Below are 57,022 nucleotides of genomic sequence, written 5' to 3' on the forward strand. Positions count from 1 at the left end.
GTTCAACCACAGGCTGAAGGCATCTTTTACGGTAGCAGAGATAAAAGGCACTATTTGGCGCGACGATAAACGCTCTTTGGTTTGCCCCGAAAACTGCGGTTCTTGCAGCTTGGCAGACAACACATAACTACATCGATCCCAAACGTCTTCAGCGGTTAATTTGACCCCACGAGGCAGTAAGCTATGGAAATCACAAAACTCTCGAATCGCTTCTAACAACCCCGTGCGCAAGCCATTCACATGGGTACCACCTTGGGCAGTAGGTATTAAGTTTACATAGCTTTCTGTTATCAGTTCGCCACCTTCTGGCAACCATTGCACTGCCCAATCAACCCCTTGAGTGGTTTCTGTGAGGCCACCGATAAAGGGACTTTCAGGCAGTAATACAAAGCCCTGATTCGCCTGAGCTAGGTAATCTTTTAAACCATCTTCATAGAACCATTCGTCCTTAACTTCTTCGCTGCCACTTTGATCGATAAAAACCACGTGCAAACCAGAGCACATAACCGCCTTGGCTTTTAATAAGTGTTTTAAACGCGATACCGAGAATTTGGCACTATCGAAGTATTTTGGGTCTGCGGTGAATTTAACCATGGTCCCGGTATTCTTTTTGCCAACCGTGCCTATTTGGGTTAAATCAGAGGTTTTAAAGCCATCAGCAAACGCTATATGGAACTGCTCGCCACCGCGTTTTACCCAAACTTCTAGGGAAGTAGAAAGTGCGTTTACTACTGATACTCCAACGCCATGTAGGCCACCGGAAAACTGGTAGTTATCCCCAGAAAATTTACCACCCGCGTGCAGCTTGGTAAGAATCAATTCAACACCTGACACGCCTTCTTCAGGATGTATGTCAACGGGCATACCACGGCCATTATCTTCCACACTTAACGAGCCATCTTTATAAAGAATGACTTCTATTCGATCTGCATGGCCAGCTAAGGCTTCGTCTACCGAGTTATCAATAACTTCTTGACCAAGGTGGTTTGGGCGTACGGTATCTGTGTACATTCCTGGGCGCTTTTGCACAGGCTCTAAACCGCTCAGAACCTCAATGGAACCAGCATTATATTCTTTTGCAGACATGGGTATTTTTCTTCCATTTATACGTTGTCGATGGCTCTTACGAGCAGACAAGATGTAAGCGTTTCATTTATTGCAGCAAAGTCTACCATTGGAATGTGAAGCTGTGAAATATTCCTACTAAGCAAACTGAGTTGCGAAGTATTCAGCGGTTTTAAATCAAGTTTTACAAGTCACAGAAAGCCAAAACTTGCGCCGCGTATTGCTCAAAGTTTTCAAACCTATGATTGCCAGCTGGCTCGTGAGTTAGCTTTGCAACGTGAGGCAAGGCATCAAGAGCTGCTTGGTAGTCTAATACTTCGTCACCTTCTTGTACCATGAGCCAAAAAAGGTGACCGTTAGGTAAAGTAACATCTATGCGCTTTAATTCCTCTAAATGCTCCAAAGTAAGAACATAATTCTCACCCGTGTAAGGATTTAGCTGTTCACCTAGATGGTTCAGAAGGAGTTTAGGAGCCTCTACGGCAGGGTTAATCAATACAGCATTAATGTCATATAAATCAGCAAGGTAGCGAGCATAAAAGCCACCTAATGAACTACCAACAAGGCTCACACCAGCCTCTATATGCTCCTCGATAAGCACTTTAAGTTGCTCTATTGCTTTGCTAGGTTGCCAAGCTAAGCGAGGGGAGAGAATGTACTCGGCTTTACCTTTAGCTGCCGCCTCAGCTTGTAGAATGGCTACTTTCTCTGATTTCTCTGAGCTGTTAAAACCGTGAATATAGATAAGGTAAGACAAGTGAATCCCTTAACATTTAATAAACAAATTGGAAGTCATCATTATGATTTAAGCGGTGGCCATGCTTTAGGCAAAGTTCTAATAAGTCGGCTAGCTGCTGGTTCAGCCGAAATTTCTCATCTGGGTGTAGCATGTCATCATTTGGGTAAGGGTATTTACCCTGATACTGCCTATGACCATCTGTAATTTCGGCAATACCTACATCATGATAGAGGCGTATCGTCATTTTCAGCCGACTCGAAAAAAGCAACTCCTTGGTTTGTGGCGCAAACTCCAGCTGCAGCTCAGTAGTAAAACGACTTTCGTTGCCAAGAGTTAAATACAAACGGCTTTCTTGCTCACCGGCGCTGGGGATGGAAAAGTACCAAACCTTTGAGCTTTCTTCACCACGCATCAAGCGGCCAAGGCGACGGTAATTTAACTCACCGAGCACCTGCAAACTAGTTAAGTCTGGCACATATCGTCGCGTTGGCTTTTTCATCGTTTCATTCATGCTTGACGCATTACTCCTGGCTTATTGCCATTTGTTCATCAGTTTTTGCTTGTTGAGTGCAAACCATTGTACACCGAGAAGGGTGCTGGCATTTTCTATGTCTTGATCGAGTAATTTAATGGCCTCAGAGCTACTCATCAAATGCAGTTTGATATCCTCGTTCTCTTCATCTAGTCCATGTGTTTGAGAGAGATCCACTTGGCTTGCATCAAACTCACCGGCATACATTCGCAAATATTCCACTAAACCTCCAGGTGAAGGCACAAATTTAAACATATACTCTAAGCGGCCAATCGTTACACCCGCTTCTTCTTGGGCTTCTCTGCGGGCCACCTCTTCATCAGACTCACCTGGCTCAACCATACCAGCTACCAATTCTAATAACCACGGCGAGTCTGCTTGCAAAACGGCAGGCCTGAATTGCTCAATTAATAATAGCTGATCTGTCTTAGGGTCGAATAATAAAACGCACACAGCGTCATTACGCACCATCATTTCCCGAGTCATAGATTGACTCCATGAGCCATCAAAGCGCTTATGTTTTAAGGTTAGTTTGCGCATTTGAAAAAAACCTTGATAAACGCATTCGTCTTGCTCAACGATCACGTCTGCTTTGCTGTAGGTTGGCTTAAATGGCATTCGCTACTCCTTAAAAAATATGCTGGCCTATTGTGTATCTGAGTAATGACGCTTCATGTTCAACAGGCTATGCTGTTAGACCTGTCATTTTAAATATGAGACCGTCTTATGGAAACAATTCGCTGCGACTGGTGTTTAGGTTCACCAGAATACATTGACTACCATGACAATGAATGGGGTAAAGTCGTGAAAGACGACCAAACCTTATTTGAATGTATTGTACTAGAAAGTGCCCAAGCAGGCCTTAGCTGGATTACGATTTTACGAAAAAGGGAGGGGTATCGGCAGGCGTTTCATCAATTCGACCCACACAAAGTTGCAGCTATGACCGATTCCGATGTAGACCGCTTAGTGACAGACCCAAGTATCGTGCGCCATCGTGGTAAAATTTCCGCTACGATTCAAAATGCTAAGGCATTTTTAGCGATTGCCACAGAGTTTGGTAGCTTTAGCCATTATTATTGGTCTTTCAGCGAGCACCAAGTGATTGAAAACGACGTACGTTCTATGGCTGATGTACCAGCTAAAACGCCTTTATCTGAACAAATCGCTAAGGATATGAAAAAACGTGGTTTTAAATTTTTTGGCGCCACCACTTGTTATGCTTTTATGCAGGCTACGGGCATGGTGAATGATCATTTAAATGAATGCCATGCTCGATAAACTAGCGCCGCTTCTCTCAATGAGTCTAAGCAGCTTGATTTTATTAATGTTTTTTCAGTACTAGCCGATAACATTAGAACAATCTTTTTTACTCCGGTACAGATTTCATGTTTAACAACAAAAGTATTCTCATCACAGGCGGCACCGGCTCTTTTGGCCGCCAATATGTTAAGACACTATTAACTCAGTATCAGCCTAAACGGCTAATCATTTACTCTCGTGATGAGTTGAAACAATATGAAATGCAGCAAGACTTTGATGCCTCTTGTATGCGTTATTTTATTGGTGATGTGCGCGATAAAGATCGCTTAACCCAAGCCATGCGTGACGTCGACTTTGTTATTCATGCTGCAGCGCTAAAGCAAGTACCTGCTGCTGAGTACAACCCGATGGAATGTATAAAAACCAACATCCATGGTGCCGAAAATGTGATCGCTGCAGCGATTGCTAATAATGTTGATAAGGTAATTGCTTTGTCCACAGACAAAGCCGCGGCGCCCATTAATTTGTACGGTGCAACTAAACTGGCCTCAGACAAGCTATTTGTTGCGGCAAACAATATGGTTGGCCAAGGGCGCACTCGTTTTTCTGTTGTACGCTACGGAAATGTTGTCGGCTCTCGTGGATCTGTTGTGCCTTTTTTCCAAAAGTTAGTCGAGCAAGGCGCTAATGCGATCCCTATTACTCATAAAGACATGACTCGCTTTTGGATCACGCTTCCCATGGGTGTGGATTTTGTTCTAAAAAACTTCCAACGAATGCAAGGTGGGGAAATATTTATCCCGAAAATACCTTCGGTGCGCATTATGGATTTAGCTGCAGCTTACGCACCCAGTATACCAACCAAAGAGGTGGGCATTCGCCCAGGCGAAAAACTCCATGAAGTAATGTGTCCCAGTGATGACTCGTTCCACACTTACGAATATCATGATCATTATGTGATCGCCCCTAGCATTAAATTCTATCAAGACGATATGGATTTCACTCAAAATAAGCTCAACGAATCAGGCGAGCTAGTCGCTGCCGGATACGAGTACCAGTCGGGCTCTAATCCACATTTTTTAAGCGTAGAAGAGATTTTGACCTTCGATGACACACTCTGATTTTATTCCTTATGGGCGTCAATCCATTAATGAAGACGATATTTCCAGCTTGGTTGAGGCTCTGTCTTCAGACTTTCTGACCCAGGGACCTAAAGTTACAGAATTTGAAAACACTCTAGCGAAAAAGGTACAGGCGAGCCATGCGGTAGCCTGTAATAGTGCGACGTCGGCTTTGCATCTAGCCTGCTTAGCCCTAGGTGTAGGCCAAGGAGATTGGGTATGGACGACTCCAAATACTTTTATTGCTTCGGCCAATTGCGCTAGGTACTGCCAGGCCAATGTCGATTTCGTTGATATTGACCCGATGACTTACAACCTATGCGCGGAGCAATTAGCCAAAAAACTTGCCCAAGCAAAGCAAGCCCAGCGCCTCCCCAAAGTGGTAATCCCTGTTCACTTCGCTGGACAGCCCTGTGATATGCAGGCCATTTATACCCTCTCGAAAGAATACGGCTTTGCCATTATTGAAGATGCCTCTCATGCCATTGGCGCCTCTTACCAAGAAACACCTATAGGCAAGGGGCAGTATTCTGATATATGTGTATTCAGTTTTCACCCAGTAAAGCTGATTACCACTGCTGAAGGGGGCATTGCGCTAACCAATAACACAGTACTCGCAAATAAGATGCGCACTTTGTGTCATCAGGGTACTACAAAAGATGAAAGCCTGCTCAGCCATAATCCGGGCGACTGGTACTATGAACAACATGAACTCGGTTTTAATTACCGCATGAGTGATTTGCATGCGGCTTTGGGACTCTCACAGCTCTCACGACTAGAAGGATTCATTAACCGACGCCATCAGCTTTTTTCTCGTTACCAGGAATTATTGGCTGATACTCAGCTACAACTACCTGTCGCATTGAAAGACCGCCGCTCGGCCCTGCATTTATTCCCAGTGTTGTTACCCACTCACCTCAAGCCAATCCGTAAATCCGTTTTTAACGCGTTACGCGCCGCTGGAATTGGCACGCAAGTGCATTATATTCCTGTACACAGCCAACCTTATTATCAAAACCTTGGCTTTCGTTTGGGTGATTTTCCTGTTGCTGAAGATTATTACCAAAGAACAATGAGCCTACCGCTTTATCCTGACTTAACAGATCAGCAGCAAGATAAGGTCGTGGCGGTGTTAAAAGCCGCTTTAGAAAAGTATGGGGAGCACTCTTATGGCGTCTGAATCATATAGGGTCGCCGTGATACCAGCCCGTGGTGGCTCCCAGCGCATTCCGCGCAAAAATATTCGCTTATTAAATGGTAAGCCTTTAATTGCTTATTCCATTGAAACGGCTTTAAGCTCTGGGCTATTTGATCAAGTAGTGGTATCAACTGACGATGCAGAGATCGCTACGATCGCCAAAGAGTATGGCGCCTACATACCCTTTATGCGCCCTGCTGACCTTGCGGATCATATGACTGGCACCACGCCTGTAATGCGCCATGCTTTACAAGAGCTGATCGCACAGGGGCACCAACCAAACGAAGCCTGTTTAATTTATGCCACCTGCCCATTACTCACTCCTGACGATTTAAAACAAGGTTGGCAAGAACTACCGCAACAAGGGTTTAGTTTTTCAGCAACAACCTTTGGTTTTCCTATTCAGAGAGCGTTGTGCTGTAACGAAGAAGGAGACTTGATTCCTATGTTTCCAGAACACATAAAAAAACGCTCGCAAGATTTACAAGAAGCAATCCATGATGCAGGCCAGTTTTACTGGGCTAAAACGTCTGTGTGGCTTGATGAAAAAGAGATTTTTGGCCCACAATCCAAACCTATTATGCTACCAAGACACCGTATTCAAGATTTAGATACTGAAGAAGATTGGTTACGCTTAACGCAAATCATGTTGCTTAAACAAGCGTCTGATCTGAACCTTTGATCTGGTTGTGAATCTGCAGCGCCGCTCGCTTCGCCCCAAGACCATCTACTAGTTCTTGGGTGATTCTTCTAGACGATTGTAGCCATGCATCATCTTGCCAGTAGTTAATGACTTTATTGGCTAGCAACATTAGCTGGGCTTGCTTATCAGACTCACCGGTGACTTGATCGAAGCGCACCATGTCGCACCAAGCCAAAGGCAGATGCTGTTCTAAAGAGCGGGTTTGATTTTCAGCTACTTGAGCGAATACCGCTGGCACACCAAGGCAAGCTAGTTCAAAAAGCGTTCCCCCTGCTGCAGAGATCGCCATCTTTGCATGGTGCATAAGCTCTGCGACATCTTCAACTCCTTGCTCATAGGCAATATGGTGCTGCTTACAGAAAGTGATCACCTGCTCACCATTTGAAGCATTAGCACCTAACAAAACCTGTATGGCGTCTTCATCGAAGCCTACCTGTAGTAAGGCCTTCAAAATGGGTAACGTTAGTTCCAGTGGGTCTGTCCCGCCCAAAGTGACTAGCAGTTTATTCTTACTACTAATAAAAGGCGCAGGAGTAGAAAAAATAGGCCGTAATAAAGCATATTTTGGCCCTAATAAAGGGGTCTCAACCTGATCGCTGTAGTTTTCTTGCAGCGGATTCAGCAGCCATTTACAGGGAAAGGGACCTCTCTCGTTCATGTCGTCAATCACTAAGAGGTTATTTTGGCAGTGATACAGGTTAGCGATGTCACAAGCTTGATAGTGGTAATGGTCAAGAATTACGAGATCAGCTTCTTTAGCAAGCAGGTGAAATTCATCCTCTTCGTCAATGAGTCGCGACTCCGGCTCAGCAAAAGCTTGGTATTCGCGCTTTACCACAAACTGACAATGCCACCCTAAATCAGTGAATGCAGCTTTTAACGCCTGACAACGAACCTTATGCCCCATACCTATTTGTACGGAGGCATCGGCCCGAATCAACGCTTTCATACCATTAACTCCCATGCTAAAGGTTGGCCTTTGCTCACATCTTGTTTGAGTGTTTTACCTAATACGTCCTTCCAATGTTTTGGTGCTAAACCAAAGGAAGGACGAATGATTTGTAAGTTATCTTCTGTGAGTACTGTCCCTGCCGGCATGTCGGATTTAATATAAATGGAACGCCTGAACTTTTTAGATGCTTGCTCAGCGGAAGAACCACCATAGGTAACCTTGCCTAACGATGCTTTAGCTTCTCGACAAGCCTGAACCATAGCTGTGAATTCTTCTGGTTCCATAGAAAACGCCGCATCTACACCACCAGCATTTCGATCAAGCACAAAGTGTTTTTCAATTACACTGGCCCCTAGCGCTGTAGCTGCTACGGCTGCGGCTAGCCCTAAAGTATGATCAGAAAGCCCGACATGACACCTGGTCTGTTCAGCAAGATCCTGCATTGTGGATAAATTGGAGTCTTCTATTTTAGCAGGATAAGTACTGGTGCATTTAAGTAAGGTAATTGGGTTATCACCTATCTGGCGAATGGCTTGTACTGCTTCATGTATTTCTTCCAGACTGGCCATGCCCGTAGACATTATGATGGGCTTACCCGTTTTTGCTACTGCCTGAATCAAGGGTATATCTGTCATTTCAAATGACGCTATTTTGTATAAAGGCACATCTAAGGTTTCTAAAAAATCTACAGCGGATAGATCAAAAGGAGAACTGAAAGCGACCATGCCCAGTGAATTTGCTAGTTCAAAAAGTGGTTTATGCCACTCCCACGGTGTATGAGCTTTTTCATATAAATCATAAAGACTGTCGCCCTGCCATAGACGCCCTTCTTCACCCACCATAAACTCTTCATTACGAACGTTGAGTGTCATGGTATTTGCGGTATATGTTTGTAGCTTTATCGCATCCGCCCCAGCTTGCGCCGCTTGTTTTATCATTTCTTGGGCGAGTGTAATGTCCTGACCATGATTGCCAGATAATTCCGCGATTATAAAAGGTTTAGTATCAAACATAATTAACCATTATAGAATGTAATTAGGTGGTCATTGCCTTGATCCACAAAATCCGATGCTTGTTGCATCATGGTTGGCATTTCTTGCAAGAACTCGCACCAAATTTTAAATTGGCGACGGGCATCTTCAACCGTTTTCTCTTCGTCTTCATAGGAAAAGATATACTGCACCATCAAGAAAGCAGAGTAGGTAAAAGAACCTATCATAAGATCAAGCAGATGACGGTGAATCGACCCCTTTAAAAAAAATAGCTTTCTATGGTGAGACCATAATAACTCGCACACTTGTTGACGAGTTTTCACGCTGTCATCCCAGCCCTGTTGCAACATTTCACTGACTTTTGTGAAGTCTTCTACAGAAATAATATCCGTTGGAGCTTGGTCCACAACTGCCGCTGGGGGCTCGGTGAAAAAAGCGTCTTCTAATAGATCAATCACTTTTTGATGATCTATTTTAGGGTCCATGATCAGTACATCTTCCGCTTTTAACGGCATGACACCTTCAATTTTAGCGCCATCTGATAAATTATAGCTCGCAAAGTTGCGACGCTTATTTAGCATACGTGTAAGCGACTCAAGCTGGACTCGAGACGTTTCCATAATCCCTGTGGCATAAATAGTGCCGCCGAAGTTCCCTTCTCGCTCTACGAGTGAAGCATCTTCAAAGGTTTGGAAACCTGACTCTTTACCGTCTTTGTAATAACCACTATGAATTGAGTGGTGACTCGTTTTGTCTTTAAAACCGTTATCTACACCTAAGTAATAGACATTATTAAAGCCAAATAAGTGGACATAGGACAGAGCCAAGTTTGCTACCACGGGATTACAATAATTAAGCTGAACGTACTCTTTAGTATCACCTTGACTACGTGCTTGAGACAAAATTAACGATGTAATAGCTTCTCCAGGCTTCATTCCCATTCCGCTACGTTTGAAATAGTCAAAATACTCAGGATGCATAACATCTACCGATAAGCCCCAAATGTCGCTCAGATACTCTTTGTCTATAAATAGAAATTTATCCACAGTTTGCTTCATGCGTTCAATGTCTACATGAATATCCGGCTTTATTCCCAGCTTTTTCAGCGTATTAATGGTGGAGCCACAGCTGACCAAAAGAACTTGCTCACGGACTTCTTTGATCAGCTCAATACCAGAATCCAAAGAAGGTCCATTACCCAGAATAAAAACCGGAATTTCAGTGACCCACTTAGGTAATGACTTAGGCCCTTGGTAATGAGCTAATTTAGTTTTAGGAAGGGAGCGTAACCCTTGAGCAATACCAATTAAGGCATCATCAAAAAAGCCCCATCCCATGACCTGCCTTGCATAATGCTTCTTAAAATACTCAATAGACTCATCATTTTCTGGGCTTGAGTAGGCCACATGGAGATAGGTTTCTGGCGCCATGAAGTAGCCATTTTCTTCTAATTGAAGAATATAACGTTCTGTGAACTCATCTGCTTCTATGCCTAAGGTCAGGTGAATAGTACGACCATCGCGGTTGAAATACTCTAAAATGGGCTGCCACTCAATGGCAAATAATGAGTAGTAAAAGAAATCTAAATCCCTTTCATAAAGATAAAGGTGCTTGATTTCTCTTTTTGATAGTAAGTACTCTAGCTGGTAACCAAACTCGATTCCGAAGAAGACACACGCCCCCACAAACTCAGGCCAAGCAGTGAGTTTGCTATGATTTCCTTTAGAACGTTCAATCTCATCTAATATTTTATTCGAGTAATGCACATGACGGCTTGGGTGATCCTTGGTGCGCTCTAAGTTCAATACCGTTTTATTAGGAGCTAATAACGCTCTATCAATTTTTTGCTGTGCTTGTTGACGAGGTGTAGCCGAAAAAAGCGGTGCCCCTATGTCCTCTCGGTAAAGGTTCAGCTCTCCTGTTTCCTCCATATAAATATGGCGTTTTACAGGTTGATAATTTATAAATTCTTCATAAACATGCGGCATAACTTCTTGAAAAAGGTTCATGTTTCTTACATATCGAGAAGTAAACTCTTGATCATGCTCGCGTAATCTCAAGGCCCCTTTTTCAAACAGTTGAGCAAAGGCTTCAGCCTCTTCTAATAAAGTATCATTGACATTATTCTGCATGTTTTACGCCTTTGTATTTCTTTACCCCTTTACGGGCTTTAGTCGACTGAAAAAGCTGTTTTTGCATTTCTTGATGAACGTCGCTGACTAGCTTTACAGCCGCTTGATGGGCTTGGATAAAGCGCTTTATTTTCTGGTTGATCTGAGGATCGTGAGGAGAAGGCTTTATACTGAAGATAAAGCCATTATTTTCTTCGCATAATGACTGTATTTCATCAATGCTTTTATTAGCTATGTTGGTTTCTAGTGCTTCTGTTAGCGAGGTTAAATGCGCCACATCTAGCATTAAAGCGCTCCTAGGCGAGCGTCTTCTTTATTCTCGTAGGCTGAACGTTTATCAGCATCAGAAATCTGATCCCAAGCACTCTTAATTTGCAATATTAAACCAATAACTTGGTCTAAAATTTCCGTATCTTTAGTAGCACTAGCTTCATTAATGCGAGAGACCATGTAATCGTATAAGGACTCTAAGTTGTCCACTAGTTCTGGGTTCGCATCGCGATCTAGTGCGTCTCTCAACGCATTAATGATCTCAATAGCACGTGTTAGTGCATCTGCTTTACCTTCCCAATCTGAGCGGTCAATACACCCCTTGCCTAGTGCCAGTTTTTCTAGCGCCCCTTGCATCAGGAGTTGGATCACTCGGTGAGGGTCAGCCGATGCAAGGTCAGACTTGATCGAGTCCTTTTGGTAGGCTTGAATCCCTTTTTTCGTATACATAAACAACCCCAATTAAATCTTTAACAAACTACAGCTGCTCAAGCATGGAATTCAGGTAATTACCCTGAGCATTCATATTCGCAAGCTGACTATCTAAACCTGTAAACCTATCCCTTAATCTTGCTTCAAAACGAGTCATTCGTTCTTCATAATCCATTAACGTTTCTTCCGTGTCGTCTATTGAACGACGCACAGACTCTTTTAGAGTCTCATTCATTCCGCTAGGACCTGTGTAGCTGTCTAACAAGGTTTCCATAGCTTCTGCTAGGCCATTTTCTCCAGTGAACAGCGGAGCCACATCATTAAACCCCTTATCCATTGCTCTTTCAAACTTACTGTTATCAAAGCTAAGCTGGCTATTTCGCTCTAGCTCTATACCCAGATCAAAGATCGATGTAAATACACCGCTATCGGCATAACCTTGCATTAACTCTCCATTTAAAGAGTTCTGCAAGTTACGAATCATTCCATTGCCGTTCAATGCGGCCCCTTTGGCAGTATTCTGTTTGAACACGCTAATCATTTCATTATAGGACGAAATAAAGGTTTGGATGGCATCTTTTATACTTTGCTGGTCGTAATTTACATCCACCTTAGCGGGTGTCTCGGACACTTCGAGAGCTTCAATGGATAGTCCAGATACAGCATTTTCAAAAGTATTTGTTTGGCTACGAATGGCGATGCCGTCTACAGCAACAATAGCATCGGTTGCTTCTTCTCCTGCGGGTGTAAATAAACCAGCAGTTAGCCCCGTGGTTGAAACGGAGTCGAGGCCTAAACCAGATTCGAAAAAAATAGACTCTTCGGGAGCGTTAGGATCAACATCATTCACTAACTCGCTGCCTTCAGGAATTGGAGTGGGCTCATTACGGATGCTAAGTGTGTTGCCCGCCCCTTGGACAGAGGACGTCATGGTCAAAAACAAGCTACCTTGGCCATCATCCACTAGGTTTGCAGAAACACCGAAATTGTCTGCGTGGTTATTAATCTGCTCACGCAATTGGTCTAGGGTAGTGCCGGCTTCAAGGCTAACAGTGAAAGAGTTTTCTCCAGCCGATAAAATTAGATCACCACCAACTGTGGTAATTACGTCATCGCCAGACGAAAAGAGGCCTTCTGGGGACTGCACACGACTCCCAGATGCCAGTTGATTGACGAGAATAGAGTAAGATCCATTCGACGCAGTACTGTCTGTCGATATAGCAATGGTTTCTTCGCCTTCTACTTGATCAATAAAAGCATCTCGGCCAGTAAAAAGGCTGTCATCGTTAAGAGTTTTTACCGCTGACTTAAAGCTATCTATAGCGGACCCTACACTGCCTAACGCAGACAATTCAGTATCAAGACCAGCTAATTTTTCATTGTAAAGCTGAACTTTTGTGTCTCGCTGGGCACTCACCATTTTTTTGACTAGGCTTTCTAAATCAAGTCCTGAGCCTGCACCTAATGAGCCAACTGACATAACCTTTCTCCTGATGACGAAGCATCAATTACCTAAATCAAGCCTGGCTGTTTACCAAACTCCCTTTCACCTCACTCAATTGGCTCATGATAGCATCAATCCGTTCAGACATTTTAAGAAATTCTTCTGTTGGTATCTGACGAACGACATCCCCAGTAGACTGATCCAATACCTTCACGATATTCTGATTGCTACCTTCGCTCATTTCAAATGAAAGATGAACGTTTAATTGCGACATTTTTTGATTTACTCGCTCAACATCTTGCGGCTCAATCTGTACGTTTTGAGTTGCTTGTTGAGGGTTGCTTCCCATGCCTGTTCTATTGCTATCGGCCGTTCCTTGGACAACTTGAGATTTTGCTTGACGCATAGCACGAAAATCATCGGCAACACGTTGTTCTTGTCGATGCGGAATGCCACCAAGCGCTTGTTTTGTAAAATCGCTAGAACTAATAGACATTGTAGTATTCCTTCACAAATGCAAAAGCTGAGGCCAAGCCTCAGCTTTTCGTTAACATTAAATTAACCAAGCAACGACAACGCAGTTTGTGGACGTTGGTTCGCCTGTGCAAGGATAGAAGAACTTGCTTGTTGAAGAATCTGAGCACTGGTTAGTTGCGCTGTTTCTTCTGCAAAATCCGCATCACGAACACGTGAACGAGCAGCCGCTACGTTTTCACTGATATTACTTAAGTTATTGATACTTGAAGTAAAACGATTTTGAACCGCACCCAAATTTGCACGTTTAGAGTCTACCGCTGCAATCATGCTATCTAGGATGGCAATCATACTTTGAGCGTTAGTAACTGACGAAACAGATGCTGAATCAGCCGTTACCTGAGTCGTAGCTCCTGCAGACAAACCTGTCATAGTGAAACCACCAGTCGTAGCAAGGTCAATAGAATCGTTAATACCACCCTTCGTCAAGCTGAAACTGATCGTTTGGTTAGCATCTGCACCTACCTGGAAGATACCTTCAAAAGTACCATCTAAAAGGTTAGCACCACCAAAGGTGGTATCAGAAGCAATACGGTTAATCTCGGTAGAAAGCTGAGATACCTCTTGTTGCAATGCTAAACGGTCTTCATCTGAGTTCGAGCCATTTGCTGACTGAATAGACAAAGTACGCATACGTTGCAACATCTCTGTTGTTTCGTTCAAGGCACCCTCAGCCGTTTGTGCTAAAGAGATACCATCGTTCGCGTTTCGTACAGATTGGTTTAGGCCATTAATCTGAGAAGTCAAACGGTTAGAAATTTGTAAACCTGCTGCATCATCCGCTGCGCTATTGATACGCAAACCAGAAGACAATCGTTGGAATGAAGTATCCAAAGATCGACTAGAGCCCATTAACTGACGTTGTGCATTGGTAGACGAAGTATTCGTATTTACGTAAAGAGCCATTATAGCCTCCTAGAGTTTCATCATTCTGCGCATTTAATTGCAGATCGTAATTTAGTTATCGGTCTTCATTTTAAGACCTTTAACAATTTTTGAATTTATTTTCCGCCTAGCGGCAAAAACACTCCGCAAAAGAGGAAAAAAATTACCGTAACTAATTGTCTTAATTAGCTTTTGACTCTTTTAAAATCAAGAAAAAGAAATCTCAAAAAACTGTTTTTCACATGCTTTTCGCTGCTTAGAAAACCTCTTTCTTCACTTATGAGCAGAGCTCACCACATGGGGCTATCTCAACCTCATTTATCAAAAGGTGGAATGCTCCCCTTTTCTTAGTCCGTATTTCGTCCTCCTTATTCATAAAACATGTGATAAAACGACCTTATAAAAATTTCAGGCGAACGAACGCCTAACCTAACGCATTCAAAAGAAACTCTTCTTTTGAATGCCGCAATGCAACCTTCCTGGTTAAAGAGCAACAAGTATGAACACAGACAAGAAGTAAGTATTCACACACTAAAAAGAGTATAAATTCTGGGCTACTAACATTTTTTCCCTGGGTGCCAAAAAACCACGACATAACAAATCAGCAACAAGCCTTCGGAGTAGTGGACACCACTAAGCAAAAGACGCTGAAGCACTACCCCTCAAACCATAGCCATAGCGATTCTCACCCAACAGGCGTCATTATCTAGAGTGACCACTCGCCACCCATGCAACTACACCTGAGCTAAATCACAGTCGTATTTAATAGACATACCCTGACGGTCAATTAATGCATCGTCATACCTCTTACTCACCTCATTCAAAGTGACCAAAAACGGCCACAAATACCGATTTAAAAACCAAGCTTTTCTACAAAAACGAAAAAAGCCGGATGATCTCTCATCCGGCTAAAAGCCACCTCTAGGAGAGAGAAGTGACTTAAATTCGAGCAAAACTCGAAAAACAGTTATCTAGCGGCACTCTTTTGCCGCTGTAGCTTGCTTGTGCTACAAAAAGATTAATTCAATTCTTATACTATTAATTTCCTAATAACGATAAGGCTGCTTGAGGGCGCTGGTTCGCCTGAGCTAGGATCGTACTACTTGCTTGTTGTAATATCTGGGCGCTGGTTAAGGCCGCAGTTTCTTCTGCGAAATCAGCATCTCGGATTCGTGCCCGAGCCGCGGCCACATTCTCAGAAATATTACTCAAGTTACTGATCGTAGAACTAAAGCGGTTTTGTACCGCACCTAATTCCGCACGCTTAGAGTCGATGGCCGAAATCATCTCATCGACAATACTAATCATACTTTGCGCATTCGCTGCGGTTGATACCGAAGCTGTGGATGTTGTCAATTGCGTCGATGACTGACTAGACAAGCCAGACATAGTGAATCCATTGTTTGTTTGGTAATCGATGGAGTTAGCCCCCCCACCAAACCTTAAAGTAAAACTAATGGTTTGATTTGCATCCGCCCCAACTTGGAAAGTACCATCATAAGTTCCGTTCAATAGGTTACGGCCACCAAATGTGGTTGTATCTGCAATACGGTTAATTTCTTGAGACAATTGCGCTAACTCTTCTTGTAGAGCAAGTCGATCTTTATCCGTATTTGACGAGTTCGCCGCTTGAATAGATAAGGTTCTCATTCGTTGTAGCATTTCTGTTGACTCGTCTAGCGCCCCTTCCGCTGTCTGCGCTAGGGAAATACCGTCGTTGGCATTACGAACCGCCTGGTTCAAGCCATTGATTTGAGATGTCAAACGATCTGAAATTTGTAGGCCTGCTGCATCATCCGCAGCACTGTTGATACGTTGACCTGAAGATAAGCGCTGAAACGCTGTATCTAAAGAATTTGATGAGTGCATTAACTGCCTTTGGGCATTCAATGACGACACGTTAGTGTTAACATATAAAGACATTTTCTTCTCTCCTAAGAATAATATTAAACGCCCTAACCTTTTGATTTAATTAGTTATTTGGTTATGTTGCGCTTAATTTAGTTATCGACACTCTAGTATCGATCTTTAATTTTTTTTTCACTTTTTCGCAAATTTATTTTTTATTATTAGCACGATAAAGTGTGTAATTAGGATATCGATCTGAAGAGATAAAACTTTAGAAAAATTATTTAGGAGGGACTTAAAAAAACAAAAAAACCTATTATTACAATTAGTTAAGAAACTAAAAAGTTTAATGCGGATTCGGCTGTACGAGCCAAAAGAGGAAAGTGATAGAGAAAGCTATAAGTGATTAAGAAGAGAAAGGTTGAGCGTGCTTGGTAAAACCTCTCTCACAATAGAAAGATCTTCTCCTTGAGCAAGCAGCTTGTCCAGCTCAATATCAGTTGCCGATATAAGAGCTTTGTTGTTTAGACTATAAACCAGTCGAACCTTCGAAGGCCTCTGATCTTTATTGAGAGTTAGCACAAACCCAACTCGACCATTTGAAAGCTCAACACAAGCACCTAATGGGATTGCCCCTAGGTGTTTTAAAAACGACCATAACAACGCTTTATCAAAGGCTTTTTCAGCTTCTTCTTTTAAAATAGAACGCGCTTTGGCAAGACCGATGGCTTCTTTATGACCTTGCTTTGAAATAATCGAATCATAAGCATCCAATATGGCGGCGATCTTTCCATAGTTAGAAATCTCAGTTCCCTGTTTACCTTCGGGGTAGCCACTCCCATCCACTTTTTCATGATGATCAAATAACATTTGATATACAGAAGAAGGAACATCTTCACCTTTTTTCAATGCCTGAGCACCAAAACGAATATGATTTCTAAATAAAGATACTTCATTGTCAGTGAGCTTTTCCGCTTTATTTACAATCGCAGGGGGAAGCTTAAAACGACCTATATCAAACAGTAGACAACCCACTGCTACCTTTACTACTTTATCTTCGTCGAGACGTAAAGCATTCGCAAAACTAATTCCTAGCACACAAACACTAAGAATGTGCTTTTCCAAATAACTCGCAGTACCATCTGCAAGCCTAGCCACCATCAGCGCATTTGGGTTACGCTGCATTGAGCAGATTAGCTTCTGTACATACTGTTGCAGAGTATCAATATTAAAAGCCAACCCCTTGTTCATATTTGTTACTTGATCAACCAGCAATGACCGCCCCTCTTCTAACAGCTTTAGGGCTACATTGATCTCTACATCAAACTTGGTGGGCTCGAGCCTTTCTCGCCGCGCTCTTTTTACAACACTGTCTGTCGAGCTTAAAGTAGGGATGCTGTCATGGGGGTCTAAAACCGGAATTACCTCCTCTACAGCCTCGTGGGAAGATTTTGCATTCGCCTCTTTTTTCTTAGTTTCAGGCTCTTCCATCCCTGCTTTATAGCTGAGAATGTAGTCACGGGTGTGATCGTTCAACTCTTGACGGAAGTACTTGTATAAACTGATATTACGCTTGTGCTTCTCCCGCCATTCTTTTGTCGTGAGCCCCTCATGTAATTTTTTTAGACTTCGGACAGAACGACCATTTGCAAGGGAATAGCAGAGCATTAAAAAACGCTCTTGGGCATCGTATAGCCGTTCACGACGACTATTAAGCAATAAATCATCGTTAAAATAACTATCATAAGGTAAGAAACTGTCATCTAGGACAGGCTTGAGGAAATCTATTGCGACTTGTCGCATGACAATCGCAACAATCCTCTCTTTTGGACCATGTAACTTAATCAAGCGTTTAACACGGGGATTATTTTTAACTTCTTTTTTTATCGCAAAGATGTCCAGAATTTCTTCAACATCAAAATAGCCAACACCTATATCTGCACCAAAGCAGGATTCCATTTTAAATGTTGACATTTAACTCTCTCTCAATTGACCCACTAAATTTGATTAAACAAAGACAGATTACTCACTCTTGCAAACAGCTTTTGTGAGGCGGTAAGAGCTGACTCAGCCATTGCCAAGTCAGAAGCAGCTGCAGCGACATCTATATCTGCACCAAAGCAGGATTCCATTTTAAATGTTGACATTTAACTCTCTCTCAATTGACCCACTAAATTTGATTAAACAAAGACAGATTACTCACTCTTGCAAACAGCTTTTGTGAGGCGGTAAGAGCTGACTCAGCCATTGCCAAGTCAGAAGCAGCTGCAGCGACATCTAAAGACGCAACGTTATTTTGCGCAATCGCATTAGTTAGCTGACTGGCAGAATTAACGCCACTTTTATCTGCAAGAACATTCATTCGAGCACCAATTGAGGATCGCCCAGCACCTATAGAGGCCTGCGTATTAGTAATGCTGGTTGTAGCATTTAAATAAGCCTCTTGGCGCTGTGCTAGTGTTGACTCTTTATCAGTTAGCACCGACAAAGTATCCTTTATCTGGTTAAGCACATTGTCCCTAGAAGGTCTCACTAAGGAAAAATCAACTGTTGCACCAGGAGGCCCGTCTAAGGTAAAAGCCATGCCATTGAAAATAATTGGTTTACCTGGCTGGTATGTACCAGAAGCAACAACATTCCCCAAACCATCTGTAAAAGCATATTCTCCAGGTGGGCCAAAATAACGCTCAATCTCGTCATCAGAGGTGTTATCTCCCAGTTGTTGCTCAACTGCTTCTTGCGCTGCATCGACTACAGCATCAGAATTCGTATCAACAGCCGTAGTTACTTGCTCTTCAAGGCTCTGACCTGTTTCATCTCCACTCAACGAGGTTGTGACTAACCGATAGTTGTTATTAATTGGATTCACAGGGTCATAATTATCTTCCATGAAATCACTGAAATCGCCCAAACTGATTACTTCAGTTGCAAGGCGCACTTGACCTGTTTGAAGGCGAGCATCAAAGTTGTCTCGGGTCCAAATATCTTGAAATAACTTTTTCCCTGAGTCTGTCACGGCGATCTTCATACCATCCGAAATTTGTGCGAATTTTTGCTCTTCATTCCCTGACCACTGGTACTCGCCATTACTAGACAACACAAACGCAGGACCTGAGGTGTCTGTTCCAGCGAAAATATAATCCCCGGTGGAATTACGGGAATTCATTAAATCAGCCATAGACTCAACAATCTTAGCTACTTCTTGGGCGATTGCGTCCACATCATTTTGTGTATTGATGTCATTTTGACTCTGAATCAAGAGCGTTCTGGTATCATCAAGAAGACTATTCAGACTATCTAAAGCAACCTCTTGATATTCAAGATGACTTGATGCCATATCCATCGCATCTTGATAACGTTTCAGCTGTTGATTACTCGACTCATATTGTAAAACCTGACTGGCTCCTACTGGATCATCACTCGCTTTTATGATGTTCGTTTGTGCTGCCATTTTTTCTTGCAGCTCAAGTAAGCGCTCATTAGATTTGCTAACGGCTTGGCTGGACTGACCATAGATAAGGTTATTTGTGACTCGCATAAATTACCTCACCGCACCTAACAGGGTTTCAAACGTTGTTCTAGCAGCCGTAATCACTTGGGCTGAAGCTGAGTAGGACTGTTGATATTTCATAAGGTTAATTGCTTCTTCGTCTAGGCTCACTGCCGAAATGCTGTCTCTACGAGCTTTACTTTGATTCAGTATGATTTCACTCGATTTAGTGTTAGTTTCTAATTCAGCTGCCTTACTACCCACTTCAGCTACAATGCCTGAATAAGACTCGGCCAACGTTTCGCGACCAGCTACAATCGATTTGTTTTGAATTTCACCTAACAATAACCCATTAAAGTTATTGGATACTCCTGTATTACTTGTACTCATCGAGTACTGATCACCAGCTCTGGGCTTCGCACTTAATGACACATCAAAGCCTGCTTCAGCTTCTAATCCAGCTTGTGACAATAAGTTTTCAATATCTTGCATTTCACTAACGGATGCGAGTACAGAACCGGATGAGTCCAATACCTCGTAGGCATCATCTTGTGTAAAACGGATACTATGAGGTGCATTGGGGTATAATGTTTTATTCGAAGCAAAGGCTGAAGTTTCAGGGTCTGTATTGGTTACCGTAGCAAGTTCAATTTTCGCTTCTGATAGGTTGTTAGAATGTGTTTCTACATGAATTGGTGAGCTTAGAGCAATGTCATCACCACTTTTCGCCGCCAACTTGAAGCTTGAAGCAACACCCTGAGTAGGCGAAAACTGGAATTTGTCGCCAATTTTGTAGTCAGAGACGTCACCAAACCTAATATCGACACCTACTTCAGCTACTTGATAAAAACCCTTCTTATCTGTTGCTTGGTTAGTATCAATATAAACCGCACGCTGGGTTAGCTCACCATTTAGGTTTAGAGTTTGAATAAGAAACTCATTCTCTCCTGTTTTTTCTAGTAAATAGGTATCCTTTAGTACTTTATCGGAGGAGCCTGGCGATAACTTAATCTCAAGCTCAGTGCTATCACCTTTATTTTTAGCATCCGCTTGCACTTTCATTTTCGCAAACTCAAAAAGGTCACGACCAAAAATACCATTGGCGTCTACTCCTAAAGCATTCTGCTGATTCATAGCATCTGCAATTGACAAAGCGCTTTGACCAAGCGTTCGATCCGTGTCCACGGCAAAGTCTCTACGGTAATCCACTAAAGCTCCTATTGAGCCTCCTAGATCTTCTGATTTAATCCCGACATCATGGCGGCCAAGATCGATCGTCAATTTAATTCGTTTAGGGTCGAGTGGGTCTGGCTCCATTTGCAACTCAGGGGCTACTTGGCCTAATACAATAGGCTGACCATTCGCTAGAGAGATACCCATCATCCCATCATCGTTAAACTGAGTGGTAATATCCAAGTATTCCGCTATTTGAACAGCCAACACCTCTTGCTGATCTCTCAATTCATTTGCCTCAGAAATAGACATTCCTTCTTGGCGTAAAATCTGATCATTTAAACGCGTTACTTGCTTACTTAAAGAATTTAGATCTGCAATTGAGGCCTCAAGCTGATTATCGACAGATCGGCTTTGATCATCTGCCAATCCAGCTAGAACATTGTACTGGTCAACTAAACTTCTCAAACTGTCGTGCGCAAGGTTCCTTAATGCCGGAGACGCAGGATCATTATTAACCGCTTGGATAGCCTCAAAAGCATCGTTAAAATAATTATTCAATGAGACGCTATCTTCTGCAAGCAGGCCATCAGAGAGTGACATTAATTGATGGTAGGTTTCATAATAAGAATGGCTTGAAGAGTCTGTTCGCACTTGCTCATTCACCATTTTATTCACGACACGGGCAGTATCACGCACCTCAACACCACCAACAGGTGAGCTGTTAGTGTTGGTTCTTTGTCGGCTATAACCTTCCGTATCTACATTGGCTGTATTTTGCCCTGTAGTATTAATTCGGGCATTACTGGCTTGCAGTCCGGATAAGCCAATGGTGTATAAATTTGAGCCCATTGCTCATACCTCAATTTCAAGCTATCTATCGTCGGTTCTATCTTATATAGCTATCGACCTAAACAGAATAAACTTTACTGATAATCAACGTGTCTTAACCGTTATAAGGATTCAATCCACTCGCTCGCCATAATTCGGTTTATTTTTTCAGCGTATTTTGGGTCGGTTGCATAACCACCTTGCTGCAATGAAACCGCAAATTGCTCGGCATCGTCTCCTGCTTGCAAGGCCTTTTGATAACGCTCACTGGTGGTTAAGAAGTTAGCGTAATCATCAAAACTTTCTGAAAACGATTGATAAGCCCTGAATGCAGCTTTCTCTCTTTTAGCAACACCATCTCTAAACTCTAACGTGTTCACTACGGCTCGATCTCCATCCCAACGACTATCTGCTTTAATACCAAACAGGTTAAAGCTAGCACCGCCATCCTCCTTAGCGATGGGGTACTTCCCCCAGCCAGTTTCTAAAGCGGCTTGGGCGAGTACGGCTTTTGGGTTCACACCAATTTTCTCTGCAGCGGCCTTAGCATGAGGCCATAAATTTTCAACAAACTCTTGCGGTGATTGAAACACGACTGATAAGGCAGAAGGAGCACCTTGAGCCTTCTCTACGCCTGCTTCCTCTTGCATCTGATTTTGAACCGCTTCGACAAACTCTTGTGATGCCCGTTTTGCCAAGAATTGAATGCGAGCAAGGTCCTGCTTGGCCACTTGATTCAAAAAGTCGGTATCGTCATGCAAAGCTCTGTTTTGCGAGCTTCCTGCGCCCTGATATTCTCTTATTAACGCATCAGATAAACCAACTCCACCAGACTTGGCCAGTGTTTGCGCCAACTGGGAGTCCATCATTTCTTGGTATTGCTTAGTTTGAGTACTATTAAATAAACTTCCGCCGATGGCTTCATTCGTGCTACGCATGTTTTTCAACAGCATATTGAGAAAAATGGACTCAAACTGTTCAGCCACTTGCTTCAAGGCAGCGTTAGGGTCTTGTTGTGCTTGTGTTTTCAATTGCGATAGAGACGAAAAATCAGCAAAAAAGTCACTATTTGATATGGAGTTCATAAGCTTACCTAAATGACGACTAAATCTGCGTTAATGGCTCCCGCCTGCTTTAAGCCTTCTAAAATAGCCATCACATCTCCCGGTGCCGCCCCCACTTGGTTAACAGCCCGAACAATATCGTTTAGTGATGCACCTGGATCAAAAACGAACATTCGCCCACTGTCGTCATCAATACCCAGGTCTGGAGAGCGTGGCGACAAAATGGTTTCCCCCCCCGTGACCGTACCCTCCTGACCTACTACTGGTGGCACTTCATTAATAGTTACGGTAAGACTGCCATGAGTAACGGCGGCCGGAGAAACCTTAACATGCTGACCTATTATAATAGTCCCTGTTCGAGAATTAATCACAATCCGAGCCCTTTCTTCACCCAGCTCAACTTCTAAGTTTTCCAGAATAGAAAGAAAGGTAACTCTTTGACTTGGGTCTCGAGGAGCGGAAACTCGTATGGATGTTGCATCTAATGTTTTCGCGACACCAGGGCCTAACAGGCTGTTGATTTTATCTGAGACTTGCTTTGCCGTAGTAAAATCAGGGCGATTCAAATTAAACGTCAAGGTATCACCTGTATTAAAACTGCTGGGTACGGCTCGTTCAACACTGGCTCCATTCGGGATTCGACCGACAGTAGGAATATTTAGCGAGTTTCTTGAACCATCAGCACCATTAGTCCCAAGACCGCCCACCACTAGGTTTCCCTGTGCAATGGCGTACACAGCTCCATCAGCCCCTTTCAAAGTCGATAGAAGTAAGGTCCCGCCTCGCAGGCTACTTGAATTGCCGATTGAAGATACGGTGACATCAATATTTTGGCCTGGCTTGGAAAAAGGCGGTAAAGTTGCAGTTAAAGAAACAGCCGCCACGTTATCGGATGAGGCATTCACACCTTCAGGCAAAGTCACACCAAATTTCGACAACATACTGGTAAAGCTCTGATCCGTAAAAGCCGTACTGTCTCCCGTACCATTAAGCCCTATCACCAAGCCATAACCAAACAGCTGATTATCACGAACCCCTTGCACAGTCGCGATATCTTTCAGTCGTTCAGCCTGAATAACGCTCGAAAAGCAGGCGATTAAGAATATCAATATTTGTTTCATCGTCTCACCTATAAAGCCAAAGCTTTTAAATCATCCTATTACCACTAATACGGCATATCACTGGAATTAAGTAAACGACTTACCCAGCCTTGTTCGCTGCCAGCAGCCACATCGCCTGTACCTGAATAGGTAATTCTGGCATCTGCCACTCGTTCAGACTCAACTGTATTATCTGGCGAGATATCCTGTCGTCTAACCACCCCAGAAAAGCGAATATACTCATCCCCCTGGTTTAGCCTAAGCCACTTCTCTCCTCTTACCGCCAACAAACCATTTGGGTAGACTTTAAATACCGTAACAGAAATAGTACCACTTAAACTGTTGTTCTGGTTTGCCGACGCGTTCCCAGAAAAGTCCGTTCCTTGCTGGGGGACTGCGGTGTCCAAGCGAAGTTCTTCTCCTAATACCGTTGGGTTCTCCAAAGTCGCAGAGGATGATTTAGACACAGTCGCTGCGTTTGCTTTGGTCGAAGTAGTGGTTTCATTCAGATTAATGGTCAGAATATCCCCTACACGACTTGCTTTCTGGTCTCCAAAGAAAATGTCTCCCATACCCGTTTTATAAATACCGCCTGTTGGCGCCTCAAACGGTTGCAACCCATTTGGATATACTGGAGCATAATATGGATCATCAGCTTGGATAGCTTGCTGAATATTCGGACCATTTAACGGGTCATCTGGGTCAGGAACATAGCCTTTACGAGGTGCTTCAGGCTCTTCCTCTTCGGCACTATCTTCGTCTTCGTCAGGGTCTTCGCCATCTGTTACTGCATCAATAACAGCATCCGTTGCGGCATTCGCCACCCCTTGTGCAGCAGCATTGGCTAAAGACTGCTCATCAATATCCCAAGACAAACAGCCAGTTAGCATTAAGTTCAGTGCAACAAGTAGGGTTAATTTAATCTTCATTCCATTTCACGCATTATTTAAAGCTGTTGAATAGCAAAACTCATCATACCATCTGCAGAGGCAATGACTTTAGAGTTCATTTCATAAGCTCGTTGAGTCGTGATCATATTAACCAACTCTTCTATAGAGTTCACGTTCGAAGACTCCAACATGCCTTGCCCTAAACGGCCTAATGAGTCCGTGCCTGGTGCTCCAACAATAGCGGGTCCACTGGCATTCGTTTCTGCAAAAATATTTTGCCCTAATGAATCTAGCCCAGTCGGATTTACAAAACCTGCAATGTTAATAACACCCACTTCTTGCGCTTCTGCTTGACCAGGCTTAGAAACGGACACCACGCCATCGTCGGAAACAAACACTTCCAAGGCGTCATTATCAATTGTGATCCCAGGCTCCACCAGCATACCATTTGACGTGACTAGCTGGCCTTGACTATTAAGCTGGAAGCTTCCATCACGGGTATAGGCAATAGTACCATCTGGTTGCAATACTTGAAAAAAACCTTGCCCTTGAATCGCAATATCTAGTTGGCGATCAGTAACATTATAATCCCCTTCGGAAAAATCTTTCTGCGTCGCCCCAACTCGCACACCAGTACCAAGCTGCAACCCTGAAGGAAGCTCTGTATTTTGCGCACTCAAACCACCGGGCTCTCGGACGGTTTTATACATTAAGTCTTCAAATACGGCGCGGTCTTTCTTAAAACCATTGGTTGATACGTTTGCCAAGTTGTTGGCAACCACATTTAATTGTTTATCCATGGCGCTTAAGCCAGTTTTACTTACCCATAATGCAGAATTCATAATAGCCTCTTGTCACGTGCTAAATGTTTAAATTAGGTTCTCTGTAAAATTCTTGCGGCGGTATCACCGTTTTCACGGATACTGTCCATCATTTTGACATTCATTTCGAAGCGACGAGCAAGGTTCATTATGTGAGTCATCTCCTCAACGGCATTAACATTGCTACCTTCAATAAATCCCGATACCAGAGTTACGTTGGGATCAAGATCAAAGGCTTGGCCGTCGCGACTATGAATTAAGCCGTCTTCTGTTTTTCGAATTGATTGAGTATCTGGATTAACTAATTTGATTTGGTTAATCACAGCGACTTCATTGCCTGCGCCACCTTGAGGAATTATTGAAATAGAGCCATCAGCAGTAATGGTAATGCTGTCTAGTGGCGGCAAAAAAATTGGCCCATCCACTCCGGCTACTGGCAAACCTGTACCTGTCACCAACTGACCTACCGAGTTAATTTGAAGATCCCCTGCCCGCGTGTAAGCTTCCTGTCCAAGCTCATCATATACCGTTATAAAGCCATCTCCTGCTACAGCCACATCTAAATCGCGGTCAGTTTGTATCATGTCACCACTGGTATAACGAGTGGCTGGGTTTTCTGTCATCGCATAGACACGGCTTGGGTGGTATTCACCGTACACCTGCATGGACCTAGCCTGTTCAAAATCGGCACGGAAACCTGTGGTACTCACATTAGCTAGATTATTAGCATGTATGGTTTGTGCATTCATGGTTTGAACCCCGCCACTCATCGCAAGGTATAGCGCTTTATCCATGACAATCCCTCAATTTAATACAGTTAATTTAATACCTCTATCAAATTTCATACCAAAAAAACTGAACCCAACAAAAAAACCGAAATAGCCAAGCTATTTCGGTTCTTAAAGGAACGTTTTATTAAACGATTATCTTAGGTTGATAATCGTTTGTGTGACGGTGTTTTCCGTTTCTAATGCTTTCGAGTTAGCTTGATAGTTACGCTGAGCCTCAATCAAAGCCACGAGTTCCGTGGTTAAATCCACATTAGACTCCTCCAAAGCGCCACCTTGAATCTTGCCGAGCGTACCACTATTAGGACGCCCTATATTCGCAGGGCCAGAGTTTTTACCGGCGAACCAAGATGTATGACCTGTTGGCATCAACCCATCGTTACTATCAAAAGTCGCAAGGGCCAACTGGCCAAGAGTTGCCGTTTGTTGGTTGGTATAGGTGGCAACTAAGAACCCATCCTCATCAAATGACACCCCTTGAAGCTCACCTGCTGCAAAACCATCCTGTTCGAAATGATCGGTATTTTCCAAGGCAAATTGAGTCGAACCAGCCATCTCCACTGTAGCTACAGCACTGCGGTTACTCGGATCTAGCCCAGTTAATTCAATGGTAGTCGGCTCAATAACATCATACGGCTCTAGCCCTCGGTAGGCACCTATAAAGTTACCGGCAGCGTCAAACGAAACGTGGGTTTTTTCCTGTAGGAATCGCGTTTCTTGACCATTCAATGGGTTAATATAACTTTCTTCACCGTCCATTGTGACGCGCATCTCGTAGGTGTTATTTTCACCTTGTTTGATAAAGTAATACCCAATTGTGTGGGTTTCACCCAAAGAGTCATAAACGGTTTTAGTATTACCATAGTTGTAAGTCGCAGGATCAAGTGGATCAAACGACTCTCGAGAAACAGTGCTTGAATCGCGTACCGCAGTAGGATCCAGAGTTGAAGCAATGGCAACACCATTGAGAGTCCCACCTACCGCTAGCGGTGTTTGCGTCATCGCAAGAACATCATCTACGGTCGGCTGTGTTGCCCCCATATAAAGCAACTGGAATGGCTCTTCCGAAACACCATCACCATTGTAATCTGTACCACCCTCGGCAGTATTATAAGTAACATAAGATTCTGGTAAAAATGGCACACCAGTATCATCTGTCATATTACCGTCGACCGCCGCATACACTCGATAAGTATTAGGCAACTCACTCTTTGCATAATAATAAGTCACAATGTGGTTACTACCATTTGCATCGGCAACAGTTTCTGTTTGGGTAAAGTTAAACGTATCGGGATTGGTTAAATCAAAGTCTTCTTTTATAAAAGGTGGTACATCTTCGCTTTGTGAATCCAAGTTCACTTTCAGCTCAATATCTGTCGTCGCTTCAGGCAGTATTCTATCTGTTGGTACAACCAAGTCCTCAAGGTTGCCCCCCACTAGACCATCAACAGCATTATAACCTTGTACATTTAAGCCATTATTGGTGACAAGATTGCCATCCGCATCCAGCTTAAAGTTACCAGCGCGAGTATAAGATTGAGCAACACCACCACCCAAAACAAAGAAGCCTGTGCCGTCTACTGCTAGATCCAAATTATTGTCTGTATAGGCTAAGTTGCCAGATGAAAACTCTTGAGCCACTTTACTTACACTTACACCAGAACCAATACTGTTGTTACTACCAGCACCTAATACGCTGGTGTTATATAGATCATCAAATTCGATACGGGACTTTTTAAAACCTGTTGTATCGGCGTTGGCGATGTTATTACCCGTAACACTTAAGTAATCTGCGGAGGCTTTAATGCCAGATAGTGCTGTATTGAATCCCATAACTCTCTCCCATCACCCTAAAATTTCTAATTCGTTTGTTAAACTAATCTTGCCGCGATTTTCAACATTCAAGACTGTGCCATTTTCACCATTTATGGTGACCCCTTGGATACGAGCTGGCAGCTGGGTACTTAAGGTTGAAACCTGCCCATCACTACTCACAGAGGAGGCGGCAAAACGATATTCGCCAGGCGGCAAAATATTTCCTGCATCATCTTTTCTATCCCACTGAAATTCACCGTTAACTAATTCAGCAGTACGAACAAGCTGATTGTCTGCATTAAAGATATCCAACTTGGCGTTCAGAGAACCCTCTGGAACCTGCGTTTTCATCCTTATTTCATCTTGCGAATCTGTCACTAATGTTTTATCCGAGTCCACCATAACCAGCTTACCGACTAAGGTAGAGGCACTCAGAGCTTGATTGGAGGTAAGTGACGTAGCCATATTTTCTAGCTGATCTGAAATACTGGTTAGCTTTTCTAATGAGCTAAACTGCGACATCTGTGCCACCATGTCATTGGTGTCTTGAGGTGCCGTGGGGTCTTGCCCTTTCAGCTGTTCAATATAAAGCTTTAGAAATACGTTTTGATCTTCAAGAGATGCTTCAGCCTTTTCCTGAGCTGGCCTCTCAAAGCCCGCTTTTGCCTTAGCCCCATCAGTCCCGTATTGAGCAATTAAGCCGTTCAACGGATTGGAATCAGAAATGTTTGCCATGTTTCACCTACGCTTGGCCTAATGTCAGCATTTTTTGCATCATACTTTTGGCCGAATTCATTACTTCCACATTCGTTTGAAAAGAACGGGATGCTGACATCATGTCTGCCATTTCTTCCATTGGATTTACATTAGGGTAAAACACATACCCCTCTTCGTTTGCCATTGGATGATCTGGCTCGTATCTAGGCTGCAAAGGCGCATCTGACTCAACAATGCCGTCCACTTTTACTCCAACGCCTGCACCACTCTCATCGATTGTGGCTCCAGACCATCCATATTCTTTCATACTATCGTTCATCATTTGCGAGAACACAGGTTTACGGGCACGATAAGTTTGATCTGCCGAACTTGCGACACTATCTACGTTCGCCATGTTACTCGCAACGGTATTAAGGCGAACAGTTTGAGCGCTCATTGCCGATCCGGAAATCGCAAAAATATTACTTAAAGACATAATCATTAATTCCCTGTAAGGGCTTTTTTCATGCCGCTAATTTTTCGGTCAAGCAACATAAAACTGGTGTCAAAGTGTAAGGCATTTTGAGCAAACTCAGCTTGCTCACGTTGCATGTCTACTGTGTTTCCATCTAGGGAAGGCTGGCTAGGATTACGATAAAACAAACCATTTTCAGCCCCCCCTTGGCTGTTTCTTGATAAATGATCGCTGTCTGTTGCTTTCATCTGCAACCTATCACGTTCATTAGTCAGCATGTTATCGAATGATAAGTCACGCGCTTTAAAATTAGGTGTATCAGCATTTGCAATATTATTTGCAAGCACCGATGCACGAGCACTGCGATAAGCCAACATCTTATCGTGACCAGCAAAAGCGGTATCAAACGAAATAGCCATAATTCCTCAATAAAAAAAGATTTATCAATCTAAAGCAACATTGATGCCAAAAAAATATTCTTTATTTTTCAATACGTTATAAAAACAAAACTTCATAAAAGGCAAAAAGCGGCAAGGTTAAACTAGGCAAAAAAATGAAAAACCCGCTTTCAGCTCTGAAAGCGGGTTTTATTCTATTAAGAGAGGTATCAGGGCAGAGTTAAATTTTTTTAGCTCGATAAACAATACCTGGGTGGCATTGAATAATCTCAAAATGTGATGACAAACCACTTAGAGCTTCTGCACCACCTAAGAATAAGTATCCCCCAGGGTTCAATGAGGCGTGCATCCGTTTCAAAATATCTAGCTTTCTTTCGGCCGTAAAATAAATCAGAACATTCCGACAAAAAATCACATCAAACTTTCCAAGCATGGCAAAAGAGTCAATGAGATTTAAGTATCGAAATTCAACTTTAGAGCGAATCTGTGGTTTAACCTTCCAACTAGCATCATTTAACTTATCAAAATATTTACTCTGAAGGTCTAGCCCTAAGCCACGGGCAATCGCTAGGCTATCGTACTCCCCCTGCTTAGCATGCTCTAAAATGTTAGTGCAAATATCTGTTGCTATGATATTGGCTTTAGATGGACCGCTTGATAACTTCGCTTCCTCTAATACCATACTAATCGAATAAGGCTCTTGACCCGTAGATGATGCTGCAGACCAAATACGCAGACTCTTTCCTGAGTAATCTGGCAATATTTTTTCTTTTAGAATTTTAAATGGATGAGAGTCACGAAACCACAAAGTTTCATTCGTGGTCATCGCATTAATAATCTCTTCTTTTAACTTAGCGTTACGATTAAGCTCTAACACATCGACCAGTTGCTCGATTTGAGAGTATTGCTCTCGCTCCAGAATTCTCCCTAACCGACTAGCAACTAAATACTGTTTATTATCGCTTAAGGATATGCCGCAAGTTTTCTGAAGATAATCACGAAATCTAATATACCCATTTTGGGAAATGGCATTTGTACTACTGAGCATTCATACTCCATTGAAAGCATTTTGATGATATGGCATCAAACACTCTACCATATCACCAAACAACATTATTGCTCTGTCTGAGCTTCAACTGTTTCTATTGCAATTCGAGCCAGTTCATCGGGTTGAAATTTAGCTAAAAAACCATCCGCTCCGACTTTTTTCACCATTGCTTCATTAAATACACCACTCAAGGAAGTATGGAGAAGAATAAATAGATCCTGTAAACGACTATCATTTCGGATCGCCGTAGTTAATGTATAACCATCCATTTCTGGCATTTCTATGTCCGAAATAACCATAGAAAACTCTTCGGTCACATCTGCGCCATCTGCTACTAAGTTTTGCAAATATTCTATTGCTTCTCGTCCATCACACAAAACCGTTGTTGCAAAGCCGACTTGCTCCATACAGCGCTTAATCTGCTTACGAGCCACTGAAGAATCATCCACAATAAGAATATGGTGTTGCTTAGCGTTAGCTTGTACATCATCGGTCACAATACCTACGGAGATGTCTTGTTTTGTTGGCGCCACTTCTGAAAGTATTTGCTCAACATCAATGATTTCAACCATTTCTTTATCTACTTGGCAAACAGCCGTTAAATAGTTGTCATTAGATAGCCCCTTTGGCGGTGGCTGTATATCACTCCAGTTCATATTCACAATGCGTTCCACACCACGCACAAGAAAGCCCTGAATACGACGGTTGTACTCAGTGATAATCACAAAGCACTGCTCTATGTTTTCTATAGGACTGGCACCGGTCGCTAAACCTAGATCTAGAATAGGGATAGTTCCACCACGAATATGAGCAACACCACGCACAACAGGACTACTGTGCGGCATGGTGGTCAGCTTAGGACATTGCAGAACTTCCTTTACTTTAAAAACATTAATGCCGTAAATCTGCTTCCCATTTAGACGAAACAACAAAAGTTCTAGGCGGTTTTCCCCAACAAGCTGCGTGCGTTGATTGACACTATCGAGAACGCCAGCCATACATTCCTCCTACAAAAAAATACAACAAATCGAAAGCCTATTTCGATTCCTCTTAAGTTATAGTCCAATCATAGAGTGATTTTTGCTATTTTACTAATATCTTATGCGGCTCATCGCTATTTCGTGATAACAAACAACAAAAGGTTACATACTATGGGTTTGCTGAGGCTTACTTTAGCCTATTTCTTTTTCATAAACATGGCCTATGCTGCGACTATTGAAGAGCAGTTAAACCACTATATTCAGCATGTAGAGATCCCGCGCTACGCTCGCTCTTATCCAACGGCTGAAGTCTCGATTTCTTTAAACAATATTGCCTCACTAAACTATCTCCCTGAATGTGCTTCAAACAATATCTCCATAAGCAATCAAAGAAACGATGCAGCTAAACGCACAAACTATTTAGTCGCTTGCAGCAACCCTACTTGGAAGTCATACATCCCTGCAACCTTGTCGATTAATGTACAAGCTATAAAGACAAACAGTCCGATTAACCGCGGGGACACAATAAACCGACAAAACACCAGCCTTGCTTTGGTCGACATAGTAGACTTACGAGGTCAAGCTTACACTATGGATAACCCTCCTTATGGATTAGTTGCAGCGCGCAATATTAGAGTCAACACCTTCATTACCAGCGCCCTGACTAAGCCAGCATTATTAGTAAAGAAAGGCGACCAAGTTTTAATTACGGCAAAAAGCGGCAGCATTACTGTTAAAATGAATGGCACAGCTATGGAAAATGGTTCAATGTCACAGCAAATACGGGTTAAAAATGTCAGTTCTGGGCGAATTGTGTACGCAAAAGTTGTCAGTGACGGCGAGGTTCTTGTAAACTACTAGTCGGTGATAAATAGTTGGAATTAATTTAAAGTTTCTGCGGGCTTTTTCCTAAAGTTCTCACTTACTCGTCCGATAACAAACATGGATTAATAAATTAAGGCGGAACGACAATGGCAATACACTTAACAGGGTTATCTACCCAAGGTAGTGTTAGTAAGAATGAGCGAGCTTCTAAAGACGCGTCTTCAAGTGTTGCTACGGATCAAGCACGCAGCAATAACAAAATGGCTGAGGACACTGTACGCTTGAGCGGCACGGCGCAAACACTACAGAGCCAAGAAGCGAAAATTAACAGCTTACCAGATGTTGATATGGAAAAGGTCGAGCAAATTAAGCGCGCAATAGCAGCTGGAGAATACAAAATTGACTCTCAAAAGCTTGCGCACAATATGGCATCAATGGATTCCATTTTTTAATAGTAAATTCTGTTTACTAAAAATAGAGTCCCACCATGATTCCTCTCGCCCCGATTTTTTCTAGAAGCAAACAAGTCCTTAGCGCCCTTTCCTCTCTTTTAGACGAGGAAAGAGAGGCATATGGCCATTTAAATAGTGACCATATCCTGTCGATTTCTGAAAAAAAGAAAGCCCTCCTTGATGAAATGAACGCTCTCAACGAGAAAAGAGTCAAAGTTCTAATTAAGTTTGATCTAGTTGATCGAAAGAACCCTACTGAAGAAGAGTTTAAAAGGTGGCTAGATAAACAAGACGACTCTATGGATGAAATTCGCCAACTCATGAACGATTGCGAACAGGCACTTCAGGAGTGTAAAACTAAGAATCACACTAATGCCCACATTTTGCATACCCTACAAAAGCGCAACAAAAACCTTTTCGAGCTCTTGCAAGGCCACAATAATAAGAACAAGGTCTATACATCTAGTGGCTCTACCCGCCCAGTCAGCTCAAAACATACATTAGGTAGAGCCTAATAATTAACCTCTCTTATATTCAAGTTTATACATAAATAGCTATTTACTTCGGTTAGTATTAACATCTTACTAATTAGATCAATGGCACAGTGACTGAGCATGGTGAAAAAAGGACCTTTCTATAGCCATATTTTATGTATTATCGGCTTTTTTCTTTCCTTAAATAGCCAAGCTGCCACTATGGAAGAAGTAACAATTACAGATCAGTTCACAAAAGCAACGAACTTCCAACTCGCCTATTTTATAGACAACAGCCACCACGCCACCTTTTCCGATATTAAAAACAAAGTCTTCAACGTTGCCAGCAATGCTGTTTCCCTTGGTAAAGACGCGAAAACAACTTGGATCAAAATACACCTATCAAACACCTTGAGTGAAAATAAGCGTATTTTCTTGTCCTTGCCTTATGCATATCGCAACAGCTTGATAGAGTTTTACCACGTCACTCAAAATAAGACGGTTTCATCCAAAATTATCGATCTCAATTCACCACCTCCTCATCAGTGGATGTATCGCGGCAACGCTATTTTTAACTTAGAACTGGCTGCAGGACAAGATAGCACTATCTATATAAGACAAAAGACCTTTTCGTATCAATGGTTCAAAGTAGAGCTCTTTAGTGAAGACGCTTCAAGCCGCTCACTATCTAGCACTTATATCGATACTTCGTTAATTGTGGGCATGCTATTCGCACTGACTATCTACAACTTAATGCTGTTTATTTCATCAAGATTATATGAACACTTTTTTTACGCCTGTTACTTAATTTCCTGCGGCATTTGGATAGCGTTATCGTTCGGATTATTTGCTAATTTTTTCGATTTATACGGGCGAGACGCCTTCCATTGGTACCTTTCTCTGGGAGCTATACCGCTATTTTTATTAGCTTTTATGATGAGCGTTTTTGAGACTAGAAAGCACTACCCAATAGAACATAAAATACTGTTAACCACTATTATAATCATGTTTGCAGAGCTGATTTACGGACTTTTTAATCTAGAGGCCGCTTTTGAACTTGCTGCTGATCTTGCGAGTTTCCTCATGTCTGTTGGTGTCGGTATATCTATTAGCATGCTCATCAGAAAACACCCTCTTGCTCCCTATTTTTTAATATCTCATGGCCTGTTTATACTTTTTGCGTCATACAGTATTTTGTTCTACCGAGGCAAGGTCGAGTTTACTTACCTCTCTAGCCATGGCGTTTGTTTCGGCATACTGCTTGAAGCCATTGGCCTCGCTATGATTATTGCTTATCGAATGAAGTTACTGGAAAAATTAAGCGCCTCTCAAAGCAGGCTAAAGAGTTTAGCTGTGACAGACCCTCTTACCCAGCTCTTCAACCGTAGAGGCTTTTACAGCACGATTGAACCTCTTTTAGAGCAAGAAAAGTATCGTCAGAAAGTGAATTGTGTGGCCCAACTTGATATCGACTTTTTCAAAAAAGTAAATGATCAATTTGGTCATGGCGTCGGTGACCAAGTGATCGCCCGTGTAGCTAACGAACTTAAAAAACAATGCCGATTAGAAGACATTTCTGGCAGGTTCGGGGGAGAAGAGTTTGTACTATTTATTCCTAATACACGCTTGCAAGATGCCTTTCATTTCGTTGAACGCATTCGAACAAGTTTAGCCGCGGTTGAACTGGTCACTAAGAATAACGAGGCCGTTCGCTTTACTGTCAGTATTGGCGTCGCACAAATTGACAATCAAACTCATGATATAGAAGAAGCGTTGAGTAAGGCAGATCTTGCTTTGTATCATTCAAAACAAAACGGCCGCAATCAAACTAGCTTATTTGGCCTAGACCTATCCCCACCCGAGAGTTAGATACACATTTTTTTGTCGAGTTGTATAGTTCTCATACGATCAGGACTTCACCCAACAAAGGAAGATGTTATAATTTCACTCTTCGAGTCCCCGTAGTTAAATGGATATAACATGGCCCTCCTAAGGCTAGGTTGCAGGTTCGATTCCTGCCGGGGACGCCATAAAAAAACGCCACCTTCTGGCAGCGTTTTAAGACAAATCAAAACAGCTTAAGCGATTTCTATAATTTCGTAGCTATGTACAATCTTAACGCCGCCTTTTTCTAACATTAATGAAGCGGAGCAATACTCTTCTGCTGATAGCTTCACGGCACGAGCGACGACACTTTCTTTTAGCTTACGCCCTGTCACAACAAATTTAACTCGAATTTCAGTGAATACCGAAGGAATGGTATCAGCACGGTCAGCCTCTATTTCTGCGACACAAGACACCACATCTTGTCGAGACTTTTTTAGAATCCCAACAACATCATAGGAAGTACAACCACCTAACCCAGCTAACATGAGTTCCATAGGTCGTGGACCTAACTCTTGCTTACCATCTATTTCTACTTTAAAGCCAGATCCAGTTTCGGCAGTAAAATGCACATCTTCTTGCCAACTTACGCTTGTCTTCATTTATCAATACCTAATTTATATTACTGAAAAAGCTCAGCCAATTTATTTCCAGGGTTACTTGCGCGCATAAAAGCTTCCCCCACCAAAAACGCGTGCACGTCTTTTTCACGCATGGCTGCAACGTCTGCACGAGTATGAATGCCACTCTCGGTCACAACAAAACGCTCTTTTGGAATACTATCTAGTAACTCGAAGGTATGATCTAGACTCAGCTCGAAACTATGTAAATCACGATTATTAATACCTAACAATTCTGTTTGAGTATATTCAAGTGCAAGTTCCAATTCAGGGCGATTATGAACTTCAACCAGAACATCCATACCAAGATCTCTTGCCATGATATCTAAGGCTTGCATTTTTTCTGGGCCTAAACAGGCCGCGATCAATAGAATACAGTCCGCACCTATTGAACGAGCTTCAAGGACCTGATATTCATCAACAATAAAGTCTTTGCGAATAACAGGAAGTTTACAAGACTCTCTTACTTGCACTAGGTAATCTTCATGACCTTGGAAAAAGTCTCGGTCTGTTAAGACAGATAAGCAGGCAGCACCTGCTTTTTCGTAAGACTTTGCAATATCAGTCGGAACAAACGGGTCACGCAATATACCTTTACTAGGCGATGCTTTTTTAATCTCTGCAATCACCGCGGCTTTATGGTCAGCAACCTTGCTCTTTAAAGCCGCTGCAAAGCCTCTTGGAGCGTTATGAACATTGGCAACAGAAGCGGCCATTTCAAGGCTTTCATAAGAAGAGCGACTTTTTCTTTCAGCAATCTCTTCAAACTTACGAGCCACTATTTTTTTTAGAATAGTTGGCGTTTCAACTTGCATTCGCGATACTCCCTTTAATTAGCTTCTGAAGGTTTAAAGCAACGAGTAAAGCTCGCTAACTCAGACAGTTTAATTTTTGCCATACCACTACCAATAACATCTTCTGCTATCTGCACACCTTCTGTTAGCGTATCAGCAACGCCACTAACATAAATTGCAGCACCAGCATTTAAAGCAACAATATCTCTCGCAGGGTTCACCTGACCTTTTCCTTCCAAAGCCGTTTTTATTAGACCGAGGCTACCTTTCGCATCATAGGCTTGTAAATCATTTAAAGGTTGTATTGGAATGCCGAAACTTTCAGGAGAGATAGTATACTCCTGTATTTCACCTTGTTTGAGCTCGGCAACATAGGTCGGCGCAGACAAACTGATTTCATCAAGGCCATCTTGCGAGTGTACGACCATTACATGGTTGCTACCCAATGCTTTTAGCACTTCTGCAATAGGTCGCACCCATTTTCTATCAAATACGCCCATGACTTGGTTTTTCGCGTTAGCAGGGTTAGTTAAAGGCCCCAGCAAGTTAAAGATAGTCCGTGTTGCCATTTCTTTACGCGGGCCGATAGCATACTTCATAGCCGAGTGATGATTTGGTGCAAACATAAAGCCCAAGCCAATTTCCTCTACACTTCGACATACCTGCTCAGCAGAGAGCCCCAGATATATTCCTGCCTCTTCGAGCACATCTGCACTGCCAGACTTGGAAGACACTGACCGTCCCCCGTGTTTTGCTACTTTACCTCCAGCTGCAGCAACAACAAAGGCAGATGCCGTTGATACATTAAATAAATTGCCGCCATCGCCTCCTGTGCCACAGGTGTCAACAACATGATTGAGCTGTAGGTCGACTTTCGAAGAGAGCTCACGCATAACCTGAGCAGCAGCAATGATTTCCGCAACGCTTTCGCCTTTCATTCTTAGCCCGATTAGGAAACCACCAATTTGAGCTGGGGTGGTTTTGCCTGTCATAATATCGCTCATAACCTGACGCATCTGTTCGCCAGTAAGATCTTTGCCTTCAATTACCGTAGCAATCGCTTGTTGAATATCCACTCAAGTCTCCTATCGTGTCAAAAAGTTGGCAAGCAGGGTATGACCTGCTTCCGTTAATATAGATTCTGGATGAAACTGTACACCTTCAATATCATATTCTTTATGACGTATTCCCATTATTTCATCTATTCCTTGTGAGTCATTTTGCGTCCACGCTGTCACTTCTAAGCAATCAGGCAGTGTACTTTGTTCCACAACTAGCGAATGGTAACGAGTAGCCGTGTGTGGGTTAGCAATATCAGTAAAAACAGACGTGTTTAAATGATGTACTAAAGACGTTTTTCCATGCATTACCTTTTTAGCACGAATTACCTTTCCACCAAAGACTTGCGCAATACTTTGATGACCTAAGCAAATGCCTAAAATAGGCAGTTTACCAGAGAAGTGTTTAATCGCAGCCAGTGAAATACCAGCCTCATTTGGTGTACATGGCCCTGGAGAAATAACCAAATGGGTTGGTGCAAGCGTCTCAATATCTGTAAGGCTCACTTCATCATTACGAACAACCATCACCTCAGCATCTAATTCTCGAAAATACTGCACAAGGTTGTAAGTGAAAGAATCATAATTGTCGATCAGCAGGAGCATATAGGTTGGATCATCTAAACAAAACGGCAATTTTACACTGAGTTATACAGGCTGTCGCCTGCCTTTAAAGACTCTATACGCAAGCAGGCACTAATTATCGCAGCAAACGATCGAAAACATACCGTTAAAAGTTGCAAGTTTTATGGTTTTCTAATGAATTGGCCTTTAAATATGCACTGATTGTACATAGCATAGCCTTCTAACCTACATCTTCATTAACAATAGAGGCTAATAATGACTTGGGAAAGCCTACAGTTTTACCTAGGACTTGGTGATACTGATATGAACTGGATAGTTCGTGTGTTTATCGTCGTTCTACTCACTCTTTTTATAAATTTTTTCGTGACTCGTTTATTGTCTCGCATAGATAAGCAACTTGAGCGTACAAAGACGCCTTGGGATAACGTACTCTTAGAAGCAGCCAAAAAACCTTTAGGCATTTTCACCTGGCTTGCGGGTTTAAGTGTTGCGGCAGAAATATCGGAATCAGAGTTAGACCCAAGTTTTTCCACTATCATCAGCCTTATTCGGGAAGTGGGTGTCATTGTCCTCCTCACCTGGTTTGTACTTCGCTGTATTAGTGGCGCTGAAAAAGCCTTAACCAGCTCCAGCAAGGTCAAAAACAAAGTCGACTACACGACGGCAAGTGCCATCAGCAAATTATTAAAAGCGGCCATCATTATCACGTCGGTTTTAGTTATCTTACAGTCTTTAGGCTATAGCGTCTCAGGGGTATTGGCCTTTGGGGGAATAGGTGGTATTGCGGTCGGTTTTGCGGCCAAGGATTTATTAGCTAACTTCTTCGGTGGCTTAATGATTTATTTAGACCGACCATTCGCCATCGGCGACTGGGTACGCTCTCCTGATCAAAACATTGAAGGAACGGTAGAACACATCGGCTGGCGCCAGACTCGTATTAGAACCTTCGATAAACGCCCGCTGTATGTGCCTAACTCTACCTTTTCACTGATTTCAGTAGAAAACCCGTCGCGCATGTCCCACCGCCGTATTAAAGAAACCATTGGGGTACGTTATGACGACATTAGCCTCTTACCGACAATTTTAGCGGAAGTAAAAGACATGATCGCGCAGCATCCTGACTTAGACACCAACCAGATTTATATGGTGAATTTTAATCAGTTTGGCCCCTCTTCTTTAGACTTCTTTATTTACACTTTTACAAAGACCACGGATTGGCGCACCTATCACAACGTCAAGCAAGATGTTTTGTTTAAAGTAATTGAGATTATTGAGTCACACGGAGCTCAGGTTGCCTTCCCTACACAGACCATCCATATGGCCCATGTAGAAGACAAAGTAAATGCGGAGGCGCAGAAGCCAGCTTAACAAACCACTATATAGGGAGCCAAGAATACCTTTCTTGGCTCCCTATTTATCAGATTAGCAATTCAGCCAAATCATCAATTATTGCATCAGCGCCCAACGAAGCAAGATCTACACCTTGATTATAACCATAGGTAACCAAAGCGCACTTAAACCCCGCTGCTTGTGCCGCGCGAAAGTCCGTAATAGAGTCGCCAACCATCAAACACTGCTCAGGGCTTGCTTCTATTGCTTCACTGCAGTGTAGCAAAGGCAAAGCAGAAGGCTTCTTCTCTTCAAGTGTGTCACCACCTAACAACCACCCAAAATGCTCTGTTAAAGCAAATTTGTCTGTCATTGGCTTTACAAACACACTCGGTTTGTTGGTAATAAGCGCAACTGGCACGCCGTGATGTTTAAAGGCTTTTAATAGTGATAAGACATTTGGATACAAGGCAGTCTCATCAGTCAAATGTTGATGGTAATGACGCAGGAAAATTTCGTAGGCTTGATCAAATAACCCCTCATCTAAATCTGCCCACTGTAAAGCTTGCTGAATGAGTTTGGCAGAACCAAAACCTACCCAACTACGCACTCTTTGTTCTGTGGCAGGAGAAGCACCGAGCTCAACCAAGAACGCATCTACTGCTTTTGCAATATCTGGCACACTATCAACTAACGTACCATCTAAATCTAAACACACTAATTGCGGCCAACCTTCAAACCATTTCGAAAAATACCTCGGCGTTTTCATTAATTATCTCACTTTCGCCAGTTCGCTGCGCATTGCATCGATAACTTGTTTGTAGTCGTCTTTCCCATAGATGGCCGACCCCGCAACAAAGGTGTCCGCACCCGCTGCTGCGATTTCCGCTATATTCTTTTCGCTAACACCACCATCTACTTCTAAACGAATGTTATAACCGCTTTCATCTATCAAAGCTCTCGCTTCACGAAGTTTATCCAAGGTCCCTGGAATAAATGACTGACCACCAAACCCAGGGTTAACGGACATAAGTAAAACAATATCGACTTTATCTAAGACATGTTTTAAGTGATGCAAGGGAGTAGCAGGGTTAAACACCAAACCAGCTTTACAGCCACCGTCTTTAATCATTTGTAATGAGCGGTCAATGTGCTCACTTGCTTCAGGGTGAAAGGTAATGTATGACGCACCAGCTTCAATAAAATCTCCTATTAAACGATCAACCGGTTTAACCATGAGGTGCACGTCAATTGGAGCGGTAACGCCATGCTTACGCAACGCTTTGCATACCATAGGTCCAATCGTTAAATTAGGCACATAATGGTTATCCATTACATCAAAATGAATTATGTCGGCTCCAGCCTCAAGCACTTGGTCGACTTCCTCCCCTAAACGGGCAAAGTCAGCAGACAAGATAGAGGGGGCAATAAAAAAGTCATTCATATCTGGCTCCAGCAATGACACAATAAACATATTCATACACATGTTACCAAGGCCACTCGTAGAAGTATTCAACACGATGAAGAAAAAAACGCTAACAAAGCTATTCAGCTTCCCACTTCTCGCACTTTTTTGTAATCTGGCTTGGGCTCAAGATAATCAAGAGAGAGTGCAACCCACCCCTCAAAAAGCACGTATTGCAGCATTAGTTTCCAGTTTAGAAAAGCGCGGACTAGGACACCAAATAAAATCCTTAGAGGCTGAAGGTGCAGAGTTTTTAAGCCTTTTCATTCCAAGCCGCACCCTTTCAAGCCAAGGCTGTTTACTCTTACTCTCTTCCGATAACGAGCACCCAGATTGGCCAGACACCATTGCACCAGTGCGCAACGCTTTACCCAACTACAGCTGGTGTACATTATCGATTGAATTACCAGACATCACCCCTCGTGGTGAAGCAATGCCTCCGGTCATTGCATCCATCCCTCCTGACGAGCTCCCCCCTTTGGCTAATCAGGAACTGGCTTTTTCTCGCATTCAATCCGCCATTAATTTTATGGCCGAGCAAAATGTGAGTAATCTCGCGTTATTAGGAAGTAAAACCGGAGCCAGTTATGCTTTAGCCTTTATGAGCAACGCTCCGAGGAACATTCAAAGTCTGATCTTAGTGGACAGTGAAACACCAAATGGCGTTAACACCTATCAACTCGCGCAAACCATTAGTAAGATCAACGCCCCCATTTTAGATCTTTACCCTAATACGAAGCGGGTACAAAGCGATCAATTCGCTTTGTGGAGAGAGCAAGCGGCCAACCAAAGGCAGCCCCAAAAGTGGCAATATATCGCTCTACAATCAGCGCAAGAAGGCAGCTTTGCTCAAGACCCGCAAGCGCTGGTTCAAAGGGTTAGAGGTTTTTTAAAGCAAAATACCAGTCAGATAAGCCAAAGGCATAACTTACCTACATTTTCAAAAGGGCTATTTTATTAGCCCTTGCATTTACAATTTTACTTACGAGACTTTTTAATCAGTTCGTAAGCTGATTGAATCTCTTGTGTTTTTTCCTTAGCCAAGGCGATCATTTCATCTGGCAAGCCTTGAGCCGACAGTTTATCTGGGTGATTTTGGCTCATCAGTTTACGATAAGCCTTTTTGATTTCAGCGTCAGACATTTCAGGTTTAACACCTAAAGCATCATAGGCAGACTTTAATAAGTCTTTTGAACTTTCCCCACCCGCTGTTTGATACCCCTGACGGAAATGAGCTTGTTGTTTTACTTGTAAGTGTAAATATTCAAACTCTGCCACACTGACACCTAAGTGGGCGCACACCTGCGATACTAGGGTTTTCTCTTCCACACTAAAATGGCCATCGGCATAAGCTGACACCAATAAAATTTCCAACAGTGTTCGGGTTAAATCTCCCGGCCCTACAATTTCTTTAAACTGATTGAGGACAGGCACATAATCAAAATTCTCGCTCTTACCTTCATTAAACAGCTTTTTAGCTTGTTCTTGCGCAGCAGGAGAAAGACGTAAACGCTGCATAACCGCTTGTGCCAATTGAATTTCCGCAGCAGAGACCTGCCCATCAGACTTGGCTAAACGCCCCATTAAGAGAAATAAGGTTCGGAAAAATGTCTCTTGCTGTAAACGTAAATTGCCACGACCTAACCCTGCGCCCAAACGACCTTTCGCCTGCGACTTGTCCAACATGCTGCCGACAATAAAGCCCAACACGGCTCCTATTACGTTGAGTAAGATAAAACCCAAAATAGCGCACACTATTTTCCACATGTTGATATTTCTCCATTATTTTATAGCCCCAAAAGGCCAGCTTAGATTATCATCTAAAACCAACGAGGGTTCTTCTTTATTTAGAGCTCAGTCTCAGACAATCAATATTGGTAGACAAGTATACCCTGTATGGCTAAGTATTTACGCCCCAGCACCTTATTTTTGCATAGTCTTTTCATTCTTCCCCTTGCCCAAGCGGATCAATGGGATTGGGTGCCGAAAGAATCGCTGAGCTCAGAGCAACAGGCCCAACTAGGTCGTTACTGTCAAGGCAGTTACATAAATAGCTGGCATGCCACAGAGACAAGCAACACCCAGCTTGAAGCAGATACTATGAACCGTGACGAAAACGGTTTTTTCCAATTACACGGCAACGCCATTATAAAACAACCGGATTCAACCTTAGCAGCTGACGCTATTGAAGGTGTACCAGGCGAGTTTTATCGAGCAGACGGCAATGTAAGCTTACGCAATAACAATCAACTCATTCGCAGTGAGCAAAGCTTTATATCCAGCACACCTGACCAGCCGACCACTTTTAGTAACGCTACTTTTTTAGACTACCAAAGCGGTTTACGTGGCGCATCGCAGACGTTTACTCGAGACCTTAACGGCGTTGTGTTTATTGAAGAGGGATTTTATACCAGCTGTGAACCCAATGACGAAAGTTGGAAACTATACGGAAGCTCTATAGAGCTCAATCCAACAACTGGATTCGGGACGGCAAAACATGTTCGAATTCATGTGCTTAATGTACCTGTGTTTTACTTTCCTTGGATTCGCTTTCCTATAGACGACCGTCGTCAGAGCGGTTTTTTATTCCCAAGTTTTGGTTATTCCAGCAATAATGGATTGAGCTTTTCGGCGCCCTTCTATTGGAACATCGCACCCAACTATGACGCCACCATCACTCCAAACTACATTCAACATAAAGGCGAGGGGTTAGATTTAGAAGTTAGACACCTTGGTAAATATGATGAAACCACGTTTGAACAATCTACTTTTGATGATAACGACGAAGGTGAGCAAACACTACAAAAGCTCACATCAGATTTAAACTTTAATAAACAGTTCAGCGCTGGAGTGACCTTAGAAGACAACCCCACAGCAGACCAATACCCTGAAGCTAATAGCACGTCTATTGGAGAAAAAGATGACTATGAGCGAAGCGTATTTCTTGCCTTTAACGAGGGCAATTTCGCTACTAAGCTTACTCACCGCAGCTACTTCACACCCGACACAAGTAATGATGAACCTTTTGATTGGCTACCACGCTTGGATGCATCTTATCGCTTAGCAGACACTCTTTATGATTACAGTATTGCCGCACAATACACGGACTTTTACGACCCTGCTGAAGACAACTTTGACGGCCAAAGGCAGGTTCTGAATCAAGATATAAGCCTGGACTTTAGCAATACCTGGGGAAGCTTTTCTCCTGGCATTCTAGCCCAATATAGGGACTATGAAGTTAATAGCTACACAGGCTCTGACAGCGCCACATCACTTTCTCATGTTAGTGGCTATTTTGATTCGAGTGTTGCGTTCGAACGACGTGTCGTGCTGAATAAAAACCTTTGGCGTCAGACCCTTATACCAAAGCTTAGCTATTTAAATGCTCCCTATAAAGATCAAGATGACATCCCAGACTTCGACGCCAGTGAGCCCACTCTCACTTATGCTCAAGCTTTTAGCCACCAGCGCTTTAGCGGTAATGACCGCATAGGCGACACCGAACAAATCACCTTAGGGTTAGAAAGCAGTCTGTATGATGTCAACAATAAGGAAAGATGGTCATTCAAAGCTGGCCAGGTCTTTTATTTAGAAGACCGCTATGTTGATATTAGTGGTGATACAGATGAAGGCAGCGCCGTAGATAGTGCGAGTCATAGCGACCTACTTACCTCAACAAGTTACCAAGGAGATCGCTATAGCCTAACAGCCAATTTAAACTATGACTTAGATAACAACAGCACTGAGTTAGCGCAAATAATTGTGGGGATGAAACCTACTGATGAGATTCGCGTTAACTTGAGTTATCTATACAGTTTAGACAATTCAGATTCAGACGATGATGCAAAACAAGCTAACATAAGCACCATCCTGCCTCTTAACCAAAATTGGACCATGTTTAATCAATATACTTATGATTTTTTGGAAGAAGAGGCCAGCAAACAAGTGTTAGGGTTCGGTTATGAAAACTGCTGTGTCAAAGTGTCTTTAAGCTACCAAGACTGGCTTGACGACGACAGTGAACGTAATCGCGGCATTTATTTACAATTTATTTTACGCAGTTTAAGCACTGTTGGACGCTCGAACGACGAATCCAGTATTGCAGACGACTATTGGAACCAAGGTAACATCGGATACTAAAATGAAGTTTCTTACACTACTATCAGCCATTTTTCTTTTATGCGCCCCTTTTCAAAGCGCATCAGCTCAACCTAAAAAACTTGATGGCATTGTCGCTATTGTTGATTCACAAGCATTATTAGAAAGTGACATTAACGCTCGCTTTCAGATCATCAAGGAGCGAGTACCGGGTGGACAAATGACACCCAATATTCGTCGCCAGATTGTTAATCAGATGATCGACGAAATCCTACAAGCGAATTATGCTCGTAAAATAGGCATGCGCCCTTCCAGCCGTGAAGTAGATAATGCCATTTTAGGTGTCGCTCAAAACTTTCAAACAGATCTAGCGGGGCTTAAAAACATTCTACAGCAACAAGGTATTAGTTTTATTCGCTATAGAGATCAAATAGAACAAGAAATACTCATCAACACCATTAAGAATGAGATCGTAAAACGACGTATTTCGATCACAGAACAAGAAATCGAGGATTACCTTAATTCATCTACTTCTTTAAGTAAGGAAAAAGAGCAGGTTCACTTGCGCCATCTTATTATCCGCGGCTCAGACCCAGCTAAGGCTCAACAAGAAATTTCAGACATTGCCAGTAAAATTAACAGTGAAGCAGACTTTATTGAACAAGCATTAGCTCATTCACAAGGCCAATTTGCTATTCAAGGCGGTGACCTTGGTTGGCGCCCTCTTAGCCAATTACCGCCGTTATTCGTGAGAGCCCTTGGCACAGCACAAACGTCCTTAGTAGGGCCACTGCAAAGTAACGCAGGTTTTCACTTACTGTGGGTAATTGAAAAGCGCAACCCAGATACCACTCTCCAAAAGCAAACCAAGACTCGTCATTTACTCGTTCGCCCAAATGAAATTAGGTCAGACAAACAAACCCAAGCTCTAGCCAACGACCTTTACCAACAACTACAAAGCGGCGCAGACTTTGCCACTTTAGCGAAAGAAAACAGTGAAGACCAAGGCTCCACTTTACAAGGCGGTGACCTAGGTTGGGTGACTCCTGGTACCATGGTGCCAGAGTTTGAAGAAATGATGAACAGTACGTCTGTTGGCAAATACAGCCGCCCTTTCAAAACACAATTTGGCTGGCACATCCTTGAAGTAGAAGGTCGTCGTGATACGGACGTGAGCGAACAAGTGAAGCGCAGTAACGCAGAGCAAGCTCTAACTGCCCAAAAGCGTGACATTGTGCTGAGCAATTGGCTAGAAGAACTAAGAGCCGATGCCTTTATTGATCGTAAAGAGTCGTAGATTAACGAATGACAACAACTACACATAACCCAATTATTGCCATTACATCTGGTGAGCCGGCGGGTATCGGGCCCGACATAATCCTGAGCGCTCTTGCTGAGCAGAGCTTCCCTGCTCGGCTCGTTGTACTGGCGGATCCAGATTTGCTAACACAAAGAGCTCAGTTGCTTGGTCTTGCTGTTACGATTCAGGTAGCAGAAAGTGCAACTGACGTTTTACTTCATGAACGAGGTATGGTGTGGGTATTACCCATTCATCTGCCCGCCCCTGTTGTTGCTGGCCAATTAGATGTCCGTAATAGTCCTTATGTGTTAGAAACACTAAGATACGCTGGTCAAGCGTGTCTAGACGGCCTCTTTGAGGCAGTGGTCACGCCGCCTGTTCATAAGGGCGTATTATGTGAAACCGGCACTCACTTCTCTGGTCACACTGAATTTTTCCAAAACTTGTGTAATTCACCTCACGTGGTCATGATGCTAGCATCGCAAGCCATGAAAGTTGCATTAGTAACCACTCACTTACCTTTGAAGGATGTTTCCTCAGCTATTACAGAAGAAACGATAAGTAGAGTGGCCCTTGCATTACATCATGACTTAAAAGATCGCTTTGGTTTAGAACAACCTAAAATTCTCGTTTGTGGACTCAACCCCCATGCTGGAGAAGGTGGCCATTTAGGGGATGAAGAAATTCGTATTATCAACCCCACCCTTGAAAAACTTCGTCAGCAGGGACTACACCTAGAGGGCCCCTTACCAGCGGATACCTTGTTCACACCAAAATATTTAGAAAATGCGGACTGCGTTTTAGCCATGTATCACGATCAAGGCTTACCTGTGTTAAAATACTCAGGATTTGGTAATGCCGTGAACATTACATTAGGCTTACCCATTATTCGAACTTCCGTGGACCACGGCACAGCAACCGACCTAGCTGGCAAAGGCGAAGCTAATAACGGTAGCCTTAAAGTGGCCATTCAACATGCCATAGATATGGCAATTAATGCGAAAAATAATTCTCAATGAGCAGACCACAAGCACATAAAGCCAGAAAACGTTTTGGACAAAACTTCCTACATGACTTAGGCATTATCCGCCGAATCGTTGCCTGCATTGCCCCCAAAAAAGGCCAACGTATTGTTGAAATTGGTCCAGGTAAAGGAGCATTAACTGAAGGCATTATTAGCGTCACTAAAAGCATGGATGTGGTGGAATTAGACCGTGATCTGATCCCTATTTTAAAAGTAAATCTTTTTCGTTACCCAGGCCTTACTGTACACGAAGCCGATGCTATGAAGTTTGACTTCTCATCACTTGTTTCTGACGACGAAACCATTCGTGTTGTTGGCAACCTTCCTTACAATATTTCAACGCCATTGATTTTTCATTTATTAAGCCAAGCAAAAATCATTGAAGACATGCACTTCATGCTGCAAAAAGAAGTAGTAGATCGTCTTGCAGCACGTCCTGGCGACAGCCTCTATGGCCGCTTAAGTGTGATGGCTCAATATTATTGTGCTGTAGACTTTTTGTTTGTGGTAGGTCCCGAGTCATTCGATCCAGCACCAAAAGTGGACTCGGCCATTGTCCGTATGACACCTCATAAAACTTTGCCTCACGTCGCGAACGATGTTAAAAAGCTCGAAGACATTGTGCGAATTGGCTTTCATCAGCGCCGCAAAACTCTAAGAAATAACTTTAAAGGGGTGCTTGATAGTGACGACTTTGAGACTCTTAACATTGACCCAGGCTTGCGCCCAGAAAGACTTGATGTAGCCGACTTTGTAAGGATTACAAACCTAGTCCTCGCTAAGGATGCCTAACATGTTAAAGCACGACATCGCCGTTACAGTGCGCACTGAATATTTAGCACAACAATCGAACCCTGAAGCATCACGCTATGTCTTTGCGTACCACATTACTATTACCAATTGCGGCAGCGAGTCAGCAAAGCTTCAAAGCCGCCATTGGGTCATCACTAACGGCGACCAGCAAGTGCAAGAAGTTAAAGGGGAAGGGGTGGTAGGCGAATTCCCTTATTTAGCGGCTGGAGAGTCGTTTCAATACACAAGCGGTACCATCCTAGAGACCGTTGTGGGCATCATGGAAGGCAGTTACCAATTTATTGGCGATGATGGCACCGTTTTCAGCGCTCCAATTCGACCTTTTACTTTATCTGTTCCCAACAAGGTTCATTAACAACACTATGTCAACCTATGTAATTGGTGATGTTCAAGGCTGCTTAACGCCTCTCATAAAACTGCTTGAGATGATTCAGTTCCAGCAAGACAAAGACACCCTTTGGTTTGCTGGTGACCTGATCAACAGAGGACCAGAGTCACTCGAAACACTAAGATTCATCAAATCTCTCGGTGATAGTGCTATTTCTATTTTGGGTAACCACGACCTGCACTTACTCGCCGTAGCCTATGGCCACGGCTCTTTAAAGCGCAGTGACACTTTAATGGAAATTCTTTCTGCTAGTGACAGAGACGATTTAATTGAATGGCTAAGACACCTACCGTTATGTCATTATGATGCCCAGCAAGACACCATTATGACTCACGCAGGCGTTCCTCCTTGTTGGACACTTGAACAAACCATCGCCCTTGCCAGAGAAGTAGAGCGTGCGCTGCAGGGAGACCAATATATGTCGTTCTTTGCTAATATGTATGGTAATAAACCCGCTACATGGCGAGATGACTTAGAAGGAATCGAAAGACTAAGGTGCATTACTAATTATTTAACACGTATGCGCTTTTGCGATGTAAACAGCAAGCTGGACCTAAAATCAAAAGAGTCCCCCGATACCACCATTGACGGTTATGCACCTTGGTTTAATCACCCTTCTAAACTTCCTTCTTCGACACACGTCACCTTCGGCCATTGGGCCGCACTAGAAGGTATCTCATATATAACGAACATCCACGCTCTTGATACCGGATGCGTTTGGGGTGGCAGCTTAACTGCGTTACGATTAGAAGATAAAGAAAGATTTTGTACACCTTGTTCAACTGACTGGAAGATTTCATGACTTATACCTGTATCGACATTGCTGATGCGCTCCCACTTATTGAAAACGAAGCAATTATTGTTGATATTCGAGACCAAGCAAGCTTTCAAACCAGCCATATCAGCGATGCGATTAGCTTGAATAACGACAATGTGGGTGACTTTATTAGCAATACCAACAAAGACACTCCGGTTATTGTCTGCTGTTACCACGGCAATAGCAGTAAAGGCGCCGCGGAATATTTAGCTGCTCAAGGCTTTAAAGACGTATATTCACTTAATGGCGGCTTTAGCCAGTGGAGTGCCATGTTCCCCGAACAATGCGAAATGAGCATCTAGTTACTACACATGCCTAATTATCAGATTTACCTCGTTGGTGGCGCTGTTCGAGATCAGCTATTAGGTATTCCAGTGATCGATAGAGATTGGGTTGTCACGGGCGCTACCCCAGAGCAGCTGGAACGGCAGGGGTATCAACAGGTCGGCAAACAATTTCCTGTTTTCCTTCACCCAAAAAGTAAAGAAGAATACGCTCTAGCAAGGCGCGAAAAAAAACAAGGCCAGGGATACACAGGGTTTATTTGCGATTTCTCTCCAGATATTCCTCTAACCGAAGACCTTGCAAGGCGAGACCTCACCATCAATGCCATTGCTCAAGGTGAAGATGGCACGTTAATAGACCCCTTTGACGGCCAAAAAGACATTGCTAAGCGCTTATTACGACACGTATCAAGTGCCTTTATTGAAGATCCATTAAGAGTATTACGAGCGGCTCGCTTTAGCGCACGCCTCCACTCATTTCAGTTTACGATTGCACCTGACACTCTGACATTAATGCAAGCCATTAGCACTTCAGGAGAGTTGCAGAGCTTAACCCCTGAGCGCGTTTGGAAAGAAACAGAAAAGGCTTTGTCATGCTCCGAGGCATCACAGTATTTTAATACTTTACTGACCGCTCATGCCCTTCCAGACACCTTTCCAGAACTAATTTGGGAGCCTAAGAGCAATTTACTTACCCTAACGGATACGCATCACCTATCTGGGGCCCAGCGCTGGGCATTGGCGACGAGCAATACACCGCTAGCGCAATTAATCCGACTGCACCAAAGAATTAAAGCTCCCAACCAGTACAAATTACTGGCCGAACAAGTAAGGGGCTTTTTAGAAAACCAAAGTACAAAAATGAGTGCACAGGAATGGGAAACTTGGTTGACCAAGGTGGCTGCAGTTAAAAAGCCTCAGCCTTTTGAAAAGCTCATTGAAACCCTTAGCCTAGCAACTCAAACAACGCCTCAAACATGGCTGAACTTAAGGGCAACCGTTGCAAGTGTTAATGCTGCTAAACTGATGAAGGAAGGCTTAGCAGGTGCAGAACTTGGGGCGGCTTTGAAGGCCACTCGCGTAGCAGCCTTAAAGCAATCTAATCACCCGTTTGTTTACTGCGCCTGACGTCGAATCCGAACACCTACCGCCTTTGCTTGAGGCACGGCTGCAGGCTTTTTCAAAGTGAGGGTGACGTCAGTCAGAGAGAAAATGTCTATCAACTCCGCCACCAGCACTTCGGCTAAGGTTTCGATTAGTTCAAATTGGCGTTGCTGACAAAATGCTAAAATATGGTTTGAGATCGCTTCGTAATCTAGGGTCAAAGCTAAATCATCTGTTTTAGCTGGGGCCTGATTGTCATGATACATTTCAAGATCGAATAGCAAATCCTGCTGAATTTGTTTCTCCCAATCGTAAACACCGATGACGGCTTTTGCCTGTAACCCTTCAATAAAAACAACGTCTTGCATCTAGCTCTCCTTAATAGACGGTAAATCAGACAATGGCCAGCGTGCTTTTATTGACAACTCAAGATTCGAGGTTTGCCCTTTCAATAATCGTTGTGCCCCAGCATAGGCAATCATGGCTCCGTTATCCGTACAAAATTCGGGACGGGCATAAAAGACGTTGCCACGTATCTTTTTTAACTGCTTCTCCAGTTGCTCACGCAAATGTTTATTGGCGCTCACCCCACCGGCAATGATCAATTGCGTTAGACCTTCTGATTCCAACGCACGTCGGCACTTAATGACTAAGGTATCTACCACAGCAGACTGAAAAGCGTAAGCGGCGTTGGCTTTAAACGCTTCATCACAGCGGTCTTCATCCAAAGCATCGTGCACTGAAGTTAAAAACGCGGTTTTTAAACCACTAAAGCTAAAATCTAATCCAGGCCGATCCGTCATTGGACGTGGATATTTCAATCCCGAGTTCGGGTTACCTTGTTTTGCCAGTGCAGCAATTTGAGGACCACCAGGGTACGGTAGACCAATCATTTTAGCGGCTTTATCAAAAGCCTCACCTGCGGCATCATCTAATGACTGACCAAGAAGCTTATATTCGCCAATACCGTCAACACGAACAAGTTGCGTGTGCCCTCCTGATACCAGCAGCGCAATAAAAGGCATTTTCGGTTGTGTTTCTTCCAGCATAGGCGCTAACAAATGGCCTTCCATGTGATGCACACCCAAAGCAGGAATATTTAAGGCTAAGGCCAAAGAGCGACCAATTGTTGCTCCGGCCATTAAAGCACCCACCAGGCCAGGACCACTTGTGTAGGCAATGGCATCCAGTTCTTTTTTAGTTATACCTGCTTGCTCCAGCACTTCATCAATTAATGGCAAAGTTTTTCGCACATGATCACGCGATGCCAACTCAGGAACCACACCGCCATATTCAGCATGCTGAGCAATTTGAGAATAAATAGTATGCGCCAATAGGCCGTTGTCAGTATCGTATATTGCGATTCCTGTTTCATCGCAGGAGGTTTCTAATCCCAAGACTTTCATTGCAGCTATCTCATTTTATCATTGCCCGCATTGTACCTGAATCGTTACGCCTGTGCAGGCAGTGACCACTTAAATATTGGACAAAACCTTATCTGGTCGTTATAATGCGCGCGTTTTCAATATTTAGAATTTAAAAGGCAGGTGATTTTTCGCGTTTGTGAGGTTTTTTTGACACTACCAGAGACAAACACCCTTATAAAAGAATGCACATCAAACAGACGTGATTGGTCTGTACAGGGTAGAAAAATGACGTTTTATTTCGTCTCACTCTGCACACAAAACGCGCTTTGAATACAGAACGAAATACAAGTATGATTCACGCCGTTTTTGTGAACACTTAAATTTAAACATTATTATTGAAAGGTAACATCATGCCAGCAGTTAAAGTTAAAGATAACGAACCATTTGACATCGCTCTACGTCGCTTCAAACGTTCTTGTGAAAAAGCAGGCGTTTTGGCTGAAGTTCGTCGTCGTGAATGCTACGAAAAACCAACAACTCTTCGCAAGCGCGCAGCAGCTGCTGCTGTTAAGCGTCACGCTAAGAAAGTTTCTCGTGAGCAGAAAAAATTCCAACGTTTGTACTAGGCTAAACTGCCGTTTGGCATTTTTGCAAAAAACAAATGTTAGTCTAGACGCCAGCGGCGTTTAGGCTTATAAAAACGGCTAGTTAAATTAACTAGCCGTTTTTTTTGCTTAAAATACTTGAGAGGATTCCATGTCTGACCTGAAAAAACACATTTCTGATACATTAAAAACTGCAATGCGAGCAAAAGAAAAGCAGCGTGTTACTGTTATTCGCAACATCCTAGCGGAATGTAAAAAAGTAGAAGTAGACGAGCGCATTGAACTTGACGATGCTCGCGTGCTCGCCATTCTTGATAAAATGAATAAACAACGCAAAGACTCTACTCAACAATTCCTTGATGGTGGTCGCGAAGACCTTGCTCAGGTAGAGCAAGAGGAAATGGTCATCATTAGCGAATTCTTACCGACACCGTTAACGGATGATGAAATTGCCCAAATTGTTAAAGCTGCCATTACCGAAACAGGCGCAACCTCTATGCAACAAATGGGCGCTGTTATGGCCATTGTTAAGCCACAGGCTCAAGGCCGCGCTGACATGGGGCAAATAAGCAAACAAGTTAAAGCACAACTAGGCTAGTTTTATGGCAGGACGCATACCAGACCAATTTATCGATGAGCTACTTGCTCGCACCGATTTAACGGATGTGGTGGCGTCCCGTATTAGCTTGAAAAAAACAGGGCAGAACTACACTGCCCTTTGCCCTTTTCATAATGAGAAAAGCCCTTCTTTTAGCGTTAATCCAAACAAACAATTCTACTATTGCTTCGGCTGTGGAGCCGGTGGCAACGCCATTTCGTTTGTTATGGATCATGACCACATGGACTTTGTTGACGCGGTCGAGACGCTTGCTAAAGACGCAGGCATGGAAGTACCAAAAGAACAAGGAGCTCCTGACAGGTACGAACAAAACGCTGAACTTTTAAAACGCCTTTCTGAGAGCGCCCAGTTCTATCAGCAGCAACTTATTACACACCCCCAAAAAGCAAAAGCGACTGACTACTTGTCAAAAGATCGCGGCCTATCTGGGCAAATTGCCAAGGTATTTGGGTTAGGTTTTGCCCCCCCAGGCTGGGACAACTTACTCAAACAAGTGGGTACTCGGGCCGAAAGCCAAGAACAGCTATTGCTTGGCGGCATGCTTATAGAGAAAAAAGATCAAGCAGGCCATTTTTATGACCGCTTTCGAGATCGCATTATTTTTCCGATTCGAGACAGCCGTGGTCGTGTGATTGCTTTTGGTGGCCGAGCATTTGGGGATGAGAAGCCCAAATACTTAAACTCACCAGAGACCCCTGTATTTCAAAAAAACCAAGAACTTTACGGTTTATTTGAAGCCAAACAGAACACCAAAGTTTTGGATCAAATACTCGTTGTCGAAGGCTACATGGATGTTATCGTGCTGGCTCAGCACGGCATTACTAATGCCGTCGCCACTCTTGGGACATCGGTAAACAGTCAGCATATTCGTAAGCTATTCAAACTAGTCAGTAAGGTTGTGCTTTGTTTTGATGGTGACAAAGCAGGCCGAGCCGCCGCCATAAGAGGGCTAGAGGCAGCACTGCCGGTAATGCAAGATGAAAAGCAAGTGCGCTTTTTATTTTTACCGGAAGGGGAAGACCCTGATTCACTGGTCCGCAAAGAAGGCAGAGACGCATTTAACGCTCGCCTTGACGATGCTCATTCATTGGCTCACGTATTATTTGAGCATGCACGCAATCAGGTCACATTAGCTGACGAAGAAGGTGAAGCTCAATACACACGCAACGCTATGGGTATGATTCGCCAGCTGCCCCAAGAGCTCACTTTACGCTCAGTGATTTTAAGACAGCTCAGCGAACAGTCTGGCATAGACCAAGAGACCCTTGAACACACGAAACTAAAGCCTCTTCGCAATCAAGGTGCAACCCAAGTCGAGAGCTCAACACCTTCGCCGATAGGAACAGAACAAGATTACCTTCCCAATGCTAACTATGAAGACATGGCCTATGCAGACGAAGGTTATTCTAACTACCAAGCTGAATACGACGCCTACCCAGCACCGACTTCAACAGGTCTAGAAAACAGTTTTAAACCTAGATCTAAAAAGCGCTTTGGGAAAAAGCAGAAGGACGAGCATCTCCCTCCTGCACCAGCAGGATTAAACCGCACCAAACAAGCTACCCTATGCTTACTTCTGCATCCACATATAGCCAAAAACATCGACATTCCGGACCCTCTGATTAACCAGGCTGATCAAGACCTGCAGCTTTTTTGCCGCGCTTGGCGATTTTTTTGTAAACAGCCAGAAAAAAATGTCGGCCATTTCATTAGTCAGACTCAAAACATGGAAGAGCTTAATCGTCTCTTTGACCTGCTCAACCACCCAGATGCCGCTACAAAACTTAAGATTACCCATGCCGAGCAAGAAGTTTCTGACATGGTTTTATCTTTAGAAAACAATTTGGGATTAAATAGCAGCATTGAAAGGTTGAAAAACAAGGGCAATGAATCCATAAAGGATACGAGAAGCAAGCAAGAATTATTAAAACTGATGGAAATGATTCGTCAGAAGAAATCTTAATTTTTCCCCGATTAGTTGGTTAAAAAACAGCGAAAATCTGGATAAAAGTCAATATTTTTGGTATAATCCGCTGCTTGCAAATTCCAAACAAATTTCAATGATAGGTTGTCGAATGCCAGACACTCAACAGTCACGTCTCAAAGAGCTGATCGCCAAAGGTAAAGAACAAGGTTACTTAACTTTTGCCGAGGTCAATGACCATCTCCCTGATGACCTTTCCGACCCGGAACAAGTCGAAGAAATTATTGCCATGATCAATGACATGGGCATCACAGTTTCTGAGATTGCACCCGATAAAGACAGTCTTCTTATGGAAGAAGGCGACTCAACGGATGAAGCCGCTGCAGAAGAAGCGGCTGCAGCTCTTGCCGCTGTAGAAGGTGATGTAACTCGCACAACCGACCCAGTTCGTATGTATATGCGTGAAATGGGAACGGTTGAGCTACTAACCCGTGCCGGTGAAATAGCCATTGCTAAGCGTATCGAAGAAGGTACTCGTGAGGTCATGGCGGCCATTTCCTACTTCCCTGGTGCTGTTGATGTCTTACTTGATGCCTATGCAAAGGTACAGGAAGAAGAAGGCCGTTTGAGCGATATCTTTAGCGGCTTCATTGATGGTGATGGCGAAGAACCTGTCTTCGAAGAAACCGAAGAAGAAGAAATCATCGAAGAAAATGAATCAGATGACGATGATGACGAAGACTCTTCAGAGGAAGAAGAAACAGAGAGCGGCCCAGATCCAGAAGAAACTGCTTTACGTTTCAACGAAATATCTCGAATCTATGAAGAATTGAAAGTGTTGCTTGAAACTCACTCACGCCAAGATGACGTAGTGAAAGCAAAACAAGAAGAGCTCAGCATTAGCTTCGCCCCAATAAAACTTGTTCCAAAAATCTTTGAAGATCTGATTGAACGAGTACGCTCACGCATGACTAAAGTACGTGATCAAGAACGCTTGATCATGCAGGTATGTGTTCGTAAAGCGGGTATGCCTCGTACTGAATTCTTAAAACGCTTCCCAAGCAATGAAACGAACCAGAAATGGTTAGAAGAACAAATCTCCTCTGGTGCAAACTACGCCGCAGGTCTTGAAGAAAATCAAGCCGAATTCATGCGTAGCCAACGTAAACTGCGTGGTGTAGAGAAAGATTGTGGTTTAACCATTGCTGAATTGAAAGAGATCAACCGTCGTATATCGATTGGGGAAACTCGTTCACGTCGTGCTAAGAAAGAAATGGTAGAAGCAAACCTACGTCTGGTAATCTCCATTGCGAAGAAGTACACCAACCGTGGCCTTCAATTCTTGGACTTGATCCAAGAAGGCAACATCGGCTTGATGAAAGCGGTTGATAAATTCGAATATCGCCGTGGTTACAAGTTCTCTACTTATGCAACTTGGTGGATTCGTCAAGCGATCACGCGTTCAATTGCCGACCAAGCTAGAACGATACGTATTCCGGTTCATATGATTGAAAC

The 57,022-nt window shown here is 43.2% G+C and carries 59 protein-coding genes and 1 tRNA gene (2 of these 60 cut by a window edge); 23 read left to right on the plus strand and 37 right to left on the minus strand.

The window, feature by feature from the left end:
- The 4 genes from parE to ACYVGZ_RS02560 form a co-directional block, all read right to left on the minus strand.
- Positions 1–1,086, minus strand: the 5' portion of a protein-coding gene (gene parE, locus ACYVGZ_RS02545) for a DNA topoisomerase IV subunit B (protein WP_460750761.1). The gene continues 813 nt to the left of window position 1, outside the view; 1,086 of the gene's 1,899 nt are visible here — the first part of the coding sequence; it begins with the start codon at positions 1,084–1,086; its stop codon lies beyond the left edge, outside the window.
- Between the two features lie 163 nt (positions 1,087–1,249).
- Positions 1,250–1,822: a YqiA/YcfP family alpha/beta fold hydrolase gene (locus ACYVGZ_RS02550; protein ID WP_460750763.1), complete on the minus strand. Its 573-nt coding sequence runs from the start codon at positions 1,820–1,822 to the stop codon at positions 1,250–1,252.
- 16 nt (positions 1,823–1,838) lie between these two features.
- Positions 1,839–2,315, minus strand: coding sequence for a DUF1249 domain-containing protein (locus ACYVGZ_RS02555; RefSeq protein ID WP_460750766.1), 477 nt, complete (start codon positions 2,313–2,315; stop codon positions 1,839–1,841).
- 21 nt (positions 2,316–2,336) lie between these two features.
- Entirely contained in the window at positions 2,337–2,954 is a 618-nt protein-coding gene (locus ACYVGZ_RS02560) for an NUDIX domain-containing protein (RefSeq protein WP_460750769.1), read from the minus strand.
- Positions 2,955–3,062: 108 nt separating this feature from the next.
- Between ACYVGZ_RS02560 and ACYVGZ_RS02565 the strand changes: the two genes are divergently transcribed.
- The 4 genes from ACYVGZ_RS02565 (at position 3,063) to pseF (ending at position 6,600) form a co-directional block, all read left to right on the plus strand.
- Complete coding sequence (locus ACYVGZ_RS02565; RefSeq protein ID WP_460750772.1) at positions 3,063–3,617, plus strand: DNA-3-methyladenine glycosylase I; 555 nt, start codon at positions 3,063–3,065, stop codon at positions 3,615–3,617.
- Positions 3,618–3,724: 107 nt separating this feature from the next.
- Positions 3,725–4,720, plus strand: a complete 996-nt coding sequence (gene pseB / locus ACYVGZ_RS02570; protein WP_460750775.1) for a UDP-N-acetylglucosamine 4,6-dehydratase (inverting) — start codon at positions 3,725–3,727, stop codon at positions 4,718–4,720.
- Entirely contained in the window at positions 4,707–5,900 is a 1,194-nt protein-coding gene (pseC, locus tag ACYVGZ_RS02575) for a UDP-4-amino-4,6-dideoxy-N-acetyl-beta-L-altrosamine transaminase (RefSeq protein WP_460750778.1), read from the plus strand. Before pseB ends, pseC begins: the two co-directional genes overlap by 14 nt.
- Positions 5,890–6,600, plus strand: coding sequence for a pseudaminic acid cytidylyltransferase (gene pseF / locus ACYVGZ_RS02580; RefSeq protein WP_460750781.1), 711 nt, complete (start codon positions 5,890–5,892; stop codon positions 6,598–6,600). The genes pseC and pseF overlap by 11 nt, the downstream gene beginning before the upstream one ends.
- On the opposite strand, the gene pseG is transcribed toward pseF, so the two are convergent.
- From pseG to ACYVGZ_RS02700, 24 genes are all read right to left on the minus strand, one after another.
- Complete coding sequence (gene pseG / locus ACYVGZ_RS02585; protein WP_460750784.1) at positions 6,572–7,570, minus strand: UDP-2,4-diacetamido-2,4,6-trideoxy-beta-L-altropyranose hydrolase; 999 nt, start codon at positions 7,568–7,570, stop codon at positions 6,572–6,574. The two genes, pseF and pseG, sit on opposite strands and share 29 nt — an antisense overlap.
- The gene (pseI, locus tag ACYVGZ_RS02590; protein WP_460750787.1) at positions 7,567–8,586 is read right to left on the minus strand and encodes a pseudaminic acid synthase; all 1,020 of its coding nucleotides are present in this window, start codon (positions 8,584–8,586) and stop codon (positions 7,567–7,569) included. The genes pseG and pseI overlap by 4 nt, the downstream gene beginning before the upstream one ends.
- Before the next feature lie 2 nt (positions 8,587–8,588).
- Positions 8,589–10,697: a motility associated factor glycosyltransferase family protein gene (locus ACYVGZ_RS02595; RefSeq protein WP_460750790.1), complete on the minus strand. Its 2,109-nt coding sequence runs from the start codon at positions 10,695–10,697 to the stop codon at positions 8,589–8,591.
- Positions 10,687–10,983: a hypothetical protein gene (locus ACYVGZ_RS02600; protein WP_460750793.1), complete on the minus strand. Its 297-nt coding sequence runs from the start codon at positions 10,981–10,983 to the stop codon at positions 10,687–10,689. The genes ACYVGZ_RS02595 and ACYVGZ_RS02600 overlap by 11 nt, the downstream gene beginning before the upstream one ends.
- Positions 10,983–11,417 carry a flagellar export chaperone FliS gene (gene fliS / locus ACYVGZ_RS02605; protein WP_460750796.1) on the minus strand — a complete coding sequence of 145 codons (435 nt, stop codon included), beginning with the start codon at positions 11,415–11,417 and terminating at the stop codon, positions 10,983–10,985. Before fliS ends, ACYVGZ_RS02600 begins: the two co-directional genes overlap by 1 nt.
- Positions 11,418–11,445: 28 nt before the next feature.
- Positions 11,446–12,879: a flagellar filament capping protein FliD gene (gene fliD / locus ACYVGZ_RS02610; protein WP_460750798.1), complete on the minus strand. Its 1,434-nt coding sequence runs from the start codon at positions 12,877–12,879 to the stop codon at positions 11,446–11,448.
- Between the two features lie 37 nt (positions 12,880–12,916).
- A complete protein-coding gene (locus tag ACYVGZ_RS02615) occupies positions 12,917–13,339 on the minus strand; it encodes a flagellar protein FlaG (RefSeq protein WP_460750801.1) in 423 nt (140 codons plus the stop codon).
- 62 nt (positions 13,340–13,401) lie between these two features.
- On the minus strand, positions 13,402–14,283 hold the full coding sequence (locus tag ACYVGZ_RS02620; protein ID WP_460750804.1) for a flagellin N-terminal helical domain-containing protein: 882 nt from the start codon (positions 14,281–14,283) through the stop codon (positions 13,402–13,404).
- A 1,017-nt stretch (positions 14,284–15,300) separates the two neighbouring features.
- Positions 15,301–16,185 (minus strand): flagellin N-terminal helical domain-containing protein, encoded by an 885-nt coding sequence (locus ACYVGZ_RS02625; RefSeq protein ID WP_460750807.1) that lies wholly within the window; start codon positions 16,183–16,185, stop codon positions 15,301–15,303.
- A gap of 321 nt (positions 16,186–16,506) precedes the next feature.
- On the minus strand, positions 16,507–18,084 hold the full coding sequence (locus tag ACYVGZ_RS02630) for an HD-GYP domain-containing protein (protein WP_460750810.1): 1,578 nt from the start codon (positions 18,082–18,084) through the stop codon (positions 16,507–16,509).
- Positions 18,085–18,107: 23 nt separating this feature from the next.
- Positions 18,108–18,257 (minus strand): hypothetical protein, encoded by a 150-nt coding sequence (locus ACYVGZ_RS02635; RefSeq protein ID WP_460750813.1) that lies wholly within the window; start codon positions 18,255–18,257, stop codon positions 18,108–18,110.
- Between the two features lie 23 nt (positions 18,258–18,280).
- Complete coding sequence (gene flgL, locus ACYVGZ_RS02640) at positions 18,281–19,648, minus strand: flagellar hook-associated protein FlgL (RefSeq protein ID WP_460750816.1); 1,368 nt, start codon at positions 19,646–19,648, stop codon at positions 18,281–18,283.
- A gap of 3 nt (positions 19,649–19,651) precedes the next feature.
- Entirely contained in the window at positions 19,652–21,625 is a 1,974-nt protein-coding gene (gene flgK, locus ACYVGZ_RS02645; protein WP_460750820.1) for a flagellar hook-associated protein FlgK, read from the minus strand.
- Positions 21,626–21,726: 101 nt separating this feature from the next.
- On the minus strand, positions 21,727–22,689 hold the full coding sequence (gene flgJ, locus ACYVGZ_RS02650; protein WP_460750823.1) for a flagellar assembly peptidoglycan hydrolase FlgJ: 963 nt from the start codon (positions 22,687–22,689) through the stop codon (positions 21,727–21,729).
- 8 nt (positions 22,690–22,697) lie between these two features.
- Complete coding sequence (locus ACYVGZ_RS02655) at positions 22,698–23,789, minus strand: flagellar basal body P-ring protein FlgI (protein WP_460750825.1); 1,092 nt, start codon at positions 23,787–23,789, stop codon at positions 22,698–22,700.
- A 44-nt stretch (positions 23,790–23,833) separates the two neighbouring features.
- Positions 23,834–24,697 carry a flagellar basal body L-ring protein FlgH gene (locus ACYVGZ_RS02660; protein WP_460750828.1) on the minus strand — a complete coding sequence of 288 codons (864 nt, stop codon included), beginning with the start codon at positions 24,695–24,697 and terminating at the stop codon, positions 23,834–23,836.
- 17 nt (positions 24,698–24,714) lie between these two features.
- Positions 24,715–25,500, minus strand: coding sequence for a flagellar basal-body rod protein FlgG (flgG, locus tag ACYVGZ_RS02665; RefSeq protein WP_460750831.1), 786 nt, complete (start codon positions 25,498–25,500; stop codon positions 24,715–24,717).
- A gap of 32 nt (positions 25,501–25,532) precedes the next feature.
- A complete protein-coding gene (gene flgF / locus ACYVGZ_RS02670) occupies positions 25,533–26,273 on the minus strand; it encodes a flagellar basal-body rod protein FlgF (RefSeq protein ID WP_460750833.1) in 741 nt (246 codons plus the stop codon).
- Between the two features lie 129 nt (positions 26,274–26,402).
- Entirely contained in the window at positions 26,403–28,100 is a 1,698-nt protein-coding gene (locus tag ACYVGZ_RS02675; RefSeq protein ID WP_460750836.1) for a flagellar hook-basal body complex protein, read from the minus strand.
- A 12-nt stretch (positions 28,101–28,112) separates the two neighbouring features.
- A complete protein-coding gene (locus ACYVGZ_RS02680; RefSeq protein ID WP_460750838.1) occupies positions 28,113–28,817 on the minus strand; it encodes a flagellar hook assembly protein FlgD in 705 nt (234 codons plus the stop codon).
- A gap of 7 nt (positions 28,818–28,824) precedes the next feature.
- Positions 28,825–29,274 (minus strand): flagellar basal body rod protein FlgC, encoded by a 450-nt coding sequence (gene flgC / locus ACYVGZ_RS02685; RefSeq protein WP_460750841.1) that lies wholly within the window; start codon positions 29,272–29,274, stop codon positions 28,825–28,827.
- A gap of 5 nt (positions 29,275–29,279) precedes the next feature.
- Complete coding sequence (flgB, locus tag ACYVGZ_RS02690; protein ID WP_460750844.1) at positions 29,280–29,672, minus strand: flagellar basal body rod protein FlgB; 393 nt, start codon at positions 29,670–29,672, stop codon at positions 29,280–29,282.
- A 199-nt stretch (positions 29,673–29,871) separates the two neighbouring features.
- Positions 29,872–30,699: a CheR family methyltransferase gene (locus ACYVGZ_RS02695; protein WP_460750847.1), complete on the minus strand. Its 828-nt coding sequence runs from the start codon at positions 30,697–30,699 to the stop codon at positions 29,872–29,874.
- A 65-nt stretch (positions 30,700–30,764) separates the two neighbouring features.
- Positions 30,765–31,697, minus strand: a complete 933-nt coding sequence (locus ACYVGZ_RS02700; protein WP_460750850.1) for a chemotaxis protein CheV — start codon at positions 31,695–31,697, stop codon at positions 30,765–30,767.
- 153 nt (positions 31,698–31,850) lie between these two features.
- On the opposite strand from ACYVGZ_RS02700, the gene flgA reads away from it, so the two are divergent.
- The 5 genes from flgA (at position 31,851) to ACYVGZ_RS02725 (ending at position 35,459) form a co-directional block, all read left to right on the plus strand.
- Complete coding sequence (gene flgA, locus ACYVGZ_RS02705) at positions 31,851–32,540, plus strand: flagellar basal body P-ring formation chaperone FlgA (RefSeq protein ID WP_460750852.1); 690 nt, start codon at positions 31,851–31,853, stop codon at positions 32,538–32,540.
- 110 nt (positions 32,541–32,650) lie between these two features.
- A complete protein-coding gene (gene flgM, locus ACYVGZ_RS02710) occupies positions 32,651–32,956 on the plus strand; it encodes a flagellar biosynthesis anti-sigma factor FlgM (RefSeq protein WP_460750855.1) in 306 nt (101 codons plus the stop codon).
- 35 nt (positions 32,957–32,991) lie between these two features.
- Positions 32,992–33,471: a flagella synthesis protein FlgN gene (locus ACYVGZ_RS02715; protein ID WP_460750857.1), complete on the plus strand. Its 480-nt coding sequence runs from the start codon at positions 32,992–32,994 to the stop codon at positions 33,469–33,471.
- 180 nt (positions 33,472–33,651) lie between these two features.
- Entirely contained in the window at positions 33,652–35,298 is a 1,647-nt protein-coding gene (locus ACYVGZ_RS02720) for a sensor domain-containing diguanylate cyclase (protein WP_460750860.1), read from the plus strand.
- A gap of 86 nt (positions 35,299–35,384) precedes the next feature.
- Positions 35,385–35,459, plus strand: a tRNA-Arg gene (locus tag ACYVGZ_RS02725).
- A 48-nt stretch (positions 35,460–35,507) separates the two neighbouring features.
- Here ACYVGZ_RS02725 and ACYVGZ_RS02730 read toward each other — a convergent pair.
- The 4 genes from ACYVGZ_RS02730 to ACYVGZ_RS02745 are packed head-to-tail and all read right to left on the minus strand — an operon-like array spanning position 35,508 to position 38,391.
- Positions 35,508–35,915, minus strand: a complete 408-nt coding sequence (locus ACYVGZ_RS02730) for an OsmC family protein (protein ID WP_460750863.1) — start codon at positions 35,913–35,915, stop codon at positions 35,508–35,510.
- A gap of 20 nt (positions 35,916–35,935) precedes the next feature.
- Positions 35,936–36,748 (minus strand): indole-3-glycerol phosphate synthase TrpC, encoded by an 813-nt coding sequence (gene trpC, locus ACYVGZ_RS02735; protein WP_460750866.1) that lies wholly within the window; start codon positions 36,746–36,748, stop codon positions 35,936–35,938.
- Positions 36,749–36,762: 14 nt separating this feature from the next.
- Positions 36,763–37,803 carry an anthranilate phosphoribosyltransferase gene (gene trpD, locus ACYVGZ_RS02740; RefSeq protein WP_460750870.1) on the minus strand — a complete coding sequence of 347 codons (1,041 nt, stop codon included), beginning with the start codon at positions 37,801–37,803 and terminating at the stop codon, positions 36,763–36,765.
- A 9-nt stretch (positions 37,804–37,812) separates the two neighbouring features.
- Positions 37,813–38,391 (minus strand): anthranilate synthase component II, encoded by a 579-nt coding sequence (locus ACYVGZ_RS02745; protein WP_460750872.1) that lies wholly within the window; start codon positions 38,389–38,391, stop codon positions 37,813–37,815.
- 234 nt (positions 38,392–38,625) lie between these two features.
- On the opposite strand from ACYVGZ_RS02745, the gene ACYVGZ_RS02750 reads away from it, so the two are divergent.
- The gene (locus ACYVGZ_RS02750; RefSeq protein WP_460750875.1) at positions 38,626–39,738 is read left to right on the plus strand and encodes a mechanosensitive ion channel family protein; all 1,113 of its coding nucleotides are present in this window, start codon (positions 38,626–38,628) and stop codon (positions 39,736–39,738) included.
- 49 nt (positions 39,739–39,787) lie between these two features.
- Here ACYVGZ_RS02750 and ACYVGZ_RS02755 read toward each other — a convergent pair whose 3' ends face one another.
- Both ACYVGZ_RS02755 and rpe read right to left on the minus strand, forming a co-directional pair.
- Complete coding sequence (locus tag ACYVGZ_RS02755) at positions 39,788–40,468, minus strand: phosphoglycolate phosphatase (RefSeq protein ID WP_460750877.1); 681 nt, start codon at positions 40,466–40,468, stop codon at positions 39,788–39,790.
- 3 nt (positions 40,469–40,471) lie between these two features.
- Positions 40,472–41,143, minus strand: a complete 672-nt coding sequence (gene rpe, locus ACYVGZ_RS02760) for a ribulose-phosphate 3-epimerase (RefSeq protein WP_460750938.1) — start codon at positions 41,141–41,143, stop codon at positions 40,472–40,474.
- Between the two features lie 76 nt (positions 41,144–41,219).
- Here rpe and ACYVGZ_RS02765 point away from each other — a divergent pair, with 76 nt between their 5' ends.
- Positions 41,220–42,125, plus strand: coding sequence for a DUF3530 family protein (locus ACYVGZ_RS02765; RefSeq protein WP_460750880.1), 906 nt, complete (start codon positions 41,220–41,222; stop codon positions 42,123–42,125).
- A 17-nt stretch (positions 42,126–42,142) separates the two neighbouring features.
- Here the strand turns inward: ACYVGZ_RS02765 and djlA are convergent, their stop codons facing one another.
- The gene (gene djlA / locus ACYVGZ_RS02770) at positions 42,143–42,931 is read right to left on the minus strand and encodes a co-chaperone DjlA (RefSeq protein ID WP_460750883.1); all 789 of its coding nucleotides are present in this window, start codon (positions 42,929–42,931) and stop codon (positions 42,143–42,145) included.
- 129 nt (positions 42,932–43,060) lie between these two features.
- On the opposite strand from djlA, the gene ACYVGZ_RS02775 reads away from it, so the two are divergent.
- Genes ACYVGZ_RS02775 through ACYVGZ_RS02810 form a run of 8 tightly spaced genes read left to right on the plus strand, consistent with a single transcriptional unit; the run spans position 43,061 to position 51,016 of the window.
- A complete protein-coding gene (locus tag ACYVGZ_RS02775; RefSeq protein WP_460750886.1) occupies positions 43,061–45,304 on the plus strand; it encodes an LPS-assembly protein LptD in 2,244 nt (747 codons plus the stop codon).
- A gap of 1 nt (position 45,305) precedes the next feature.
- Complete coding sequence (locus ACYVGZ_RS02780; protein ID WP_460750889.1) at positions 45,306–46,559, plus strand: peptidylprolyl isomerase; 1,254 nt, start codon at positions 45,306–45,308, stop codon at positions 46,557–46,559.
- Between the two features lie 8 nt (positions 46,560–46,567).
- Complete coding sequence (gene pdxA / locus ACYVGZ_RS02785; RefSeq protein ID WP_460750892.1) at positions 46,568–47,581, plus strand: 4-hydroxythreonine-4-phosphate dehydrogenase PdxA; 1,014 nt, start codon at positions 46,568–46,570, stop codon at positions 47,579–47,581.
- The gene (gene rsmA / locus ACYVGZ_RS02790) at positions 47,578–48,378 is read left to right on the plus strand and encodes a 16S rRNA (adenine(1518)-N(6)/adenine(1519)-N(6))-dimethyltransferase RsmA (protein WP_460750894.1); all 801 of its coding nucleotides are present in this window, start codon (positions 47,578–47,580) and stop codon (positions 48,376–48,378) included. Before pdxA ends, rsmA begins: the two co-directional genes overlap by 4 nt.
- A gap of 1 nt (position 48,379) precedes the next feature.
- Positions 48,380–48,754: a Co2+/Mg2+ efflux protein ApaG gene (apaG, locus tag ACYVGZ_RS02795; protein ID WP_460750897.1), complete on the plus strand. Its 375-nt coding sequence runs from the start codon at positions 48,380–48,382 to the stop codon at positions 48,752–48,754.
- 7 nt (positions 48,755–48,761) lie between these two features.
- On the plus strand, positions 48,762–49,589 hold the full coding sequence (locus ACYVGZ_RS02800) for a symmetrical bis(5'-nucleosyl)-tetraphosphatase (protein WP_460750900.1): 828 nt from the start codon (positions 48,762–48,764) through the stop codon (positions 49,587–49,589).
- Entirely contained in the window at positions 49,586–49,906 is a 321-nt protein-coding gene (gene glpE / locus ACYVGZ_RS02805; protein WP_460750903.1) for a thiosulfate sulfurtransferase GlpE, read from the plus strand. The genes ACYVGZ_RS02800 and glpE overlap by 4 nt, the downstream gene beginning before the upstream one ends.
- 9 nt (positions 49,907–49,915) lie before the next feature.
- Positions 49,916–51,016 (plus strand): tRNA nucleotidyltransferase, encoded by a 1,101-nt coding sequence (locus tag ACYVGZ_RS02810; protein ID WP_460750906.1) that lies wholly within the window; start codon positions 49,916–49,918, stop codon positions 51,014–51,016.
- Here the strand turns inward: ACYVGZ_RS02810 and folB are convergent.
- Together folB and tsaD are read right to left on the minus strand one after the other, a co-directional pair.
- The gene (folB, locus tag ACYVGZ_RS02815) at positions 51,004–51,360 is read right to left on the minus strand and encodes a dihydroneopterin aldolase (RefSeq protein WP_460750909.1); all 357 of its coding nucleotides are present in this window, start codon (positions 51,358–51,360) and stop codon (positions 51,004–51,006) included. The two genes, ACYVGZ_RS02810 and folB, sit on opposite strands and share 13 nt — an antisense overlap.
- Positions 51,361–52,398, minus strand: a complete 1,038-nt coding sequence (gene tsaD / locus ACYVGZ_RS02820; protein ID WP_460750911.1) for a tRNA (adenosine(37)-N6)-threonylcarbamoyltransferase complex transferase subunit TsaD — start codon at positions 52,396–52,398, stop codon at positions 51,361–51,363.
- 371 nt (positions 52,399–52,769) lie between these two features.
- Between tsaD and rpsU the strand changes: the two genes are divergently transcribed.
- The 4 genes from rpsU to rpoD form a co-directional block, all read left to right on the plus strand.
- On the plus strand, positions 52,770–52,985 hold the full coding sequence (gene rpsU / locus ACYVGZ_RS02825) for a 30S ribosomal protein S21 (RefSeq protein WP_009835737.1): 216 nt from the start codon (positions 52,770–52,772) through the stop codon (positions 52,983–52,985).
- Positions 52,986–53,115: 130 nt separating this feature from the next.
- A complete protein-coding gene (locus ACYVGZ_RS02830) occupies positions 53,116–53,562 on the plus strand; it encodes a GatB/YqeY domain-containing protein (protein WP_460750915.1) in 447 nt (148 codons plus the stop codon).
- A 4-nt stretch (positions 53,563–53,566) separates the two neighbouring features.
- Positions 53,567–55,546 carry a DNA primase gene (gene dnaG, locus ACYVGZ_RS02835; RefSeq protein ID WP_460750918.1) on the plus strand — a complete coding sequence of 660 codons (1,980 nt, stop codon included), beginning with the start codon at positions 53,567–53,569 and terminating at the stop codon, positions 55,544–55,546.
- 112 nt (positions 55,547–55,658) lie between these two features.
- Positions 55,659–57,022 carry the 5' portion of an RNA polymerase sigma factor RpoD gene (gene rpoD / locus ACYVGZ_RS02840; RefSeq protein ID WP_460750921.1) on the plus strand. The gene runs 466 nt beyond the window's last position, so the window shows 1,364 of its 1,830 coding nt (coding positions 1–1,364); the start codon lies at positions 55,659–55,661; its stop codon lies off the right edge, out of view.

Source organism: Marinomonas epiphytica, from assembly GCF_054780655.1.

Coding starts and splice junctions, on each gene's coding strand:
- ACYVGZ_RS02555 (WP_460750766.1), bottom strand. CDS start 2,315: ATGAATGAAACGATGAAAAAGCCAACGCGACGATATGTGCCAGACTTA.
- ACYVGZ_RS02560 (WP_460750769.1), bottom strand. CDS start 2,954: ATGCCATTTAAGCCAACCTACAGCAAAGCAGACGTGATCGTTGAGCAA.
- ACYVGZ_RS02565 (WP_460750772.1), top strand. CDS start 3,063: ATGGAAACAATTCGCTGCGACTGGTGTTTAGGTTCACCAGAATACATT.
- pseB (WP_460750775.1), top strand. CDS start 3,725: ATGTTTAACAACAAAAGTATTCTCATCACAGGCGGCACCGGCTCTTTT.
- pseC (WP_460750778.1), top strand. CDS start 4,707: ATGACACACTCTGATTTTATTCCTTATGGGCGTCAATCCATTAATGAA.
- pseF (WP_460750781.1), top strand. CDS start 5,890: ATGGCGTCTGAATCATATAGGGTCGCCGTGATACCAGCCCGTGGTGGC.
- pseG (WP_460750784.1), bottom strand. CDS start 7,570: ATGAAAGCGTTGATTCGGGCCGATGCCTCCGTACAAATAGGTATGGGG.
- pseI (WP_460750787.1), bottom strand. CDS start 8,586: ATGTTTGATACTAAACCTTTTATAATCGCGGAATTATCTGGCAATCAT.
- ACYVGZ_RS02595 (WP_460750790.1), bottom strand. CDS start 10,697: ATGCAGAATAATGTCAATGATACTTTATTAGAAGAGGCTGAAGCCTTT.
- ACYVGZ_RS02600 (WP_460750793.1), bottom strand. CDS start 10,983: ATGCTAGATGTGGCGCATTTAACCTCGCTAACAGAAGCACTAGAAACC.
- fliS (WP_460750796.1), bottom strand. CDS start 11,417: ATGTATACGAAAAAAGGGATTCAAGCCTACCAAAAGGACTCGATCAAG.
- fliD (WP_460750798.1), bottom strand. CDS start 12,879: ATGTCAGTTGGCTCATTAGGTGCAGGCTCAGGACTTGATTTAGAAAGC.
- ACYVGZ_RS02615 (WP_460750801.1), bottom strand. CDS start 13,339: ATGTCTATTAGTTCTAGCGATTTTACAAAACAAGCGCTTGGTGGCATT.
- ACYVGZ_RS02620 (WP_460750804.1), bottom strand. CDS start 14,283: ATGGCTCTTTACGTAAATACGAATACTTCGTCTACCAATGCACAACGT.
- ACYVGZ_RS02625 (WP_460750807.1), bottom strand. CDS start 16,185: ATGTCTTTATATGTTAACACTAACGTGTCGTCATTGAATGCCCAAAGG.
- ACYVGZ_RS02630 (WP_460750810.1), bottom strand. CDS start 18,084: ATGTCAACATTTAAAATGGAATCCTGCTTTGGTGCAGATATAGGTGTT.
- ACYVGZ_RS02635 (WP_460750813.1), bottom strand. CDS start 18,257: ATGTCAACATTTAAAATGGAATCCTGCTTTGGTGCAGATATAGATGTC.
- flgL (WP_460750816.1), bottom strand. CDS start 19,648: ATGCGAGTCACAAATAACCTTATCTATGGTCAGTCCAGCCAAGCCGTT.
- flgK (WP_460750820.1), bottom strand. CDS start 21,625: ATGGGCTCAAATTTATACACCATTGGCTTATCCGGACTGCAAGCCAGT.
- flgJ (WP_460750823.1), bottom strand. CDS start 22,689: ATGAACTCCATATCAAATAGTGACTTTTTTGCTGATTTTTCGTCTCTA.
- ACYVGZ_RS02655 (WP_460750825.1), bottom strand. CDS start 23,789: ATGAAACAAATATTGATATTCTTAATCGCCTGCTTTTCGAGCGTTATT.
- ACYVGZ_RS02660 (WP_460750828.1), bottom strand. CDS start 24,697: ATGAAGATTAAATTAACCCTACTTGTTGCACTGAACTTAATGCTAACT.
- flgG (WP_460750831.1), bottom strand. CDS start 25,500: ATGAATTCTGCATTATGGGTAAGTAAAACTGGCTTAAGCGCCATGGAT.
- flgF (WP_460750833.1), bottom strand. CDS start 26,273: ATGGATAAAGCGCTATACCTTGCGATGAGTGGCGGGGTTCAAACCATG.
- ACYVGZ_RS02675 (WP_460750836.1), bottom strand. CDS start 28,100: ATGGGATTCAATACAGCACTATCTGGCATTAAAGCCTCCGCAGATTAC.
- ACYVGZ_RS02680 (WP_460750838.1), bottom strand. CDS start 28,817: ATGGCAAACATTTCTGATTCCAATCCGTTGAACGGCTTAATTGCTCAA.
- flgC (WP_460750841.1), bottom strand. CDS start 29,274: ATGTCTTTAAGTAATATTTTTGCGATTTCCGGATCGGCAATGAGCGCT.
- flgB (WP_460750844.1), bottom strand. CDS start 29,672: ATGGCTATTTCGTTTGATACCGCTTTTGCTGGTCACGATAAGATGTTG.
- ACYVGZ_RS02695 (WP_460750847.1), bottom strand. CDS start 30,699: ATGCTCAGTAGTACAAATGCCATTTCCCAAAATGGGTATATTAGATTT.
- ACYVGZ_RS02700 (WP_460750850.1), bottom strand. CDS start 31,697: ATGGCTGGCGTTCTCGATAGTGTCAATCAACGCACGCAGCTTGTTGGG.
- flgA (WP_460750852.1), top strand. CDS start 31,851: ATGGGTTTGCTGAGGCTTACTTTAGCCTATTTCTTTTTCATAAACATG.
- flgM (WP_460750855.1), top strand. CDS start 32,651: ATGGCAATACACTTAACAGGGTTATCTACCCAAGGTAGTGTTAGTAAG.
- ACYVGZ_RS02715 (WP_460750857.1), top strand. CDS start 32,992: ATGATTCCTCTCGCCCCGATTTTTTCTAGAAGCAAACAAGTCCTTAGC.
- ACYVGZ_RS02720 (WP_460750860.1), top strand. CDS start 33,652: ATGGAAGAAGTAACAATTACAGATCAGTTCACAAAAGCAACGAACTTC.
- ACYVGZ_RS02730 (WP_460750863.1), bottom strand. CDS start 35,915: ATGAAGACAAGCGTAAGTTGGCAAGAAGATGTGCATTTTACTGCCGAA.
- trpC (WP_460750866.1), bottom strand. CDS start 36,748: ATGCAAGTTGAAACGCCAACTATTCTAAAAAAAATAGTGGCTCGTAAG.
- ACYVGZ_RS02745 (WP_460750872.1), bottom strand. CDS start 38,391: ATGCTCCTGCTGATCGACAATTATGATTCTTTCACTTACAACCTTGTG.
- ACYVGZ_RS02750 (WP_460750875.1), top strand. CDS start 38,626: ATGACTTGGGAAAGCCTACAGTTTTACCTAGGACTTGGTGATACTGAT.
- ACYVGZ_RS02755 (WP_460750877.1), bottom strand. CDS start 40,468: ATGAAAACGCCGAGGTATTTTTCGAAATGGTTTGAAGGTTGGCCGCAA.
- rpe (WP_460750938.1), bottom strand. CDS start 41,143: ATGAATGACTTTTTTATTGCCCCCTCTATCTTGTCTGCTGACTTTGCC.
- ACYVGZ_RS02765 (WP_460750880.1), top strand. CDS start 41,220: ATGAAGAAAAAAACGCTAACAAAGCTATTCAGCTTCCCACTTCTCGCA.
- djlA (WP_460750883.1), bottom strand. CDS start 42,931: ATGTGGAAAATAGTGTGCGCTATTTTGGGTTTTATCTTACTCAACGTA.
- ACYVGZ_RS02775 (WP_460750886.1), top strand. CDS start 43,061: ATGGCTAAGTATTTACGCCCCAGCACCTTATTTTTGCATAGTCTTTTC.
- ACYVGZ_RS02780 (WP_460750889.1), top strand. CDS start 45,306: ATGAAGTTTCTTACACTACTATCAGCCATTTTTCTTTTATGCGCCCCT.
- pdxA (WP_460750892.1), top strand. CDS start 46,568: ATGACAACAACTACACATAACCCAATTATTGCCATTACATCTGGTGAG.
- rsmA (WP_460750894.1), top strand. CDS start 47,578: ATGAGCAGACCACAAGCACATAAAGCCAGAAAACGTTTTGGACAAAAC.
- apaG (WP_460750897.1), top strand. CDS start 48,380: ATGTTAAAGCACGACATCGCCGTTACAGTGCGCACTGAATATTTAGCA.
- ACYVGZ_RS02800 (WP_460750900.1), top strand. CDS start 48,762: ATGTCAACCTATGTAATTGGTGATGTTCAAGGCTGCTTAACGCCTCTC.
- glpE (WP_460750903.1), top strand. CDS start 49,586: ATGACTTATACCTGTATCGACATTGCTGATGCGCTCCCACTTATTGAA.
- ACYVGZ_RS02810 (WP_460750906.1), top strand. CDS start 49,916: ATGCCTAATTATCAGATTTACCTCGTTGGTGGCGCTGTTCGAGATCAG.
- folB (WP_460750909.1), bottom strand. CDS start 51,360: ATGCAAGACGTTGTTTTTATTGAAGGGTTACAGGCAAAAGCCGTCATC.
- tsaD (WP_460750911.1), bottom strand. CDS start 52,398: ATGAAAGTCTTGGGATTAGAAACCTCCTGCGATGAAACAGGAATCGCA.
- rpsU (WP_009835737.1), top strand. CDS start 52,770: ATGCCAGCAGTTAAAGTTAAAGATAACGAACCATTTGACATCGCTCTA.
- ACYVGZ_RS02830 (WP_460750915.1), top strand. CDS start 53,116: ATGTCTGACCTGAAAAAACACATTTCTGATACATTAAAAACTGCAATG.
- dnaG (WP_460750918.1), top strand. CDS start 53,567: ATGGCAGGACGCATACCAGACCAATTTATCGATGAGCTACTTGCTCGC.